Here is a 56616-nt window from a genome sequence, read left to right as displayed (position 1 = left end):
GGTCGAATCCCCTGGGTCGTCCGCGTCCGGCCAAGCCGGGCCACCGCCCTTCGCTCATCCATTTCTGTGTCGTTCGTTCAATATATGCCTTGACCTGCCCGGACGGCCCTGTGATTATTTCTGTGCCGATCGACACAGAAATCGGCGAACCGAAAAAGAACATCGACATGGAGTCGGGGGACGGGCATGCACGAGCCGACGGACGCAACGGGCGCGACGGGCAACAGGGCCGCGCTGATCACGGGTGGCAGCAGGGGAATCGGCGCGGCGATCGCCCGACGTCTGGCGCACGACGGCGTGGACGTGGCGTTCACCTACGTGAGCGCGACCGGCAAGGAGAAGGCCCGGGAGGTGGTGGCCGCCGTCGAGGCGAGGGGCCGGCGGGCCCTGGCGATAAGGGCCGACGTGGCGGACGCCGACGCGGTGACCGAGGCCGTGGACCGGGCGCACGCCGAGTTCGGGCGGCTGGACATCCTGGTCAACAACGCGGGCGTCTTCCCGAACGGCCCGATCGAGCAGGTCGCCCTGGACGAGCTCGATCGCACTTTGGCCATCCACGTCCGCGCCGCGTTCCTCGCCTCCCAGGCCGCGATCCGACACCTGCCCGAGGGCGGCCGGATCATCTCCATCGGCAGTTGCCTCGCCGACCGGGTGCCCTTCCCGGGCATCGCGCTGTACGCGATGAGCAAGGCCGCGCTGGGCGGCCTGACCCGGGGCCTGGCCCGCGAACTGGGGCCGCGCGGGATCACCGCGAACGTGGTGCACCCGGGTTCGACCGACACCGACATGAACCCGGCGGTCGGCCCCGCCGCCGACGCGCAACGCCAACTCAGCGCGCTGGGACGCTACCTGGACCCGGACGAGGTCGCCGCGACGGTCGCGTTCCTGGCGGGCCCCGGCGCCGGCGGCATCACCGGCAGCGCGCTGACCGTGGACGCGGGCGCCAACGCCTGACCCGGCCGGCCGCCGCGGGCCGCCCGGAGCACGTCTCCGGGCGACCCGCGCGGCACGCGTGGCCGGCGCGGCCCGCCCGCGCGGCACGCCGCCGTCGGACGAGCGGAAGCCGTCGGGTCACGGGGACTTGCTGTAGCCCAGCGCCTCGACGATGCGTCCGTCGCGGATGTGCATCAGATTGACGCCCGCCACCCACGCGGAATCCGCGTGCGCGTCGCCGAACACCTCGTTCACCTCGCCCCCGCCGAAGTACACGTTCCACCGGATCACCGCGCGATCCCCGAAGACGAACACCTCCTGCGGCTTGAAGGCGGTGCCGGTGTCGGCGGCCAGTTCCTGCCAGAAGCCCAGACACGCGTCCAGCCCCTCGTACCGCGTCCCCTCGGGCGCCGGCTGCACGCTCACCATCACGCACTCGTCGGCGACCAAACCGACCAGGAGCGTCGGATCGTGCGTGGTGAACGCCTCGTTGAACCGCTCGATGACCTCGGCGGTCGTCATGACCCCGGCAATCTCGCCGGTCGTGGCGGTCCCGGCGGTCCCGGTCGTCGCGGCGGTCGTGGCGGTCGTGGTCTCGGTGGTCGTCGTGGTCCGCGCCATGGTCGTGTCTCCCGTGTGTGTTCCGCCGAGTTCTCCCGAACTCGGCGGCGGTGTCCGGCCCGCCGGTCTCGGTGGCGCCGTGGGAACGATCTTGCGCCCCTCGCGTGGGCCGGACAATTCCCGCCAGGGAATGACCGGCAGCGCGCTCGGATGCCGCGGGTGCCCCGGACCGCGAACGAGGTCGGTACGCTCGGCGCGGCGCGAAGAGCAACACGCCGGCGGTGGAGACGGTGTTGACGAGCCCGGCCCTGACCACGGGCCCGGTTTCCCGGCGGGGAGCGACCTCGGATGCCCGACGAGGCCTCCGCCGGATGATCCCGACGAAGCCTCCGCCCGGTGATCCGCGACCGGGGCGCGGCCGAAATATCGGCCTGCCGACCCGGTGAGCCCATCGCGGGCACGCGATGGGCTCACCCTTGACCATCAAAACCGATCACCATATGGTTTTTGAACCGGGCAGTGGCCCGGACTGCCCCGGGACCCACCGATCGGAGTCGCCATGGCCGCGCACGACCTCACCCTGACCGACAAGGCCGCGCTGACCAGCGGCCTGGGCCAGATGACCACCAAGGCGATCGAGCACGCGGGGATCCCGTCGATCACCATGTCCGACGGCCCGCACGGGCTACGCCTGCAGCGCCCCGATCGCGATCCGGGTCAACTCGACCTGAGGCCCGCCGCCCCCGCCACGTGCTACCCGCCCGCCGTCGCGCTGGGCAGCAGTTGGGACATCGAACTCGCCCACCGCGTCGGCGCCGCGCTCGCCGTCGAGGCGGCCGCGCACGGCATCGGCGTCCTCCTCGGCCCCGGCATCAACATCAAGCGCTCGCCGCTGTGCGGACGCAACTTCGAGTACTTCTCCGAGGATCCGACGCACTCGGCCGCATTCGGCGGCGCCCTGGTCCGCGGCCTCCAGGAGCACGGCACCGGAGCCACCCTCAAGCACTACGCGGCCAACAACCAGGAAACCGACCGCATGCGGGTCGGCGCCGACATCGACGAGCGCCCCCTGCGTGAGATCTACCTGCGCGCGTTCGAACGCGTGATCCGCCGCGATCGGCCCTGGGCGGTGATGTGCGCCTACAACGGCGTCAACGGCGTGACCCTGTCCGAGAACACCCGGCTGCTCACCGACATCCTCCGCACCGAGTGGGGCTTCGACGGCCTGGTGATGTCCGACTGGGGCGCGGTGCGCGACCGGGTCGCCGCGCTGCGCGCCGGACTCGACCTGGAGATGCCGCCGACCGGCGGACGCACCGACCGCGAGGTGGTCGCCGCCGTCACCGCGGGCGACCTCGACGAGGCCGTGCTCGACCGAGCCGTCGAGCGGCTCGCGCACTTCGCCCACCTGGCCGCGCGACCCGCCGGCGACGGCTCGACCGCGCCCTACGACGAGCACCACCGACTCGCCGGCGAGGTCGCCGACAACTGCGTCGTGCTGCTCCGGAACGAGGGCCCGCTGCTGCCTCTCGACCCCGCCTCGGGCAGCGTCGCGGTGATCGGCGAACTCGCCCGCACCCCGCGCTTCCAGGGCGGCGGCAGCTCCCAGGTGACACCCACCCGGGTGGACGTCCCGCTCGACCACATCCGCGAACTCGCCACCGGCGCCCGGGTCGACTTCGAGCCCGGCTACCCGCTCGAGGACGGCCCCGAACCCGACGCCGACCCGGTCGGTACCGCCGACCGCGCAGTCCGCCTCGCCGCCGCGAGCGACACCGTCGTGCTCTTCCTGGGCCTGGCCCGACAGGACGAGTCCGAGGGCTTCGACCGCGACCACATCGACCTGCCCGCCGGGCAACTCGCGCTGCTGGAGCGCGTCGTGGCGGTCAACTCCCGGGTGGCCGTGGTGCTGTGCAACGGCGGCGTCGTGCGCACCGCGCCGTGGCACGAGCGGGTGCCCGCGCTCGTCGAGGGCTGGCTGCTTGGCCAGGCCGGCGGCGGCGCGCTCGCCCGCGTGTTGTTCGGCGCGGTCAATCCCTCCGGCAAGCTCGCCGAGACCATCCCGCTGCGCCTGGAGGACTCCCCCAGCTTCCTGACCTTCCCCGGCGCGGAGGGCCACGTGCGCTACGGCGAAGGCGTGTTCGTCGGCTACCGGGGCTACGACGCCGCCCGCCGCGAGGTCGCGTTCGCGTTCGGCCACGGTCTGTCCTACACGACCTTCGCCTACCGCGACCTGACCGTGGCGCCCACCGCCGACGACACCGGGTTCGCCGTACGGGTCACCGTCGCCAACACCGGCGACCGCGCCGGTCGCGAGGTGGTGCAGGTGTACTCCTCGGCGCCCGCCGGCTCGACGGTGGAGCGGCCGATCCGGGAACTGCGCGGCTTCGCGTCCGTGCGCCTGGAGCCGGGCGAGAGCCGGGAGGTGCTGGTCGAGTTCGACCGCGCGGACCTGGCCTACTACAGCGTGCGCACCGACGGCTGGCGGGTCGAGGGCGGCACCTACCGCGTCGAGGCCGCCGCGTCCTCACGTGATGTACGGCTGTCCGTCGACCTGGCCGTCACGGCCGACGACGCCGGCGCCGAGTTGAACGTGCACAGCACGCTGGGCGAGTGGCTGGCCCACCCGGTCGGCGGCCCGCTGCTCCTGGAGCGACTGGCCCGCGCGAGCTCCGACCTCACCTCGCGGCTCGCGCAGGACCCGATGTTGCAGCGCGCCGCGCACAACGTCCCGCTGGAGGTGGTCGCCGACTTCGCGGGCGGATTGATCGGCCGCGACGAACTGGCTGTGCTCGCCGAGCGGGTCGCGCGGGCCGCGGGCTGAGGCCCGGACCCGAACCGACCGGCGGGTGCGGTGTCCGCGAGGACGCCGCACCCGCCGGGCCGGCAATCGGGCTCAGTCGCCGCCCGTCGAAGCGGGTGCCGGTGCCGGCTCCAGCAGGGTCAGGATGTCCTTGACCGCCTGCTCCATGTCGATCGAGCGGTCGTTGAGCCACTGCAACTGGATGCCGTCCGCGACCGCGATCAGCAGCACCGCCAGCCGCTCCGGCGGAATCGCACTGTCGATGGAACCGTCCTGGATCCGCCGCCGCATCGCGGCCAGCACCGACTCCCGCGAGCGTGGATAGCGCTCGGCGAAGAACGCGTGCGCCGGATGCTCGGGATCGCTGCCCGCCGCGGCCATCGACACGTAGAGCTCGATCAACCCGGCCGCGCGCGCTCCCGCGCGGACCATCTCCAGATGCGGATCGGGCCCCTCGTAGTCCTCCCACAACCGGCGGTTCTCCTCGTCGCGGGCGCGGAGCACCTGCGTCAGCAGGTCCTCCTTCGACGCGAAGTAGTGCATCAGGCCCGGCAGGCTCAGGTTGCACCGCGCCGCGACCTTGCGCAGTGACGTACCCCGGTAGCCCTCCTCGGCGAAGACCTCCAGGGCCACCCGCAGGATCTCCCGCCGTTTCGCCTCGCCCTTCTCGTACGGGCCGCGTTTCGCCATGTCACTCACCTTAGTCCGCGCCCGCACCGAGGCCGCCGGGCCCGGTGGGAGTGACACAAAGGCAGTCGATCGGATGATGTGCCGGCGCACGCCGTTGCGGCCGGCGGCGGGCGCTCGTTGATCCGCCATGACCACATCCACGTCGCTCGACGAGGCATTGGGCACACTCGCCGGCGCGATCGAGGAGATCCTCGACCTCCTCGACTCCACTCCCACCCCCCTCCCCACCTCCGGGTGCGAGCCGGTACCCACCCGCCCTCGACCGATCCCCGACGGCCCCGATCAGGCCGTACCGATCCTGCACCTGGACCCCACCATCGACCCGGACGCCCTCGTCCACGCCCTGCGGCACGCCCTGCACCACTGACCGCCGCCCGGGCAGGTCGCCACATCGCCTCGCCGCGGCGGGCCGCGCGAGCCACCGTCGCGCCCACCTTGTCGATGGGCGGCGAACAGCCCGCCTCGATAGGCGAGTTCACGAGATCCCGACGGCCGACGCCGGCACCGAGGCCCGCGCGGGTTCGGGACCGGCCCGTCGCCACGCGCCGGGCCGGCCGCCGGAGTCGGTGCGGCGTCTCATCCGACGACGCCAACCCGCGCGTGGCCGCGTTCCCCGCGTGGGGTTGGGCCGTCAAGGTGGTGTCGGACCCGCGCCCCGGATCACCGCCCGCCGGTCCGGGGTGAGGCGTACCACTATTGCCCCGGGTTCCATTTTGTCCGAATTTGCCTTAGATTCTATGGCGAACGGCAGCATTTTTCCCTCATTGAAACCCACCAGGGCACCTGTGCCTTTGATTCGAACCGGAGGTCGTTCCATCCTCGGCGCAGTGCGTGAGTACGTCCTGAACCATCGGAGCGGCATCCTGTGGATCACCGCCGCACTCTCCCTCGGACTCCTGGTGTACATGGTGGTCGTGTTCGGCCGCTTCCTGATCTATTGGGCCGGCACCCGGCACGCCTTCCGGCACAACCGGGCGGCCCCACCCGGCGACCCCACCGCGTTCCGGTGGCACCTGGTGGTCCCCTGTCGCGACGAGGAGGCGGTGATCGCGCAGACCCTGACGGGATTGCGCCGCAGCGCCCCCGAGGCGCACCTGTGGGTCGTCGACGACGACAGCACGGACCGCACCCGCGCGCTGGTCCTGGCCGCCGCCGAGCACGACGAGCGGGTCCACCTCGTGCGGCGCCGTCGTCCGGACGCCCGGATCGGCAAGGGTGCCGCGCTCAACGCCGCCTACCGGGCGATATCCGCGTGGCTGCCCGCCGACGCCGACCGCACCCGGGTGATCCTCGGCGTGATCGACGCGGACGGCCGGCTCGACCCGGGCACCCTCGCGCTGGTCTGCGCCGACAAGGCGATGGGTCGCCCCGACACCGGCGCCGTGCAGATCGGCGTGCGCATGCGCAACGCCGACGACCGACTGCCGTTGCCCGAGCGCGGCCGCCTCGCCAACGCGGCGGCCCGGATCCTGGTCCGGATGCAGGACATCGAGTTCCGCGCCAACAACGCCGGCATGCAACTGCTGCGCCGGCGCACCGGCAGCGTGGGACTGGGCGGCAACGGACAGTTCGTCCGCCTCGCCGCGCTCGACGTGCCGGCGGGCGAGGACGGCCGCCCGTGGCCGGAGCGCGCGCTGCTGGAGGACTACGAGTCCGGGCTGGAACTGCGGCTGACCGGCATGCGGCTCACCCACGTCGCCGAGGCCGAGGTCTCCCAGGAGGGCCTGATCTCGCTGCGCCGCTTCCTGGCCCAGCGCACCCGCTGGGCCCAGGGCAACATGCAGTGCCTGCGCTACACCCGACGGGTCCTCACCTCGCCGCACTACCGCTGGACGGGCAAGGCCGAGGTGCTCTACACGTTCCTGCAACCGGTGGTCTGCGTCCTGCTCCTGGTGCTCACCCCGCTGTCCATCGGGATCACCCTGGTCGGCCTGATCGTCTTCCCCGACGAGACCGCCGCCTTCCAGTTCCGCTTCGGACCGCTGATGGTCGGCGCCTTCGTGCTGGCCGCGCTGCCGATGGTGGGCTGGGGACTGGCGTATCGCGAACGTGTGCACCCGGACCGGAGTTGGTTCACCGGACTGCTCTGGGGCGTCCTGCTGTGGTTGTACACCTACCACCTGTTCGTGGTGGCCGGCCGGGCCGCGGTACGGCTCGCGCTCGGGCGCAACGGCTGGGCCAAGACCCGGCGCAACGCCGAGATCGGCATCGCCGGCGCCCCCACCGCGCTGGAGGCCTGACCCGGCTCCGCGACGCGACGCGTCCCGACCTCGACGCGAGGCTCGAAGCGGACCCGAGGTCCGACGTGGACGCGAGACCCGACGCCAACCCGAGACCCGACCTCCGGTCGGCGACCACCCACCTCCCGAAACCCGACTCTCCCTCGAAGCCCAGCACCCCGACTTCCCTTCGAAGCCCAGCACGGAGAACCGCACGTGAGCACCCCCCGCCTGCCGCCCGCCGGCGTCGCCGTCGTCCTCGGCACCCGACCCGAGTTGGTCAAACTCGCCCCGCTGATACACGAACTCGGTTCGGCGGCACGGCTGTTGCACACCGGCCAGCACTGGGACGAGGCGATGTCCGGCCGCTTCCTGCGCGATCTGGAGCTGCCGCACCCCGAGTTGCTCACCGGGATCGGCGGTCGTCCGCGAGCCGGCCAGATCGCCCAGTCCCTGGACCAACTCGACGACGCCTTCGTCCGGCACCGCCCGGCCGCGGTCGTCGTCCAGGGCGACACCAACGCCACACTGGCCGGCGCCCTGGCCGCCAACGCCCGGGGCATCCCGCTCGTCCACGTCGAGGCCGGACTGCGCAGCTTCGACCGCGCCATGCCCGAGGAGCACAACCGGGTCATGGTCGACCACGTCGCCGACCTGCTCTGCGCCGCGACCTCGACCAACGCGGCCAACCTGCGCGCCGAATCGGTGGACGAGGGCCGAATCGCCGTCACCGGCAACACCGTGGTCGAGGTCGTCCGCCGCCAACTGCCCGGCGAGGCGGCCCGCGCGGCGCTGCTCGCCGGATACGGACTGCGGCCCGACACCTTCGTGCTGGCCACCGTGCACCGCCCGGAGAACACCGACACCGCCGCGGCCCTGCGCGCGGTGCTCACCGAGCTGGACGCGATCGCCCGATCCGGCACCCGGGTGCTGTTCCCGATGCACCCGCGCACCCGGGCCGCCGTCGAACGCTTCGACCTGAGCCCGCTGCTCGCCCGGATCACCGCGATCGACCCGGTGGGCTACGCCGAGTTCCTGGCCCTGGCCCGGCACGCCGCGCTGCTGGTCTCCGACTCCGGCGGCATCCAGGAGGAGTGCACCGTGCTGGGCCGCCCGCTCCTGGTGGTCCGCCGCTCGACCGAACGCCCGGAGGCGGTGGACGCCGGCTTCGCCGCGCTGGTACGCCCCGGCGCCCACCTGGGCGCCACGGCCCGCGCCTGGCTGGCCGACACCGAGGAGCGGCTGGCCCGTCTCGCCGACACGCCCAGTCCGTACGGCGACGGTCTGGCCTCCGCCCGTATCGCCGCACTGACCGCCCGACTCGCCGAATCACCCGTCCTCGCGGCCTGAGCGGCTCGTCGCCGGGAGCGGGCCCGGACGCGGGCGGTGGGTGCGGAATCCGCTCTGACACGCCGCCGTGCGGCAAACGGGTGAGGGTCGGCGTCCGAGGGGCTGCCGTGTTGTTCCCTGGTAGGGCACCCACCGTGCACGTCGCGCGGAACGTACGCGCGCCGTTCGTCGGTTCGCCCGCCCGTCCGTTCGTCCGCCCGTTCAGGAGATCCCCGTGGCCATCGCTCCCGGCAAGCTGTCCGATCCGGCCGTAGGCGCCTTCGTCGCCGCCGTCAACGCCCACGACAGGGACGCCTTCGCCGCGCTCCTCACCGCCGACGCGACGATGTCCGACGACGGTTCGGACCGCGACCTGCACGACTGGGTGGATCGGGAGATCTTCTCCTCCAACGGCCACATGGACGTGGTGACCGAGTCCGCAGGCGGTCGCGCCCTGGTCGTGGGCTACCGCAACGACACCTGGGGCGAGATGCGCACCGCGTGGCGCTTCACCGTGACCCCGGACGGCCGCATCAGTCGCTTCGAAACGGGCCAGGCGTAGCCCCGGGTCCGCACCCGTCGCGGACCGGCCGACACACCGATCAGGCGTCGAGAAGCAGGCCACAACCGTCGGGATTCTTCACCCCAACGCCGCGCGGGCCGGGTTCGGCGCGCGGGCCCCGACCGAGGTGGGCGACGAGCGGCCCCGGCCGCCGCCCAACCTGGGTGTACGGCACCCTCCCGGGCGATCGCGGGCCGTCGTACCGTCGGGGTATGGACAGCGACAACGCGCTCGGCACCTTCCTGCGGGCCCGCCGCGAGGCGGTCGACGTGGACGCGGCGGGCATCGTGCACACCGGCCGCCGCCGCACGCCCGGCCTGCGCCGCGAGGAGGTGGCCGTGCTGGCCGGCGTCAGCACCGACTACTACGTACGCCTGGAGCAGGGTCGCGAGCGCACCCCGTCCGACCAGGTGCTCGACGCGCTGGCCAGGACCCTGCGCCTGGGTGAGGACGCGGCCGAGCACCTGCGCCGGCTGGCCCGCCCGACGGCGCACCGGCGCCCCCGGGCCCGGCGGGCCGAGCAGGTGAGCCCGCACCTGGTGCGGATGATGCAGACCTGGGACCGGCAGCCCGCGATCGTGCTCGGCCGGTACCTGGACATCCTGGCCTCGAACACGCTGGGCGCCGCGCTGTTCGAGGCGCCGGAGCGAAACCTGCTCAGGTTGATCTTCCTCGATCCGGGCGGGCGGGACTTCCACCCCGACTGGGAGAAGGCGGCGCGCAACACGGTCGCGTCGCTGCGCTCGTGCGCGGGCGACGATCCCGGCGACCCCGCACTGATCTCGCTGGTGGGCGAACTGAGCGTGCGCAGCCCGGACTTCGCCCGCCTGTGGGCCCGGCACGAGGTGCGCGGCAAGAGCGCCGAGGCGAAGCGCCTGCGGCATCCGAAGGTGGGTGAACTCGTGCTCGCCTACGAGGCGTTGACCGTCAACAGCGCCCCCGGCCAACAACTGGTCGTCTATCAGGCCGAGCCGGGCAGCCCGACGGAGGAGTCGCTTCGCCTCCTCGGCAGCCTGGCCGCCGGAACCCCGGCCCGGCCCTGACGCCGACCACGATCCGCGCGGGTCACCCCAGTTCGCGGAACCAGCGGACGACGGCGGCGGTGCCCAGGCGGTTGGAGTCCGAGTGCGTCACCTCGGGGCCGAAGCGGGTGACCCGGACGTCCGTCCCGACGGCGCGCAACGCGGCTCGGCAGTGCGCCGTGTTCGCGGGTGCGGCCTCCTGATCGTCGACCGCCATGTACAGCCGTACCGGCACCCCCGGGCGCCAATTCGCGCACACCGAGTCGGTCTCCCGCAGCGCGGCGGCGAACGCGCCGGTGGGTCGCTCCAGCAGGGCCCGCCCGGGTCCGGTGAGCAGGCCGTCGAGGTTCTCCGGGGTCCCCCGCAGAACCTCGGCGGGTGTGTGCGAGCCGTCCAACAGGCCCTCGATGGTGTCCGCGTACAGCGGCTGGAAGACGTCGGCCGGTCGGTCGTAGACGTGGTGCAGGCGGTTGTAGGAGACCAGCAGCAGGCTCGCGTAGATCACGCTCGCCTTGTCGTCCAGGTCACCGCGCAGCAGCGCGGGCAGTTCGGCGCGGCGGAAGTCGTAGGCCCCGCTGATCGGCGCGATCGCGGCGACCCGGAAGAACGCGTCCGCGCCGGATCGGAGCGCGCGGGCCAGGCCGAGTGCGGCGGAGGCGCCCTGGGAGAATCCGCTGACGTACACCTCCCGTTCCAGGCTCCGTCCGCGCGCGTCGGCGAACGACCGTGCCGCGCGCAGCAGATCGAGCGAGGCGGTGGTCTCCGACGGGATGTCCATCCACGGGTGTGGGCCCGGGCCCTCGCCCTGACCGAGGTAGTCGGGCATGGTGGCGGCGAATCCGGCCGAGGCGAAGGTCAGCGCCGGCGCGATGCCCCACGTGTCCTCGGCCGTGGACGGCGCGTCGCGCCGGTACAGCTCGGTGCCGTGCGTGAACGACACCACGCGAAGTCGTCGATCGGCGTTCACCGGAAGCGCGAACAGTCCGGTCGCGGTGGTGGGTCGGCCGGTCGCGTCCACGGTGCGGTAGACCAGCCGGTACAGCGTGACGTCGTCGCGAACCGTGCCCGGGTCCCAGCGGTCGTCGCGCAGTTCCCGCCGGGCCTGCTCGGCGGTCACGGTCCGCAACTCGACGAAGTCCACGAGCGTGCCGCGCCCGAGCCGGTCGACGGCCGCCTGCGACGCGGCAGGCGTGGCGGGCGCGGCAGGCGCCGTGGCCCCGGCGGTCGCGGTGACCGACGCGCTGAGCAGGCCGGCCAGGACGAGCGTCGCCGTGAGCCGGCGAGTGGCAGAGCCGGCGATGGAGGTCGGGGCACCGGCGCGCGGTGCCGTACGGGAGTTCCTGCCTGGTGTGTCGAACCCTCGGTTTCCCATGCCTCGACGCTAGGCATTCGGCGCGCGGGCGAACATCCGGACAGCGGGGAGAGCGGGGTCCGGGCACGCCCGGGCCGAACCCTGGGGCATACCCGATGGACGCGCGGTTCGAAGTGTGCTCGGACCGGGGCCCGGCCGCCCGCGACGACACGTTCCGGTGTCGGAAACGTCCCCCCGCGCCCGGTCCGGCGCTGCTGGAATGGAACCGGACACCGCGCGGCGCGGTGGCGGCGCCCGAACACCGCCGTCCGGCACACGAGGGAGCGACCCATGACGACCCGACACCCGCCCCGACGGACCACGTCCACCGCGCGCGCCGGCCGGGCGCCCGGGGCCTGGCCCGTGTTCGGGCACCTCCCGCACCTGCTCCGCGCGCCGCTGCGCTTCCTCGGCTCGCTGCCCGCGCACGGCGAGCTGGTCGAGATCCGGCTCGGCCCACGCCCCGCGTTCGTGTTGTGCCATCCCGAACTCGCCCGGCAGGTGATGAGCGACGGCCGCACCTTCGACCGGGTCGGACCGCTGTACGAAGGCTCGCGCGCGGCCCTGGGCAACGGACTGGCCACCTGCCCGCACGCCGACCACCGGCGGCAACGCATGCTGATGCAACCCGCGTTCCGCTCCGAACACCTGCCCGGGTACGCCGACGCAATGCAACGGGAGATCGGCGTGGCGCTGGCGCGCTGGCGCCCGGGCCGGGTGCTCGACATGGTCGACGAGATGTTCGCGCTCACCACGACCGTTGCGGTCCGCACCCTGTTCGGCGGCGGCATCACCGATCGCGACATCGCCGAACTGCGGGACAGCCTGGACACCTTCCTCAAGGGCGTCTACCTGCGCGCGCTGCTGCCCGCCGTCGACGCCCTGCCCACCCCGGGCGCCCGGCGCTACACCCGGGGCCTGGCCACCTGGCGGGCCCACGTGAGCCGGATCATCGGCGAGCGCCGTGTGGACGACGCCGACGGCGGGGATCTGCTGGGTCGTCTGATCGCCGCCCGGGACGAGGAGGGCGGAGCGCTCACCGAGCGGGAACTGCACGACCAGGTCGCGGTGTTGATCCTGGCCGGCGCCGAGACCACGTCGTCCGCGCTGGCCTGGGCGCTGCACCTGATCGCCACGCATCCCGAGGCGGAGGCCGCGCTGCACGCCGAGGTCGACGCCGTCCTCGACGGGCGCGTGGCCGGCCCGGACGACCTGCCCCGACTGGAGTGGACCGGCCGGGTGATCCGTGAAGTGTTGCGGCTGTACCCGCCGGCCTGGGTGCTCCCGCGCACCAGCACGCGCGAGATCGAGGTGGCCGGCCGCCGGCTGCGTGCCGGCAGCACGCTCGTGTTCAGCCCGTACATCCTGCACCGGCTCCCGGAGTTCCACCCCGAGCCGGAGCGCTTTCGCCCGGAGCGCGACCAGGCCGACGGCGTCGCCCCGGGGGCCTGGTCGCGCGCTTCGTTCGTGCCCTTCGGTACGGGTCCGCACAAGTGCATCGGCGACACGTTCGCGTCGACCGAGGCCACGCTCGCGCTGGCCTCCATCGCGGCCCGCTGGCGCCTGCGCCCGGCCTCGGGTGCTCCGGTCCGGGCCACCCCGCGCAGCGTGTTGACCCCCAGCGCCCTCCGGATGCATCTGATCCGCCGCTGAGCCGGCTCCAGGGCGTGGCCGTTCGTTCAACCGTGGGCGGCCACGCACTCCCCCACGGCGTCGAACAGCAGCGTCCAGTTGGCCGGCACGCGCCGTACCGCGAAGGTCAACTGGAAGCGGACCACCGCCCACGCGTCGGGGTGCGCGCCGGCGCCGTGCGCGCGCACCACCTCGAGGGCGTGGTCGAGGCACTCGACCGGGTCGTCCTCGTCGAACCCCAGTCGCGCGTAGGCCCGACGCACGTGGTCCGGCATGGACAGCGACTCGTCCCACCCGGCGACCGCGTCGAGCAGATAGAGCAGGTGGCTGCCCGGAGCGGGGAGTTCGACACGCAGTCGGGCCGTGTCGAACTCCCGGTCCGCGTCCTGCGCCACCAGGTCCGAGCCCGATACGGCCCAGGCGACCAGGTCCGCCCAGTAGGCCGGTTCGTGCCGGCCGTCGGTCTGCCGGATGTGTTCGCTCGCGAACGCCGCCATCGCGTCCGGGTCGTCGATCAACGGCGAGACGACCATGTCGCTCGTGCCGTCGACGCCGAAGTAGTAGCGCCGCCCGTCGAGGACGAGCGACTCGATGCCGGCCACATGGCCGGTTCGTCCGGGCAGCGGGTCGAAGCGCTTGGCGGGATCGGGGTTCATGCCGACGACCGTAGCGACGATCACCGACGCCCTCGCCCCGAACCCGCGCCACCGCGGCCCGGCGATTCGGCGTGCGGCCGGTCTTCGCACGCGGCTCGGCCACCGGCCGCCGCGCTCACACCTCGCGTCGGTGCAGGTCCCCCAGCACCGCCAGGTCGGCCTCGGTCAGCCGCAGCCCGCCGGCGGCCACGTTGGCGACCAGGTGGTCCGGGTTGCCGGTGCCGGGTATGGCCAGCACGTGCGGCCCCTGGTGCAGCGTCCAGGCGATCCGCACCTGCGCCGTGCTCGCCCCGTGCGCCCGCGCCACCTCCAGCACCTCGGCCGCCTCGGTGCCGACGGCACCGACCTGGCGCCCGGTACCGGCGATGGCGTAGAACGGCACGAACGCGACGCCCTGTTCGCCGCAGGTGCGGACGAACTCGTCCTGGTCGGCCCGTACTCCGATGCCGTACTGGTTCTGTACGCACACCACCGGCGCGATCGCGCGGGCCTCGGCCAGTTGCTCGGGGTGGATGTTGGAAACGCCCAGGTGTCGGATCAGACCGGCCGCGCGCAGGTCGGCCAGAGCGCCGAAGCGCTCCGCGATCGAGTCGGTGCCCAGGACGCGCAGGTTCACCACGTCGAGGTGGTCGCGGCCGAGTTGGCGCAGGTTCTCCTCGACCTGGCCGCGCAGTTGCGCCGCGGTCCTCGCGTGCGGCGCCCAGTGACCCGCCGGGTCCCGGCCGGGTCCGACCTTGGTGGTGATCACCAGGTCGTCCGGGTAGGGGGCGAGCGCCCGGTTGATCAGTTCGTTGGCGGAGCGCAGCGGCGAGAAGTAGAAGGCGGCGGTGTCGATGTGGTTCACCCCGAGTTCGACCGCGCGGCGCAACACGCCGATGGCCCGCTCCCGATCGCTGGGCACCGCGTCGGCCGCGAGCGCCTCGCCGTCCTGCGTCAGGCGCATCGCGCCGAATCCGATCCGGTTGATCGTCAGGTCGCCGAGCGTCCAGGTGCCCGATTCCGTCGCGGTGATCGTCTGTGTGGTCATGGCGGCATGATCCTTGGGCACTACGCTGATCACCATTGATTAAGGCATGTCCGAATCCTCAGGGGTGGCGGTGTCGGCGAAGCTCGCGTTCTCGGCGGGGGATCTGGCCCGGATGCGGTTCGCCGTCTCGCCGATGTGGGAGGTCGGCCCCAGCTTCCGACTGCTGAGCTCCGGCGCCGCCCATGCGATCCACCGGCCCTGGATCGAGCAGGTCCGCCCTCGCGTGGCTGCCGCCGGGCTGGACCGGGGCCGGCTCGCCGAACTGATCCCGCCGTCGGGCTACGTGCCCGACTTCCTCAACCCGGCGCCCACCGGGCCCACCGCCACCCTGGCGGCGGAACTGGCCGAGATCGCGGCCACTCCCGTCGACTCGGTGCGCCGCGACCTCGATCGGCTGCGCCACGAGCGCGGCGGGCTGGGCCCCGGGGCCGAGGCCCTGTACGCCGATCCACCTACCCGGCTGGCCCGGGTCGCGGAGGAGATCGAGGCCTATTGGGAGTTGGCGCTCGCGCCCTACTGGGCGCGGATCCGGACGGTGCTCGAGGCCGATGTCTTCCACCGGGCCCGGCAGGTCGCCGAACGCGGGGCCGGTCGGCTCTTCAACGAGCTGCACCCGTCGGTCAGTTGGGACGACGACACGCTGCGGCTGGGTCGGCGGGAGCGGGCGCTGTCGCGGCAGACGGCGGGCGCGGGACTGCTGCTGATCCCGTCGGTGTTCACCGGACCGGACCCGTTCACCCGGGTGACCCCGCCCGAGCCGCCGCAACTGGCCTATCCGGCCCGGGGCATCGGCGGATTGTGGACCCCGCGTCCGGTCACCGGCACCGAGGCCGTGGCCGCCGTTCTGGGCCGCTCGCGCACCCTGTTGCTGGGCGAGCTGGACACCCCGGCCTCGACCACCGAACTGGCCCACCGAACCGGGCTCTCCGCGGCGGCGGTGTCCCAACAGTTGACCGCGCTGCGGGACGCGGGCCTGGTCACCGCGCACCGGGCCGGCCGCGTGGTCCTGTACGCCCGCACGACGATCGCCGAATCCTTCCTGACCGCAACGTCCCGGTGACCGACCGGGGCGCGCGAGCCCACCCGGGCGGCGTCGGTCAGCGCTCGGCCTCGTCGTCCGCGTCGCCGCGCGGCCAGACCGCGATCGCGATCAGGACCGCGGCCCAGACGCCCAGTGGCACGATCGGCCAGTAGCCGACCAGCTCACCCTTGAGCACGCAGCGTGTTCCCCACACACCGGTGAGGATCACCGCGCCGCCCAGCCAGTAGCGCCACTCCTGGAGCCACTCGCGCAGGTCCCGGCGATCCCGCTCCGCCCGCGTGGTCGCGACCGCGCGCGGCTGCGCGGCGGGCAGGTCCGCGGTGAGCTCCGCGAGTTCTCCGAGCACGGAGGCGGTCGCGGCGCGCGTCGCGCGCTCGTCGTACTCGCTCCGGTCCAGTCGACCCTCGGCGTAACCGGCGGCGAGCCGGGCCAGTGTGGTGTCGCGATCGTGATCCGACGCGCGCATGGCGTGATCGAGTCGAGCATCCACGACAATCTCCTTCCGGGTGGACACCGAGTCTTTAGAATACAGTCGTATCCGAAACTTGTCAGGGGGATCGATGCCCAAGATCGTGGACCGCGACGCGCAACGGCGGGCGATCGGGGCCGCACTGCTGGAGCTGGTGTCCCGCAACGGCCTCGACGAGGTCAGTGTGCGCACGGTGGCCGCCGCCGCCGGGCGCTCCGCCGGCGCGGTCCAGAAGTACTTCCGCACCAAGGACGAAATGCTGGGCTTCGCCGCCGAGTTGGCCGGCGAGGCGGTGGAGCGGCGGTGGGCCGAGGTGGATCCCACCGGACCGCCGCACGAGGTGTTGCGCCGCCTGGTGCTGACCACCCTCCCGCTGGACGCCGCCCGGCACGCCGAGGCGACCGTGCGCTTCGCCTTCGTCACCCGAGCCGTGCACCACCCCGGCCTGGCCGCCACCCAACGTGAGATCGACACCGACATCCGCGCGGCCCTGGCCGACTGGCTCGGTTCCGCCGCGTTGCCCGCACACGGCCGGGACGAGTGCGAGCACGTCGCCGACGCGGTCATCGCGTTGTCCGACGGCCTGGCCATGCGCATGCTCTACACGCCGGACGCGGAGGCCGAGCTGCTCCCCGCCCTGGACAACGCCTTGCGCGCCCTGCTCGGCGACCGCTGATCGCCGATAGCCGATCGCACCCCCTGGTGACCGGAACCACCGGGATCGTGCGCCCGAAGGGTGGTCGAATCCCGGATTTTGTGCGCCGAGTGGCGCGTGCGAGAGTGGTTCACGGAGCCCGAACAGGCTCCCGGACGAGGCACGCCGTACCCGGTTGAGACAAGACGGTGTCAGGGAGCGTGCCTGTCATGGCTTGGATCGTCTTGATCATCTCCGGTGTCCTGGAAGCCGTCTGGGCGACGGCACTCGGCAAGTCCGCCGGATTCAGCAAACTCTTCCCCACCATCGTGTTCGGCGTCGGCCTGACCGCGAGCATGGCGGGCCTGGCGTACGCGCTGCGCGAACTGCCGGTCGGCACCGGCTACGCGGTGTGGGTGGGTATCGGCGCGGTGTTGACCGTCACCTACGCGATGCTCTTCGACGGCGAGGCGTTCTCCGTCGTCAAGGTCCTGCTGCTGGCCGGCATCGTCGGCAGCGTCATCGGCCTCAAGGTCCTGCACTGAGGACCTCCGGCATCGGTGGGCCGGGCCTCGCCCGGGCGAGGCCCGGCTCACCGGCCCGGTGTCCCGGTCAGTCGATCTGCAATTCACCCATCGCACTCCACCCGTTCGTGTCCGGGATCACCGTGCTCACGATCTCCGGGGTGTGCCGGACCAGCGGACGGATCCGCTCCAGAGCCGCCTTGAAGTGGTCGGAGTTCACGTGCGCCGCGGCCGCGTCGTCGCGGAACGCCTCGACCAACACGTACGTGTTCGGGTCCTCGACGCTGCGCGACCACTCGAACCACAGGTTGCCCGGCTCACCCCGGGTGGCCCGGGTGAACGGCTCGACGTGCTTCGGCCACTCGTCGGCGTGCTCGGGCTTCACCGGAAACTTCACCACGATGAAAATCATTGGGTAACTCTAGGTCATCGCACCTGCGCACAGGGGGGTACACGAGCCGTTCCCGGCGGCGACCCGCGGAACGCGTCGCGAACAGCCGACCCGCTCGGCCGTACCGACCGGCGCGGCCGTACAGCCGCTCACCGGTCGACCGCCGGCACCGACACCGGGACCGCGACGAGCCGGCCGGTGCGCGGACCCTCCGTCGCGTCGGCCATGCCGTGCCATTCGGTGGCGACGACGAACAGCGTCCTGCCGTCGGGACCGCCGAGAGCACACGAGAAGCAGCCCCGGTCGAGTTCGACCGTCCGCAGCACCTCGCCCCCTTCCCGAACCCGCACACACCGCTGGTTGGGCACGTCCGCGTACCAGACCGCACCCTCGGCATCGACGCAGATCCCGTCCGGAACACCGTCGCCGAGGTCGGCCCACACCCGGCGATTCGACAGCCCGCCGTCCACCTCGAGGTCGAACGCGGTCAGGCGGTTGCCGTACGACTCGGCGACGATCAGCGTCGAACCGTCCGGGGTCACCGCCATGCCGTTGGGAAAGGCGACGTCGTCGGCCACCCGCCGGACCGACCCGTTCGCGGCGATCACCGCGATGAACCCGGGCCGGAACGCCTGCCCCGCCGACAGGTCGAACCCGATCCCGTTGACGTAGGCGTTGCCCCGCCCGTCCACCACGATCTCGTTGAAACCGTCCCCGACCGCGCCCAGGTCGGCGTACTCGACCAATGACCCGTCCGCTTCGAGGGTCACCACGCGTGCCTCGCTGGACGAGACGATCAGCAACCGCCCGTCCGGCAGCCGGTCGAAGCACATCGGCGTCGACGGAAACGGCACCCGCACCACCACCTCGCCCACACCGTCGGGCGCGACCGCGAGCACCTCCTGGGCACCCCAGTCGGAGAACCACAACCGGCCCTCGAACCACCGCGCCGACTCGCCGAAGGCGATGTTCTCCCGCAGGACGGTCCACTCGGACATGCGTCACGACTCCTTGGTCGACCCGAGGCGGGCCGCCGTCGGTGTCGACGGCGGATACCCTTTTCCCTCGGATAGACCCCGGCGCGCCCGAGAACTCATCGCCGAGCCGGAAGCGCCCCATACGTCGTGCACGAAGCCCACCTCCGGGAAGGCCGCCGAGGGCCCGTCGAAGAGCCTGCCTCCACGACCGCGCGGGTGCGGGTCGAAGAACGCCGCCGCGTACGTCCTCCGGGGCCGGCCGGGAGGACCGGGTCGTCAGGCGAGGCGCTTGGCGAAGATGTACTCGGTACTGCCCGGCGGGTAGTCCGGCACCGTGCCGACGAGTTCGTAGCCCTGTTTCCGGTAGAACTCCGGCGCCTGGAACTCCCAGGTCTCCAGCCGCACGTGCCGGCAGTCGCGCTCGGTCAGCGCGGTCTTCTCCGCCCGGGCCAACAGTTCCCCGCCGAGGCCGGTGCCGCGCCGGGTGGGATCGACCCACAGGAGGTCCACGTGCAGCCAGTAGGCCCACGTGTATCCGGCCAATCCGCCGATGATCGTGCCGTCGTCGTCGAGGGCGAACAGGTGCAGCGCCACCTCGTCCTCGGCATCGGTCCCCTGGAGCCTCGCCAAGTGCGGCGATGCCGCGACGTTGTTGTCGCCGAGCTGCTGCCCGAGCCAGGCCCGGCGGTCCGCGTCCACATTCGCTTCGAACTGCACCACGTACTCACCCTAGCCGGACGCGCGGCCCACGACGACAGTGCGCGCCCGACGGCGTTCCGTGCGCACGCGCCGCACCGCAACACGCCCACCTCGCGCGGCACATGGCCGCCGGCCGGCGGCGCCGCACGAACCCGCCGACCGAACGCGCCCTCAGCGACCGTCCACCGCGCACCAGACCGCAGTGTCGCCCGGCAGGATCCCGCCGCCGGGCAACTCGCCGCCGGCCAGCAACACCACGCCGTACTCGGGCAGCCGAACCGGCTCCGCGCCCAGGTTCACCGCGCACACCAGCGCGTCGCCGCGCCCGAACACCAAGGTGCCCTCGGGCGAATCGAGCCAGCGCAGCTCGGCACCGTCACCCAGCGCCGGGTGTTCGCGGCGCAACGCCAGCGCGGAGCGGTACAGCGACAGCGTCGAGGTCGGGTCGTCCCACTGCGCCTCGACGCTCAGCTCGCGCCACTCGCGAGGTTGCGGCAGCCACGCCGCCGCACCGGCCGGCGTGCCGAATCCGTACGGTGCCCGCTCGCCCGACCACGGCAGCGGCACCCGGCAACCGTCCCTGCCGCGTTCGGTGTGTCCGGACCGCTCCCAGCGCGGGTCCTGGAGCACCTCGTCCGGCAGATCGAGTACCTCGGGCAGGCCCAGTTCCTCACCCTGGTACACGTACACCGAGCCGGGCAGCGCCAGCGTCAGCAGCGCGGCGGCCCTGGCCCGGCGCAGACCGGTCGCGCCGCCGCCGTAGCGCGTCACGTGCCGGTGCACGTCGTGGTTGGACAGCACCCACGTGGCGGGCGCGCCGACCTCGGCCGAGCCGGCCAGCGAAGCGTCGATCACCTCGCGCAGCGCGTCGGCGGCCCAATCGGTGCCCAGGTAATGGAAGTTGAACGCCTGGTGCAGCTCATCCGGGCGCACGTAGCGCGCGGTCCGCTCCGGGCCGGGCGTCCACGCTTCCGCGACGGCCATCCGGGCGCCGGGGTACCCGTCCAGGATCCGGCGCCACGCGCGGTAGATCTCGTGCACCCCCTCCTGGTCGAAGAACGGGAGTTCGGCGTTGCCGAGCAGCTCGATGCCCGCGCCCGTGCCGATGTCCGGCAACCCCGGCGCCTTGACCAGGCCGTGTGCGACGTCGACCCGGAAGCCGTCCACGCCCAGGTCCAGCCAGAAGCGCAGGATGTCCTCGAACTCGGCGCGGACCTCCGGGTGTTCCCAGTTCAGGTCGGGCTGCTCGGGGGCGAACAGGTGCAGATACCAGTCACCGTCCGGCAGCCGCGCCCAGGCTCGTCCACCGAATACCGACTGCCAGTCGTTGGGCGGGAGTTCGCCGCTCTCGCCGCGTCCGGCCCGGAAGTGGTACCGCTCCCGGGCGGCCGAGCCGGGGCCGGCCGCCAGCGCCTCGACGAACCACGCGTGCGCCTCCGACGTGTGGTTGGGCACCACGTCGACGATCACCCGCAGCCCGTGCGCGTGCGCGTCGCGCAACAGCGCCTCGGCATCCTGCAACGTCCCGAACAGCGGGTCCACCGACCGGTAGTCGGCCACGTCGTAGCCGTGATCGGCCTGCGGAGAGGCATAGAACGGAGTGAGCCACACCGCGTCCACCCCCAACGCGCTCAGATAGCGCAGCCGGCTGCGGACTCCGGGCAGGTCGCCGATCCCGTCGCCATTGCCGTCCGCGAAGCTGCGCACGTACACCTGGTAGATCACCGAATCGCGCCACCAACCGGTGGTCGTAAGGGAGTTCGTGGTCGTGGCGGTCATCCGAGAGCATCCTTCACTGAACGAGAACTTGACACGAGAACTTGAAGCGGGAACTTGCAGCGAGGATTTGGAACGGGATCTTGGGACGGGAACCCGACACGAGAACCTGGGGCGGGAACCGGGATACGGATGCGATCGCCGCGACCGCGGCACCGCCGACCCCTCAGCTCTTCACCGCACCCGCCGTCAACCCGCCGACGATGAACCGCTGCAGGAACTGGAAGAGCACCAGCACCGGCAGCGCGGCGATCAGCACTCCGGCCGCGAACACGCCCCAGTTGCGCCCCACGCCGTACGAGATGAAGTGGTAGAGCCCGACCGCCAGCGTCTGCTTGTCCGGGTCGCTCAGCACCAGGCTCGCGATCACGAAGTCGTTGAGCGTCGCGACGAAGGACAGCAGGGCCACCACGGCCAGCACCGGAGCCACCAGCGGGAGCACGATCCGAAAGAACACCTGTGCGTGGGACGCCCCGTCGATCCGCGCGGCCTCGTCCAGGTCGCGCGGCACGGTGTCGAAGAAGCCCTTCATCAGATAGGTGTTCACACCCAGGGCGCCGCCGAGGTAGATCATCACCAGCCCCAGCCGACTGCCCAGGCCGATCGCCGGGAACACGTCGTCGAACGAGGAAAGCAGCAGGAACAACGCCACGTACGCGAGCAGTTGCGGGAACATCTGGACCAACAGCAGCGTGGTCAACCCGGCCTTGCGTCCGCGGAAACGGAACCGGGAGAACGCGTAGCCCGCGCACGCGCCCAGGAACACCGACCCGATCGCGGTGGCCAGGCCGACCGCCATCGAGTTGACGAACCACTTGCCGAACGGGTGCAGCGGATCCTCGAACAACTCCCGGTAGTGCCTCCCGGTGGTGTCCGCGAACAGCTCGTTGGACCCGGTCAGCGTCCCGCTCGGATTCAGCGACGCGGACAGCACGAAAACCAGTGGGAAGACCGCGACCAGCACCGCGAGGACGCCGATCAGGTGCCGCCATCCGGTGCGGGCGAACCAGCGGATCATGTCTGCTCCTCGAACGCGCGGCTGCGACGCAGGCCGATGACGGAGATCGCGGCGACCACCACGAAGATCAGGATCGAGACGGCGCAGGCCAGGCCGTACTGGCGGTTGCTGCCGCCGAAGGCGAGTTTGTACACGAGCGAGATCAGCAGGTCGGTGGAGCCGACCTCGATCGGGGCGTCGGGGTCCTTGGGACCGCCGCCGGTGAGCATGTAGATGACGTTGAAGTTGTTGAAGTTGAAGGCGAAGGTGGCGATCAGCATCGGCGTGACCGCGGTCAGCAGCAGGGGCAGCTTGATGTGCCGCAACACCTGCCGCCGCCCGGCGCCGTCGATCCGCGCCGCCTCGGTGACCTCGGCCGGGATCGCCTGGAGCGCTCCGGTGCAGATCAGGAACATGTACGGGAAGCTGATCCACACATTGACCGCGAGCACGCTCAGTCGGGCCAGCCACGGGTCGGTGAGCCACGGGATGTGCGCGCCGTCGAGCAGCGACACGTTCACGTAGCCGTAGTCGGTGTTGAGCATGCCCTGCCACACCAACGCGGCCAGGAACGCCGGGAAGGCGTAGGGCAACATGATCAACGAGCGGTAGATCCGGTGCCCGCGCAGGCGCTTCCCGTCCAGGATCGTGGCGAGTACCAGGCCGACCCCGAACGGCACCGCCACCGACACGGCGGCGAAGAAGAACGTCCACACCAGCACGCCCAGGAACGGGCCGCGAATGTCGCGGTCGGTGAGGATGCGTTCGAAGTTGTCCGGGCCGACGAAGACCTTCCAACCCGGACTGAGCCGGGTGCCGTCCGGCGCCGCGAACACGCCGTCGGAGGTGGGTCGGTACACGATGCCCGTGGCCCGGTCGGTGATCGTGTCCGCGCTTTGGTCGTAGTCGAGGGTCGAGCGATAGGCCGCCGCGCTGATCCCGTCCGCGGTGCGCAGGCTGCCGCTGTTCGGGTCGTCCGCCACCGGCACCCGCAGTTCACTGATCTCCCGCTGTCGGCCCGCGATCTGGCTGTACGTCAGCGCGTGCCACCCGGGTGCGGCCACCGCGCGGCCGCCCGCGTCCGGCACCGGTTGCGCGACCGGTTCCAGCGGGTGCCCCGCCCAGCCCAGGCGTACGCTCCGGTCGGGCAGGGTCACCAGCAGGCCGACCCGGTCGCCGCGGGCGACGACCGAGGCGGGTCGCACGGGCGAGTCGGGCACGCGGGTCTCGCTGTGCGCGAGGATCGCCGCGACCGCGTCGGGCTTGTCGCTGTTGTGCCCGTCGCCGTAGTTGGTGAACGCGGCGACGCCGGTGTACAGCACGACGTACACCTGGTAGACGAGCAGCAGCGCGATGCCGGGTGCGAGGTACTTGGCGGGCACGTGCCGCTTGGTGGCATAGACGACGTTCACCGCGACCGTGCCCACGAGCAGGGCGCCGAACATCCACCACGAGCGTGCCGCGGCCAGCGCGAACAGCCCGTAGACCGCGAGGGCGTCGACGATGGCGAGCAGGACGATCCGGACGGCGAGGCCGCCGAGGCCGCGGTGGTGGGTCGGGGCCGGCCGGCTCGCGTCCGGGGAGGCCGGGGCTCGCCGGCCCGGTGGGGTGTGCGGCGGCTGGGTGGGCAGGGTCTGGGTCACGGTGTCTCCTCGTCCGCTCCGCGTCAGCCGGCGGCGATCTTGGCGCGGATCCGGCCGGCCATCGCGGTGGTCAGCTCCGCCGGGTCGCCGCGGCCCTGGACGATGGCCAGTTGGGTCAGGCCCCAGTCGGCCCAGACGCTGTCCATGGCGGGCAGATTGGGCGTGGGCGCACCGGCCTGCGCGGCGCGCGCGAAGCCGGCCACGACCGGATCGTTCGCGACCTGGTCGAGCACGGCGGTGGTCGCCGGGACCCGGCCGCCGGTGTCGTACAGGGCCCGTTGCGCCTGCGGCGTGGACAGGTAGTTCAGGACGAAGTCCTGGGCCAGGATCGGATTGGCCGACTTGGCGCCGACGAAGAAGCCCTGCACGCCGACGAACGGCTGTGCCGGGGCGGTGTCCGCGCCGGGCACCGAGTCCACCGCGAAGGGCACGTGCGCGGCCTTGAAGGTGGCCGCGTCCCATGGGCCGGCGAGCAGGAACGGGGTCTGGCCCTTGAGGAACGCGTCGGTGGCGATGTCGGCGGTGAGCGACGTGGAGAGCACGCCGTCCTTGCCGAGCCCGCGCAGCCAGGGCGCGAAGCGCAGGCAACCGGGGCTGTCGAGTTCGAGCTTGGCCGGGTCGTAGGCGCCGTCCGGTTTCGTGCCGAAGACCCGACAGTCGAACGAGGTCTGCAACGGGTAGAGGTGGTACGGCGATCCGCTCTTGGGGTCGACCGGCACCGCGACCGGCAGCTTGGCCTTGCCCTCGTCGACCAGGCGCCGTCCCGTGGCGAGCAGGTCCGCGAACGACGTGGGGGCCTGCGGCGCGAGTTCGGTGTTGCGCAACAGCGCGATGCTGTCCAGCGCGTACGGCAGCCCGTAGGTGCGGCCCTCGTAGCGCATCGCCTCCAGCGCGACCGGGGAGAACGCCGCGGCCCGATCGCCGAGTTCGAGCGGCGCCAGCACGCCGTTGTGCACGAGCTTGCCGAGCCAGTCGTGCGGGCCGACCACGACGTCGGGTCCCTGACCGGTCGGGGCCTGCGAGACGAAGTCGTCGCGGATCTCGCCGAGCCCCTTCTGCACGACCTTGACCTTGACGCCCTTGTCCCGGGTGAACGCGGCGGCGATCTCCTGGAGCGGCTTGGCGCGCGCGTCGTCGGCCCATACGGTGAGCGATCCGGTGGCCGCCGCCGGGCCGGACGCGGCGGGCGAGGCGGCCTTGTCGCCGTCGCCACCGCTGCCGCCGCCACCGCACGCGGTGGCCAGCAGGGTCGCGGCGAGCACGGCCGGAAGCAACAGGCGTGGTCTCACTGGGTCTCCTCCGAGGGTGTGGTCGCGTCGTCGCCGGCGTTCGCCCGGGTGCGCTGTTCGGCGTTCGGGTCGCTCCAGGCGGGTACGTGCAGCCGGATGTGCCGGTCGCCGTCGTGGTGGAAGGGGTCGCGGATCGCGGTGCCGTCCTCGTGCAGGCCGTCGCAGCGCCAGCCGCGCCCGACCGCGCCGTTCAGTCCGACCCCGCGCGGCAGCCGCCAACTGCCGTGGTAGGTACCGGCGGCCACCCGCGTGGTGACCAGGCCGCAGAAGTACACGGTCTCTTCGACAGGCAGGTCGGCCGACGTGGTCAGGGTGACCTCCAGGAGCGCGTCCGCGCCGCCCTCGACCACCTCGACCTCGCCGTGCGCGGTGTGCCCCTGGGCCACCGCGGTCAGTTCGACCACGCCGGGCCGGGCCGGGGCCACCCGGGCCGGGCCGAGCGGGCGCAGCACCTCGGCCGGCGTCCAGGTCGTCTCGGCGCCGAGCACCGAGTACACGCAGCCGTCGGCGCGTACGCCCACGGGCGCGACACTCGCCTGCTCCTGCCCGGTGGCGAACACGACCCGATCGGGCAGCCGCAGGTCCACCAGCGGCGAGTCGGCGTCGCCGAACAGGTGCAGCAGCGCGCTGCCGATCCGCTCGGCCCACGCGCTCTCGTGGTGCGGCGCCCAGGGGTCCTCACGAAAGCGCACCTCGCGATCCGGCGCGTAGCCGAGGTCGGTGACCAGGTGGTCGACCAGGTCGCGGGTGTGCCGGACGGTGATCAGGCCCTCCATGCCGCCGATGTCGACCCAGAGCCGGGCCGGGCCGCGCGCGCTCTGCCGCCGGTGGACCGGGGTCTCCTCGAGCGTGACCGGGTCGACGAAGACCAGGAAGGGCGAGAGCACGCCCGCCAGGCCGAACACGTCCGGGCGGCGGAAGGCGAGGTGGTAGCTGACCAGGGCGCCCATCGACGAGCCGAGCACGGCGGTCGCGGCCGGGTCCTCGGTGACCGAGTAGCGGGCCGCGATCAGCGGGCGCACCTCCTCGATCAGGAACCGCTCGTACAACTCGCCCCGGGCCAGGGCGCGCGGGTCGCGCGGGTAGGGCACGTGGTGGCTGTACTCGGCGCCGCGCGAGTCCCGGCCGTTGTCCACGGCCACCGCCACCAGCGGCGGCAGCAGGCCGGAGCCGATCAGCCGGTCCAGCGTCTCCTCGACCCGCCAACTGGGTTCCAGACCGGTGCGGGCGAACACGTGTTGCCCGTCGTGCAGCCACACCACCGGGTAGGGCCCCGCGAGCGGGTCGTAGCCGGGCGGCAGGTACACGTGCACGTCGCGGGTGTTGTCCAGGTGCGCCGAGCGCACGTCGCTCAGCGTCTCGATCACGCCGGTGCCGGCGGCGGTCGCGGGCATGGTCGGGTGCTCTCCCGTCTCGGGTTCGGATGTGGGGCCGGCCGCGGTGGGCGAGGTCACGGTCGCTCCACCTGCCAGACGTGGAACGCGGGGCCGTCGCCGGGCAGCGGTTCGCCCGGGCGCAGATCGGGTCCGCCGGTCAGGCTGCGCGCCGCCACCGGCGCCGCGATCGGGGTGTGCCCGGCCCGGTTGACCTGGATCAGCAGCGTTTCCTCCGGCAGCAGGCGCTCGTACAGCACGGTGTCGGGCGCGCAGTGCAGCCAGCGCAGGCCGCCCTCGCGCAGCGCGCGATGGCCGCGACGCAGCGCGATCAGGTCCCGGTAGACGCGGTGGGTGTCGTGATCCCAGCGGGAGGGGTCCCATGGGAAAGGCCGCCGGCCGTCCTCCAGGTGCACCCCTTCGACGCCGACCTCGTCGCCGGCGAACACCATCGGCAGGCCGGGCAGGGTGAACATCAAGGCCGCGCCCAGGTGTTGGTGTTCGCGGCCGGCCATCGAGCGGAACCGCTGGGTGTCGTGCGAGTCGAGCAGGGTCAGGTTGTGGGTGTACGAGCGCCACGGAAGCAGCGCGGCGAAGTCCCGCATGACGGCCGCCAGTTCGACGCCGCCGTAGCCGGGGATGGGACCGGGCACACCCCAGAACTCGGTGAGCGGCGCATCGGCGAGCCAGCCCCAGACCGGGCGGGTGAAGCCGGAGTAGGCCATGGTGCCCTGCCAGCCGTCCCCGCGCAGCGCCGCGGACGCGTCGTGCTGGTGCTCGGCGAGCAGCAGCGCGTCGGGTACGGCGGCGTCGAGGGTGGCCCGCGTCGTGCGCGCCACCTCGGCGTTGCGGTCCTGGGTGCCGTACCGGCCGGCGGACTGCGCGACGTCGATCCGCCAGCCGTCCAGGCCGAAGTCGCGCGGGTAGCGGGCGACCACCGAGTCGGGTCCGTCGTACAGCCGCGCGCGCAGTTCGGCGGACGCGTGGTCGAACTTGGGCAGTGTGTCGACGCCGCAGAACGACGCGTAGCGGTCCCGGTCCTGGGCGTCGAAGTAGTAGAAGCCCGCCTCGGCGGAGCCCGGTTCGGCCCGGCCCCGGCGGAACCACTCGTGTCCGTCCCCGGAGTGATTGAGCGTCAGGTCGCCGATCACCCGCATGCCGCGCCGGTGCGCCTCGGCGGTCAGCGCGCGCAACGCCTGGTCGCCGCCGAGCAGCGGGTCCACCCGGTCGAAGGTGGTCGCGTCGTAGCGGTGGTTGGAGCGGGCCGGGAAGAACGGCGTGAGGTAGAGGACGTTCGCGCCCAACGAGGCGATGTGGTCCAGCTTTTCGACGACTCCCCACAGGTCGCCGCCGTACATCTGCTGCAACGCGCCGGCGGTGCCCCACCCGACCGGCTCGTCCCACGCGGCGGGCCTGGCCCAGTCCGGCATGGCCGCGTCGCTCTGCCGGACGGAGCGCGCGAAGCGGTCGGGAAAGATCTGGTAGACGACGGCGTCGGCGGCCCACGCGGGCGGCGCGGGGTAGGTGGTGAGCGTGAAGTCGCCGGTGTCGGGCACGTCGCGGGAGGCGATGCCGGCGCCGGTGAGCCAGCGGTTGCCGTCGGGGGTGTCCAGCAGGAAGCGGTAGCCGAATTCGGTGCTGCCGACCTCGACGCCGACCCGCCACCAGGTCTCGTCGCCGACCACCCGGTCCACCGTGGCCTCGGTGAACACCGGTTCGCCGTCCAGTTTGGTGCGCACGTGCACGCGCTGGGTGCCGGACGCGGTGCGGCCGCGGACGAAGAGCTCGACGCGCTCGCCGGGATCCGGCGACGGGTTGCTCACGTATGCCGGTGAACCGTCGTGATGTGCCACTGTGTTACAGAGTGTTTCCGGTGGGTGCATGGTGTTTGCGACTCCGAAACATGCCGTTCATCAGGTCGAATGCTGAGGAGCGTAAAAGCAACCCGCAAATCACTGCAACACTCTGCAACATGTTTCAAAGATTTTGTTGCAGTGGCGAAACGCGTTTCGATAGCCTGGGTCGCCACCGAGGACCTCGGGGAGAGTCCTGGGGACAGAGAGTGAGGTGAGCGTCGCGTGACACTGGAGCGACCTTCGGTCCGCCGGATCGCCGACCGGATCGGGGTGAGCGCGGCGACGGTGAGCCGGGTGCTCAACGACAAGCCCGGGGTCGCCGAACACACCCGCACCCGGGTCCTGGACGCCATCCGCGAACAGGGCATGGTCGCGCCGGCACCGGTCGGTCAACCGTTCGTCGGCATCATCGTCCCGGAGCTGGAGAACCCCGCGTTCGCGCTGCTCGCCGGCGCCATCGAGGCGCGGCTGAGCCAGTACGGCGTCACCGCCCTGATCGGCAGTTCCACGAAACACGGGCCGACCGAGCTGGACTACATCGAAACACTGTTACGGCGCGGCATCGAGGGACTCGTCCTGGTCTCCGGGCGGCACGCCAATCCCGAGGCCGACCACGGCTTCTACTGGCACCTGCACCAGAAGCACGTGGCGATGGTCCTGGTCAACGGCGGGGTACCGGGCCTGCCGGTGTCCACGGTGACCACCGACGAGGCGGCGGGCGCCGCGATGGCGGTGGCCCACCTGCACAGCCTGGGGCACACCCGGATCGCGCTGGCCGGCGGCGAGGAGTTCTACCGCCCCTCCCGACACCGGCTGGCCGGCTACCGCGCGGCGATGACCGCCACGTTCGGCGGGTGCGACGACTCGCTGTACGTGGAGTCCACCTACTCGATCACCGGCGGCCAGGCCGCGGCCCGACGACTCCTGGACGCGGGGGCGACCGCGATCGTCACGGGCAGCGACCTGATGGCGCTCGGCGTGGTCTCGGCCGCGCGCGAGGCCGGCCGGCGGGTGCCGCACGACGTCTCGGTGGTGGGGTATGACGACTCCTACCTCGCGGCACACAGCGACCCGCCGCTGACCACGGTGCAACAGCCCATCGAGCAGATGTCCACCGCGATCGCGACCGCGATGTGGCAACGGCTCCAGGGCTACCACACCCCGCACGTCGACCACCGCTTCGCGCCCCGCCTGGTCGCCCGCGAGTCGACGGCGGCCGTCCCACCGCACCGGGACTGACCCCGAGCACCGACGCACGACGCGTTCCGCCGCGCCCGCCAGGCCCGGGCGCGGCGGATCGCGCGTCAGGAGCCCCGCACCCGACCCAGCGTGTGGAGCATGTATCGATCCCGGTCGTAGGGATCGGGCCCGGTCCGAACCCGGATCGGGATCGGGTGGCCGGTGAAGGCGCGATAGCCCTCGAATTCACTGACCAGGACCCCCTCCCCCCGGGTCGACTCGGGCAGCCGCCGGGTGACCCCGTGCAGCTCGGCGGCCGGGATCGTGCCCCGCACCAGGCAGCGGTCACCCCGCGTGGACTGCTCCTCGGGCACCGCCCGCGCACCCGCCAGCAGTGCCGACACCGCCCCGACGCTCGCCGCGGGTGCCTCCAGCTCGAACCGGTGCGTCGGCTCGAACACGCGCGTCCCGGCGCGTTTGAGCGCGTCGCCGACGACCAGCGGTGTGACGTTCCGGAAGTCGCCCGCCGCGCTGAGCGGACTGGCGAAACCGGTCCGGGTCAGCGTCACCGCGCAGTCCAGCACCTCCCAGCCGCGCACGCCCTGGCGCAGCGTGCCGTGCACGGATTCCTCGATCGCCCGATGGAAGGCGAGCGGCAGCCCGCCCAACCGCACCCCCAGCCGAAAGACGATCCCGGCCCCGGGGTCCGCCGGTTCGACCCGCAGACCCACGGTCGCCCAGAAGAAGTTCACCCCGTCACCGGCGATCTCCTGCACCGCCTCGCCGACCCCGACCGGCTTCTCGAAGTACAGCGGTCGCGACTCCTCGAACGCGACCCGCAGGTCGTACGTGTCGGCCAGCGTCGCGGCGATCACCTCCTTCTGCACCTCGCCGTACAGGCGCACCGAGATCGCCCCGGTCGCCTCGTCGCCGCGCACGTCGATCATCGGATCCTGCTCGGCGATCCGCAGCAACGCGGCGTAGAGCGCGGGCCGTTGCGCGGGACTCGACGGCGTCACCTCCGATTCGAGGGTGGGCGGGGCGAACAGGCCCCGGGTGGGCAGCCCGTCCGCGGTCCCCAGTTGGTCGCCGACCCGTACCTCCGCCAGGCCCCGGACCTTGGCGATGGAGCCCGCGGTCGCGTCCGCGTCCCGCAGCCGGGTGCCCTGGTCGAACACCTGGACCGCCGACGTGCGCCCGCTCAGCTCGACCACACCGCCGCCGTGATCGCGCCGATAGAAGGCGATCGCCGCACGCGGGCGCAGCGTGCCGGTTCGGGTGCGGACGTACGCGATCTTCTCCCCCGACCGGCCCCGCTCGATCTTGAGCACCACCGCGCTCAAGGGTTGCGCGGCCACCTCCTCGCCTACTCTGGGCAGGAGTTCGGCGATGCCTCGGACCAGGTGGTCGATTCCCTCGCCGGTGATCGCGGAGCCGAAGAACACCGGATACACCCGGGCGTGCTCGACGTGGCGCGCGAGCGCGCGCCGAAAGTCGGCCTCGGTGAGGGTGACCCGGTCGTCCAGGTACGCGTCCACGAACGCGTCGTCGTGGTCGGCGAAGGCCTCCGCGAGCCGGGCCGCGAACCGCGCGTCCGTGCCGGCGAAGGGGGTGAATCGTGCGTCGGGGGTGCCCGCTTCGGCGACCGATCCCATCGCGACGCAGTTCGGGCCCAGTTCGGCGGCGATCTCGTCGAGCAGGTCGGCGTAGCGCGCGCCGCGGCGATCGATCTTGTTGACGAACACCAGCACGGGGATGCGGAGTCGGGCAAGCGAGCGGATCAGTACCCGCGTTCGGGCCTGCACTCCCTCGACCGCGGACACCACGAGTACGGCGCCGTCGAGCACGCGCAGCGCGCGTTCGACCTCGGCGACGAAGTCCGAGTGGCCCGGGGTGTCGATCACGTTGACCCGGAGGTCGCCGATCCGAAACGCCACCACGGCGGACTGGATGGTGATGCCGCGCTCGCGTTCGAGGGCAAGCGAATCGGTCTGCGTGCTTCCCTCGTCGACGCTGCCGATCCGGGTGATCACACCCGCGTCGAACAGCAGGCGTTCGGTCAGGCTGGTCTTGCCGGCGTCAACATGCGCGACGATCCCGATGTTCAAGTGGTTCATGACGGCCAGTGGCTCCCGCAGCGGATGAGTTGATCGGACGAACTCCGTTGAGACCGCTGGTCTTTCCGCGCATGAGGGGTGCCCTTTCCAGGTTGATTCGTGCCTTGGGTTGCGCCCGACCCTAACATCGCGGACCGGATCCGCCCGGTTTCCACTCCGTGGTCGAGCGGCGCCCCTGGCGGCACCGGCTTCCGCCCGTCCTCCGCTCCGCCTTCCGTTCCCGGCCCCGTGCCCTGTCCGGCGTCTCGTCCCGTCCCCTGCTCCGTTGCAGGCTCCGTTGCGAGTCACGTTGCAGCTCACGTTGCCATTCGCGTTGCAATTCGCGTTGCAGGAACCATCCACCGCCCGCGCGGGGCGGCCTCCGATACCCGAAAACGCCCAGGCCTGACCCAGGGCGGGCCCAGGACAGGCCCATGACAGGCCCTAGCATCGGGCCATGTCCCAGCCTCCTCGCCTCGAGCGTCTTCGCCTCGACCACGCCCCGGCCCTCCTCGAGTTCGAGCAGCACAACCGGGCCTACTTCGCCGCGTCGATTCCCGATCGGGGCGACCACTACTTCGCCCACTTCACCGAGCGGCACCACGAGCTACTCGTCGAACAGGCGGCGGGGCTGCACCACTTCCATGTATTGGTCGACGACGAGGGGAAGGTGCTGGGACGGGTCAACCTGATCGACGTGGCGGACGGCGCGGCCGAACTCGGCTACCGGATCGCCGAACAGGCCGCCGGGCGGGGGCTCGCCACGTCGGCGGTCCGCGAGGTCTGCGCACCGGCCGGCACCGCCTACGGCCTGCACACCCTGCGAGCGGTCACCACCCTCGACAACGTCGGCTCGCGAACCGTCCTGGCCCGAACCGGATTCACCGCCACGGAGAACATCGACCTGAACGGCCGCCCCGGCCTCCGCTTCACCCGGAACCTGCACCCGGAATCCGCGCCCGAAGCGCGCTGATCCGGCCCGAGGGCCGGGTGTTCACCTCGTGGCCCGATCCCCGATCAGGATCCGTGCGATCAACTCACGGCGGCTGGTCACCCCGGCCTTGGCGAACACGGCCTTCAGATGGTCCTGGACGGTGTACGGCGTCATCGCCAGGGCACGGGCGATCTCCTTGGTGTCGCAGCCGCGAACGGCCAGCAGCGCCACCTCCTGTTCGCGACCGGTCAACCCGTAGGCGGCCAGATACAGCGGCATCGTCTCGGCCGGCGAAGCCGGCGAGGCCACGACTCCGACGTGGCCGTCGGCGAGGCCGTCCAGGAGCGAGGCGTGCAGCACGAACCAGCGTCCGTCACGGGTGCGCACCCGGACCTTGGCCGACGAGACCGGCACCCCGGACGCGGCCAACCGGGCCTGCTCGGAGACCACCGCGAACGCCGTCGGCACCGAGAGCGCGTCGACCGCGTCGTCGGCGAGTTCGGCGAGCAGGCGCTGCGCCCGCTCGTCGGCGGCCACCAGGCCGTTCCCGGGACCGAGCACGACCATCGCGGGCACCTGATCGCCCGCCGCCGGCGACGCGGTCGCCCGGTGGCACGCGCGCAGCGCGTTGCCGATGTGCCGGGCCGCGACGTCCGCCAGATCCCGTTGCCGGCCCAGGTACGGACCACGATCCGCCGCCCGCATGAACGCCGCGCAGCCCCACATGCCGCCCTGCGTGTCGAAGACGGTGCGCATCTCGTCCCCGAAGCCGGCCGGTCCGATCTGTTCCCGGAATCGAAGGCTGTGCTCGGGCCGGCCCCGGGTCGCCCGGTCCAGCGTCTCGGCCCGAAGCCCGCTGTGCCGGATCTTGGGGAAGGTGCTCACGTCGTCGTGCCAGACCTCCCGCCGCACCGCGTCGTGGAAGCCCTCCAGGCTCAGATCGTCGCTCAGCACCGAGGTGACCAATCCGGTCGCCGGGTCGGCGGTGTGCCAACACACCGCGTCGAATTCCAGTACGTCGCGCAGCAGTTCGTCGGACCGGCGAAAGATCGCGTCGGCCTCCAGGCCCGCCCCGGCCAGTTCACGCAGGCCCTCGATCGCCCGCCGCGCACTCACGCCACGTAATGCCATGGCGCGAACGTAACACGCGGGCACCGACCACGTCCGTAGTGCGACCGTCGGGTGCGATGCCGGAGATCACCACGCGGTCTCCCGCAAACCTCCCAGGGATCTGGGATATCGCCGTACCGACGACGATCGCGAGGATGTCCACACGTGTTCCGCTACCCCGTGTTCGGCATGGACCGGACCGCGCTTCCCCGGGACGCCGAGCCGCCCTGTGGATCCCAGCCCCGGACCGGGATCCGCAGGGCATTCGTCGTACGGCGACACCCGGCAGCGCCCGCGCTCCGCAGCCGTGGCCGCGGCACCGCCCGACCACGCTCGCCCCGCCCCGCGCCCCCTGAGACGATCCTCGAGCGCCACGCGACCCGCGCGGCGGCCTGGCCCACCCATGCCCGGCCGGTCGGTCGATCCCGTCCACCGGGACGAGGAGTCGGAGGTCCCCCATCACTCGCGAACACACCACCCCCGCCCCGCGCCGGGTGCGCATCCGCACGGTCGACACCACCGCGCTGCCGATCTTCCTCACCATGCTCGACCGCGCGGTGGCCTGGCTGGCCGCCTCCGGTCGCGAGGGCCAATGGGGCACCGAGCCGTGGTCCACCCGCCCCGAGGCGGTGCGGCGCGTGGAGAAGGTCCTTCGTCACGGCCACGCCCGACTGGCCGAGATCGACGGCGAACCGGCCGGCGGCTGCGTCGCCTCCGACACGCCCTCCGAGTACATCCCCGCGGCCGAGGAACCCGAGTGGTTCGTCAACCTCCTGGTCACCGATCGGCGCTTCTCCGGAGCGGGCGTCGGCGCCGCGCTGATCGAGGACGTAAGCCGGGAGGCCGCCCGTCGCGCCGTCGACCTGATCCGGGTCGACTGCTACGCCGGCGGCGACGGCGCGCTCGTCGAGCAGTACAAGGCACTCGGCTTCACTCCCCTCTCGCGATTCGCGGTCGACCGCCCCGGACAGCCTTCCTGGCCGGGCCAGTTGCTCGGGCTGCGCCTGAACTCCCGGCAGCCGTAACGCTCCACGATCGCGACCCGCGAACACCCCGAGTGCGGGGGACGACCCCTCGGGCGGGACTCCCCCGCGCCCGACCCGACCGCTCGCGCGACCGCGCCCCGCCGCTCGCGCGACCACTCGCCCGGCCGCCCATACCACCGCTTGCGTGACCGCCGGTCCACGCTGCGCGACCCGAGGGCAAGTACCCGGAACCGCCCGGAAGTTACTCACGAGTATGCCGTGACTTGTCACGCGATCACGCCTAGAACTTGTTCCCACTCCGTCCCAGAGTGAGGAACGTCACATGAGCGATTCCGCCATGCGCAGCAACAGTTCCAAGGGTTTCTCGCGCCGCACTTTCATTACTGGAACCGGTTCCATCCTCGGCGTCGCGGCCCTCACCGGCCGCGCCGGCGCGGCCCAGCCGACGGCGGCCGCCTCCGCCGCCTCGATCCCCTCCGGGGCACACGTCCCGGCCCTGGTGATCGGCACCGGGTACGGCGGCTGTGTCGCCGCACTGCGTCTGGCCCAGGCGGGCGTCGACGTGCACATGATCGAGATGGGAATGTCCTGGGACACCCCCGGCCCGGACGGCAAGATCTTCGCCAACACCACCTCCCCCGACGCCCGTTCCTTCTGGCTCCGCACCAAGACCAAGCAACCGCTGAGCAACTTCCTCGGCTTCCCGATCGACCGGGACATCCCCAGGTACACCGGCATCCTGGACGCCGAGGAGTTCGCCGGCATCACCGTCTACCAGGGCCGGGGCGTCGGCGGCGGCTCGCTGGTCAACGGCGGCATGGCGGTGACCCCCAAGCGGGAGAACTTCGGCGCCATCCTGCCCTCGGTGAACGCCGACGAGATGTACAACACCTACTACCCGCGCGCCAACGCCGGTCTGGGCGTGGCCACCATCGACCCGGCCTGGTTCGACACCACCGCCTGCTACCAGTACGCCCGCGTCGGCCGCAAGCACGCCCAGCGCTCCGGCTTCCCGTTCGTGTTCGTGCCCACCGTGTACGACTGGGACTACATGAAGCAGGAGGCCGCCGGCGTCGTCCCCAAGTCCGCGCTGGCCGGTGAGATCCTCTACGGCAACAACTACGGCAAGAAGTCCCTGCAGAAGACCTACCTCGCTCGGATCCGGGACACCGGCCGGGTCACCATCTCCTCGCTGCACAAGGTCACTTCGGTCTCCCCGGCGGCCGGCGGCGGCTACACCGTGGTGATCGACCAGATCGACACCGGCGGTGCCACCACGGTCACCAAGACCGTCGTCGCGGACAAGGTCTTCTTCGCCGCGGGCAGCGTCGGCACCAGCAAGCTGCTGGTCCGGCTCAAGGCCACCGGAGCGCTGCCCGCCCTGAACGGCGAGATCGGCCAGGGCTGGGGCGACAACGGCAACGTCATGTGCGGCCGGGCCAACCACCTTTGGGATCCCACCGGCTCCCTCCAGTCGTCCATCCCCACCGGCGGCATCGACAACTGGAACGCCGGCGGCGCGTTCGCCGAGGTGGCCCCGCTGCCCACCGGCATCGAGACCTACGCCTCGTTCTACCTGTCGATCACCAAGAACCCGAACCGTGCCCGGTTCTCCTGGAACGCCGCGACGGGCAAGGTCGAGCTGAACTGGCAGTCCTCCTGGAAACAGCCGTCCATCGACATGGCCAAGACCATCTTCGACAAGATCAACGCGAAGGAGGGGACGATCTACCGGACCGACCTCTTCGGCACCTACAAGATCTGGGGCGACCACCTCACCTACCACCCGCTCGGCGGCGCGGTGTTGACCAAGGCCACCGACAACTACGGCCGCCTGCACGGCTATTCCGGGCTGTACGTGATCGACGGCGCGCTGATCCCCGGCAACACCAGCGTCAACCCGTTCGTCACCATCACCGCCCTCGCCGAACGCAACATCGAGAAGATCATCGCCACCGACCTGTGACACCGGCCTGACCGCGCGCCCCGGTGAGCCCTCACCCCCCGGTGCGAGCACACTCCCGGGGCCGTCCGGACCACTCCGGCCGGCCCCGGACCGCACACCGCGCGGCCGGCGTCGCGGCGCCCCGCCGCACGCGGCATCATGTGCGCGTGATCACCATTCATCTGAAGTACGAGATCGACGCCGACAAACTGGCGGACTTCGAGGAGTACGGCCGCCGCTGGGTCGGCCTGGTCAACCGCTTCGGCGGCACCCACCACGGCTACTTCCTGCCGAGCGAGGGCGACAGCGACATCGCCTACGCGCTCTTCTCCTTCCCCGGCTTCGCCGCCTACGAGCAGTACCGCATCGACAGCGCGACCGACCCCGACTGCCAGGACGCGATCCGACTCGCCCGCGAGACCGGGTGCATCAAGCGCTACGAACGCCGCTTCCTGCGCCCCCTCGACGACGGCTCCTGACCCGAGGACCGGCACGGGTCGGCGATCCGCGGCATCCCCGACCACCGTCGCGGAACTCCCGTGCCGCGCCGGACCGGGCGTGGCACGCGGGCTCCGTGGCGACGCCCGGCGGCACGTCCCGGGACCGGCGGTGCCCGATCGGCGATCAGTGCCGTTGGGACATCGCCGACTCGGTGACCAGCAACCGCAGCAACTCGTCCCGTCCCCCGCGCCGGAAGGCCTCCCGCTGCCGATCGGCCGCGGTCCCCTCCCGCATCAGCCGGTGCACCAGCGCGTCCACCTGGCGGGTGTCCCCGGTGTCCGCCAGAGCCGGGGTGACGTACTCGATCAACCGGCCGACCAGTTCACCGGCCTTGAGCCGGTGCGGCGTGTACGGGTCGACCAGCGCGTCGGTCAGGCCGTGCCGCGCGGCGTACCACTGCGCCGCCGCGACGAGCTCGGGGGCGGGTCGAGGCGGCGGCTGCCCGGCCGTCGCGTCCCGCAGCACCGTGGTCACCAGGGCCCGGACGAGGCCGGCGAGCATCACCGCGTCGTCCACCCTGAGCTGCACGTCCATCGCCCGGACCTCGACCGTGGGATAGCGGTCGGAGAGCCGGATCTGCCAGTAGACCCGGGCCCGGTCGCGCAACACGCCCGCGTTCAGCAGGTCGTCGATCCGGGCGTCGTAGTCGTTCGCGTCGACGAAGGCTGGCGGGACCCCACTGACCGACCAGCGGCCGAACACGATGGTGCGCCAACTCGCGAAGCCGGTGTCGCCGCCCTCCCACAGCGGGGAGTTCGCGGACATCGCCACCAGCAGCGGCAGCCACGGGCGCAGCCGATTGAGCACCATCACGCCGGCGTCCCGATCGGGGACCGCGACGTGGACGTGCATCCCGTTGATGAACATCTCGTCGACCAGGCGCGGGGCGTCCGAGTGCAACGACCGGTAGCGGATCCGGTCGGTGACCTCGGCCGGGAGGCCGGGGCCGAAGGGCGCGGACCCGGACGCGACCAGGTGGCATCCCGCCTGCTCGGCCGCGGCGGCCACCGAGTGGCGCAGCCGCAGCAGGTGGCCGCCGACCTCGTCGAGGGTCTCGCACACCGGTGTGGCGACCTCGATCTGCATCTGCAACAACTCGGGCTGGATCTCGCCGCCGGCCACCGCCGGCTGCAGATCCGCCGCCGCCCGAACCGCCTCGGCCATCGGCACCGGCAGGCCGTCGACGGGATCCACGAGCAGGTATTCCTCCTCGACTCCGAGCGTGATCACGGCCGGCCCCCGACCACGACGGGCGTGGCTCCGCGAACAAGCGCGCGGCGTACGGGGGCGGGGGCTACCCGGTGCCCCGAGGTCGAGCACACCATCGTGGACTCCTTCCAACCGTGACCACCGACGACGCCCCCGTCGATCGGCCGGCGCCCCGTCGACGCCCGCCTGTCGCCTCCTGCGGCGCCCCCGTCGCGACACGCGGACCCGCGGCTCGCACGCCAAGGGCGCCGCAGGCGCGGCGCCCTTGGTCGGACCCGTGACTCAGACCGGCGTCCCCTCGTCGGCACAGTCGTCGGTGAGCTTCGCGACGGGGTTTATGGTCCGCTCGACCTCGCTCATGCACGGCCCGCAGAACGTCTCCCGTCGCCGGGTGCCGTCCACGTCCCGGCTGGGGGGCAACGTCACCCCGCACATCGCGACGTCCTCGCTCTCCATCGCGTGCCACACCACGCTTTGTGCGTCCTGGACCGCTCTCATCACGTGCATGTCCGCTCCCGTGTCGTGAGATCCATCGACCTCACCATGTAATCCGCTGTGGGCTCGGCCCGCACGCCCAGCGCCTCCCGGCCGGCGGGCGATCCCAGGTTCCGGGCACCCGATCAGGCACAATCCCGGTCGGCGGCTTGGGCCGTGCGGGTGAACGCCGCCCCCGTTCGGTACGCCCGTCCCACCCCCGGTGACGCGCGACACGTATCGGCGCGGGCACGCGGCGTGGAAGACTCACGGCGAGTGTTCGCGCGCTCCGGGGTCGGTGAAATTCCGAACCGGCGGTGACAGTCCGCGACCCGACCGCAGCCGGCGGCCGGTTGACCCGGTGAAACTCCGGGACCGACGGTGAGAGTCCGGATGGAAGGCAGTGCGCGGCGACACGTCGACCCCGCGGTCGGGCCCTGCCCGGACGCGGGACGAACGTGCTCGCTCTCCCGGAACGGCGTCGGCGCACGGGGGAACGGGCCGTTGGCGGATTCCGAACCCTTGTACGCCGTGGCCGTCCCCCGCGGCATGCGTCGAACGCCTGTCCGTGTGGGCGGCCCCTCCTTGGCACGGAACCACGCGTGCGGCCGGATCCCCTCGCGGGTCGGTCGCACGAGACCACAGGAGAGTACGCATGACAGAGAAAGTCCACGAGAAGCCGCACGAGGGCACGGTCGAGCGCCCGGAGAAGGTGGTTCGGGCGATCGAGGCCTTTGCCCGAGGGGGTTTCGTGATCGTCTTCGACGACGAATCCCGCGAGAACGAGGGCGACCTCATGGTGGCCGCGGAGCACATGACCGAGGCGGCCATGCGTTTCATGCTCGAGCACACCGCGGGGGTGGTCTGCGTGGCCATGCCGGACGAGGCGGTCACGCGGCTGGAGTTGCCGCCGATGACCGCGACGAACACCGGCCTGCACGAGACCGCGTTCACCGTGTCCGTCGACCTGCTGGAGGGCGCCACCACCGGCATTTCCGCGGCCGAACGGGCGCGCACCATCCGGGCATTGGCCGACCCGTCGACCCGGCCGGGCGATCTGGGCCGGCCCGGCCACGTGTTCCCGATCCGGGCCGTGCCCGGCGGTGTGTCGGCTCGGGACGGCCACACCGAGGCGGGCATGGACCTGTCCAGGCTCGCGGGACTGTCCGGCACGACCGCGATGTGCGAGGTCGTACGCACCGACTGGAGCATGGCGCGCCTGGGCGACCTGGCCGCGCTGGCCGAGAGCGAGGACCTGCGGCTGATCTCGGTGGGTGACCTGGCGGCGTACCGGGAGGCGATCGAGGTGGGGTCGGCTCTCGGGTGAGACACATCCCGGCCGGGCGCGGCACCTCCGCGTCCCGGCCGGGGCTCCCGCCCTTTGTCCGGGTCCCGGGCGGCACGCTGGGAGCCAAGCGAAGCGAGGCGGACCGGTCTGGCAGGGTCGCGGCGTCGGGGCCGCGCGTTCGTTAAGCGTGGGTCAACGAAGGCGCTGCGGATCGACGTTGATCGGGAGCGGTGCGCCGGTGGAGAGTTGAGGACAGCGGCGGCGGCCCGGGCGGGATCGGTGGCGGCCGCCCGTCCCCACCCGGTTCGACCATCGGAGCAGCATGCCCTCCCCCACCCGCCGTCCGGCCGGCCTCGAAGTACGCCTGGCGAGTCGTCCCGTGGGCGAACCCCGCGCGGAGGACTTCGAGTTCGCCCGGACCGAGGTTCGCGAGCCGGAAGCCGGCGAGGTCCTCGTGCGCAACACCTGGATGTCGGTGGACCCGTTCACCCGCGAATGGATGCACGCCGACGCGTACGTGCCGCCGTTCGTCATCGGCGAGCCGCTCGCCGGTGGCGCCGTCGGCGAAGTGGTCGCCTCCCGCGCGGCGGGCCTCCCGGTCGGCACGATCGTGTCGCACTTCGCCGGATGGCGCGAGTACGCCGTGCTGGGCGCGGACGCGGTCGCCGCGGTGGACACCGCGCTCGCCCCGGTCGAGGCGCACCTGGGCGCGCTGGGCAGTACCGGCCTGACCGCCTACGCGACGCTGACCCGGGTACTTCCCGTGCGTCCCGGCGACGTGGTCTACGTCTCGGCCGCCGCCGGCGCCACCGGCAGCGTCGCGGGACAACTGGCCCGCCGACTGGGCGCGGCCACGGTGATCGGCTCGACCGAGGGCGCGGAGAAGACCCGACTCCTCACCGAGGAGTTCGGCTTCGACGTCGGCATCGACCACACCCGCGGCCGGCTGCGCGAGGACCTCGCCCGGGCCGCCCCCGACGGCGTCGACCTGACCGTGGAACTCGTCGGCGGCGCGCACCTGGAGGCCGCCATCGACGCCGCCCGGGTCGGCGGCCGGATCGCCGTGGTCGGAGCGATCTCCGGGTACAACGCCACCGGTCCGCTGCCCGGACCCACCAACATCTTCGCCACCGCCACCAAGGAGCTCACCCTGCGCGGCATGGCCGTCACCTCGTACTTCGGGCTCGCCGAGGAATGGACGAAGCTGGCCGCACCCCTCCTGGCCGACGGCACCCTGCGCACCCGGCACACCGTGCTCGCCGGCCTGCGACGGGCCCCGGAGGCGCTGATCGCACTGCTGCGCGGCGAGAACATCGGCAAGATGCTGGTTCGGCTGGACCACTGACGCCGGCGCGGCCGCGCGCCGATCCGGGACGGGACCCGGGGCGTGTCTTCGATCCCGGGCGATCGAAGACACGCCCTGGCGACCGGTCGCCGAGCCCACCTGAGATCATGCTCGGGCCCTGCACGACGATCTGGACGAGGATCCGTGGAACGCTACGAAATCGAGGCTTTTCTCACCCTCGTCGAGGAATTGCACTTCGGCCGGGCCGCCGAGCGGCTGCGCATCTCCACCGGCCGGATGAGTCAGACCATCGCGAAGCTGGAACGCGGGATCGGCGCCCGGCTGTTCGAGCGCACCAGCCGCCGGGTCGCGCTCACCCCGATCGGCTGCCGGTTCCACGACGACCTGCGGCCCGGCCACGAGCAGATCGAGCGGGCCGTGGGGAACGCGATCATGGCCGCCCGAGGCTTCGACGGACCGCTGCACGTCGGCTTCCTCGGCGCGGCCGGCGGCCAGTTCCTGTTGGAGGTGATCCGTGCCTTCCGCGCCGAGCACCCGACCTCCGAGGTGGACCTCCAGGAGTTCCAGATGAACACCTCGATCGCCGGCCTGCGCGCGCACAACTCCGATCTGGTGCTGGTGACCCGCCCGTTCGCCGATCCCGATCTGGTGATCGGTCCGACCCTGTGGGCCGAGACCCGCTACCTGGCGCTGCCGTGCGAGCATCCGCTGGCCTCCCGCGCCGAGATCGGGCAGGAGGACTTGGCCGACGTCACGCTGTTGCGCATGCCGGCCAACTGCCCGCCCTCGGTCGCCGAGGACCGGGTCCCCTCCCGCACCCCCGCCGGCCGGCCGATCGCCCACGGCCGGCCCGCCACCACCTTCCTGGAAGCACTCGCCCTGGTGGGCGCCGGCGAGGGCGCGTTCACCGTGGGCGACCAGGTGAACCGCTTCTACGTCCGTCCCGACGTCAGCTACGTCCGGATCGCCGACGCCCCGCCGATCGAATGGGGGCTGATCTGGCGCAAGGCCCACGAGACGGAACGGGTGCGCGCGTTCAACGACCGGGCCGTCGCGCTGAGCCGCACCCGTACCGCGTCATGACCCGGCGTCCCGCGCTCCCCGCCGCTCCGCCGCCCACTGCCGGGTGATCGGCACGTCCAGCACCGCCTTGCCCCCGACCCGGCGGGACAGCAGCGCGTCGGCGGCGAGTTCGGCCTGCTCCCACGGGCCCCGCCAACCGATCCGCGGGCTCAGTCGACCCGATTCCAGCAACCCGAGCAGCACCGCGAGGTCGTCCGCGAAGGGGGTCGCGACGTTGAAGTTCTCCAGTCGCCCGCGCGCGGAGTTGGTACCGGCCACCTCGAAGTCGATGGTGGTCGGCTGCCGGGCCGCCCGGCCGATCGCCTGCACCACCCCGTCCGCCTCCAGCCGGTAGAACGCCTCGGCCAGTTGCGGCCCGCCGACGTTGTCGAGCACGCCGTACACGGGAGCGGACAACTCGCCGGGTCCGAACACGATCTCGGCGGCGCCCGATTCCCGCAGCCCCTCCGCTCGCTCGGGCGAGCCGACCGAGGCGATCACGTGCGCGCCGGCGAGCGCGGCGAGTTGTACGGCGAACCTGCCGACGCCGCCGGAGGCGCCGGTGACCAGGACCCGGCGGCCGAGCACCGAGCCCAGTCGGCGTACGGCCTGGAGCGCGGTGACGCCGGCGACCGGAAGGGCGGCGGCGACGCCCAGGTCGACCGCCTCGGGGACGACGGCCAGGTTCGCGGTGTCGGCGGCGCGCAGTTCGGCCCACGCGCCGTCCCAGCCGAAGGTGACCACGCGGGTGCCCACCTGTGGTCCGGAGCCGTCGGCCGCGGCGCGCGCGACGATCCCGGCGGCGTCCCAGCCGGGGACGCGTCCGGTCGGTTCGCCGCTCGGCCGATACGCGATCTCACCGAAGTTGAGCGAGAACGCGGCGACCGCGACCAGTACCTGGTGCTCCCGCGGGCGCGGGTCCGGCATGTCGGCCGCGTGCAGGCCCTGCGGGCCGTGGAGGAGTGCTCGCATGTGTGATTCCCGTGTGCTTCCCGGTCGGTCCCCGGCGCACGGGGAGCGCGCGCCGGGGACGGGGTGGACGCCGATCACCGGAGCGTGTCGGCGAGGTGCGGTCAGTTGCCGGCGGCGCCGGCGGCGACGGTGCCGCCGCCCCGCACTGCCTCCAGCGTCGGGTAGTCGGTGTACCCGCGGTGGTCGCCGCCGTAGAAGGTGGCCTTGTCCGCGACGTTGTACGGCCCGCCCGCCCGGACCCGTGCGACCAGGTCGGGGTTGGCCAGCCACATCTCGGCCAGCGCGACGGCGTCGGCCACGCCGTCCGCCAGCGCCCCCGCGCCGATCTCGGGCGTGCCGGGAAAGGACTCGGGGGTCGGATGCGCGCACAGGATCAGCACGCCCGGCCACGCGGCGCGGATCAGCCGGGTGACGTCGCGGGTGAGGATCTCGAAGACGTGCAGGTACGCCAACGGCGTCGGCGCGAGCGCGCGCACCAGCGCGGTGTACAGCTCGGCGGGGTCGCTCTCGCTGATCCCGTTGAAGGTGATCCCGGGCGAGAGCCGCACGCCGACCCGCTCCGGCCCGATCGCCTCGGCGACCGCCGCGACCACCTCGACGGTGAGCCGGATGCGCCCCTCGATCGAGCCGCCGTATCCGTCGGTGCGCCGGTTGGACCCGTCGGCGAGGAACTGGTGGAGCAGGAACCCGTTGGCCGCGTGCAGTTCGACGCCGTCGAAGCCCGCGTCGATCGCGTTGCGCGCACCGCTCACGAAGTCCTCGACGACACCGCGGATGTCGTCGAGGGTCATCTCGCGCGGCGTCGGGTGGTCGAGCATGCCGTCGGGCGTGAACATCTGCTCGCCGGAGGCGATCGGGGACGGCCCCACCGGGTGCGCGCCGTCCGAGTACAGGCTCGGGTGCCCGATCCGGCCGCAGTGCACGAGCTGGGCGACGATCCGGCCGCCCCGGGTGTGCACCGCCTCGGTGACCGGCCGCCAGGCCGCGACCTGCTCGTCGGTGTGCAGCCCCGGGGTCAGCACGTACCCCTGCCCCAGCTCGCTGATCTGGGTCGCCTCGGTGATGATCAGTCCGGCCGACGCGCGCTGTGCGTAGTACTCGGCCGCGGCCGGGGGGATCACCCCCGCGTCGTTCGCGCGGCTGCGCGTCATCGGCGCCATCACCAGTCGATTGGGCAGGTCCAGTTTGCCGACGGTCAGGGGTTCGAAGAATCCGGGCATCAAGAAGCTCCTGTGCGGAAAGACACCCCCGTCGCGGACGCGACGGAGGCACCTCTCCACCCTCGCCGGCCGGCGCGACCGGAACAACGCCGGATCGCGCAAGGAACGATGCGTCGCGCTAAACGATCCGCGCGCGGTCAGCGCCGCCGTCGCGGTCCGGGCATCGGGCCCTCGCGTTTGAGCGTCTCGACGATCGGTGTGGTCTCCACGCTCGTGATGCCCTCGACGGTGCCCAGCGAGCCCGCGAGGAAGTCGTACAGGTCCGCGGTGTCGCGACACAGCACGCTCGTGAGGAAGTTCGCGCGTCCGGTCGCCACGGCGGCGAACACGACCCGGGGGTCGGCCGCCACCACCTCGGCGACCGCTCCGAGGGCGGAGGGGCGTACGTTCATCCACAAGAACGCGCACAAGCCGTAGCCCAGGTTCGCCGCGTCCGTCTCCACCTCGAAGAACAACACGCCCGTGCCGCGCAGCAGTTCGACCCGCCGGCGCACCGCCGACTCCGAGGTTCCGCAGGCTCGGGCCAGGTCCGCGTACGAGGTGCGGCCGTCCTGGGCCAGGGCCGCGAACAGCTCGCGGTCGCCGTCCACCCACTCGGGTACCGGCGCGTCCCACGAAGCCTGCGGAGCGGCCCGGGTCAGCGCCTCGGCCTGGGCCTGGGTGAGGCCGATGTTCTGCGCCTGCCAGCTCGTCGGACCGCCGACGACCACGCGCAGCAGGCAGTACATCTCCAACCCGATCACCCCGGCCGCGCGGCCCAGTTGCCGGGACAACTCGTCGGCCGGGGAGTCCGGGCCCTTCGCCCGGGTCACGCAGATCACCTCGGTCCCGGCCGCCAGCACATGCAGCCAGGAGACGTCCGATCGCCGGCCCAGCCCCTGGGCCACCGCGTCCACCGCGTCCGGCACGCATCGCACGCGCAGGATCCACGACGTCTGGCCGGTGCGTCGGGTGTCGGTGATCGGTACCACCCGGATCGCGCCCTTCGCACGCATTCGGCGATAGTGCCGCACCACGGTCGCGTCGGAGACGCCCAGCACCTCGGCGATCCGCGCGAAGGGTGCGCGGCCGTCGATGTCGAGCGCGTGCACGATGGCCAGGTCGACGGCGTCGAATTCGATGGATCCCATCGCACGAAGCCTAACAATGATGGAAATCCGCCGCATCCAGCTTGCGAACTCGACCGGGTCACGCGAATACGCGACTGTTTCCGTCAGCGGCGCCGAGCGGACGACGGCCCGCGACCCCCGTGTCCCACCCGACCCGTCCGGTCGGGCTCCGACGCGACCCCTCCCCATCTTCGGGCCCATGCGACCCATCCGGTCGACGCGGCTCGCACTCGCCCATCGTTTTCGCCAAGGAGTCATCGTGCGCAAATGGGGACCGCTCCTCGCGGTCTGTCTCGGATCGTTCATGCTGCTCGTCGACGTCACCATCGTCATCGTCGCGCTGCCGGACATGAGCGCCGACCTGGGTTCCTCGTACACCGACCTGCAATGGGTGTTGGACGCCTACTCCCTCGCCCTGGCCGCGCTCATGCTCGGCGCCGGATCGCTCGCCGACCGGGTCGGCCGGCGGCGGGTCTTCGTCTTCGGCACGATGCTGTTCACCACCGCGTCGCTGCTGTGCGCGCTGTCCACCGACACGGCGACACTGATCGCGGCCCGGGCGCTGCAGGGCGTCGGTGGCGCGGCGATGTTCGCCACCACGATCGCCCTGCTCGGACACGCCTACCAGGGCCGCGACCGGGGCGTCGCGTTCGGCGTGTGGGGATCGATCAGCGGGGCCGCCGCCGCGATGGGACCCATTCTCGGCGGCCTGCTGACGCAACACCTCGGCTGGGAGGCGATCTTCCTGATCAACGTGCCCATCGGGGTGGCGACCGCGGCGTTGGCCTGGCGGGTGCTCGGCGAATCGCACGGGAACCGCTCGGCGCGGCTGGACCCGGTCGGCATGCTCACCTTCACCCTCGGCGCGGCGCTGCTCACCTACGGGTTCGTCCGCGCGGGCGGAGCCGGCTGGACCGAGAGCGGGACGCTCGCCGTGTTCGCCGGCGCCGTGCTCGCGTTCGTGGTCTTCGTGGTGACCGAGATCCGGGTCGCCGAGCCGATGATCGACCTCGCGCTGTTCCGCCGCGCGTCGTTCGGCGCGATCATGGCCGCCGGCCTGCTGATCCAGTTCGCCGCGTTCTCCGCCTTCCCGCAGATGTCGGTGTGGCTCCAGTCCTTGCTCGGGTACAGCCCGGTGGAGGCCGGACTGGCGCTGTTGCCGCTGGCCGCGACCTCGTTCGTGGTGTCCGCGCTGGCGGGCCGGCTCCTGCTCGGGGTGGCACCCAGGTGGTCGATCGGGATCGGCGCGGTATTCATCGGCGTCGGCAGCCTCGCGCTGACCCTGGTCGACGCCGGATCGAGTTGGACGGCTCTGACTCCCGGCCTGGTGCTGGGCGGTGTCGGAGTGGGCCTGGTCATGCCGCAGTTGGCCGGCGCGGCACTGGCCGCCGTCCCTCCCGCGCGAGCCGGGATGGCCGGTGGCGCGCTGAACACCTTCCGCCAGTTGGGCTTCGCGCTCGGCATCGCCGTGGTGGGCGTGCTCTTCCGCGACGGCGCGGCCCACACGCTGGGCGATGCCGGCTCGATCGGCGGCGACCCGCACGCCACCGCCGAGGCGCTCGGCGGCGGCCGGGCCCAGGAGATCGCGGCGGCGGCGCCGGCCGACTCCCGGGACGTCGTACTGGGCACCCTGCGCGAGGCGTTCACGGCGGGCCTGGACCGCACGTTCGTGCTCTGCGGGGTGCTCGGGATCGCGGCGGGCGCGCTGGTCCTGCTGACCGGTCGGGCCGCACCCGCCACCCCGGCCGCGTCCCCGGGCCGGCAGCCGGCACCGGACTCCGAGACCGCGCCCGCATCCGCGTCGCGGTGACGTCACACCGGCACGCGCCGTCCGGGAGTGCCCGGGCGGCGCGTGTTCGCGGCCGTCCGCGGGCGTCAGGCGTGGGCCATTTCGACCACCTTGGCGGCGGGCGCGTTGCGCTTGACCGAGTCGATCCCGTTCATGCACGCCGCGCGGGTCTCGTAGGCCTCACCGACGGCGATGATCTGCCCGTTCCCGGCCTTCAGCCTGAACCGGAACTTGCCGGCCTTGTCGGTGTACATCTCGAACTTGGCGGCCATCACACACCTCCGTGATCGCGTCGCCCCCACCATCGTCCCGCTCCGTGCGCCCGCCGGCATCCGCACCGGCCCGTCGAGGCCCCGCGCGTCGCCGTCGCCTCGGGCGGTCGCGGGTCCTCGCTCGGGGGCGTCACCCCGGCATCACGGTGTGTTGCCCAGGGCCTGGCGCAGCGGCAGCGCGCCGGTGGCGATGTGGATTCCACGCGAGACGATCCGCGCGTTGGTCGAGTCGAGCGTGGACAGTTGGGACAGCGGCGCGGGACCGTCGTCGTGCAGCGAACAACACAGGAGCAGCATGGTGCGCAACGCCCCCGGTGGGAACGGCGCGTCGGAGACGGTGACCACCTCGCGCAGCGTCGGCCAGCGCACCGCCGCGTAGCGGCCGTCGTCGGACCAGTCCAGGCACACCGCGTACAACTCGGGGCGGCGCACGAACGAGCCTTCCTCGGTGAGGATGTACGTGGTCGCCTGGGCCGCGTGGCTGCCCTCGGCCGCGCGGTAGAGCGCGGCCTCGATCACCTCCGAGGACATGGCCGGGACGGAGGCCCCGTCGGTGTGGCGGGCGGGGCGCGCCGTGACCCGGTCGCCGCGGTGCTTGGCGTCGTTGCGGTTGCGCCGGCTGCTCGGGCGACGATCGGTGCTCATGAGACAACCCTTCGGGCCGGGTCCGGAGCCCACGTGTGGGCGGGGGCGAGCAGGTGCGCGGGTTCCACTCGGAACAGGTGGGCCAGGCGCTCCACATCGTTGAGGTCGAAGGGGAGTTCACCGGTGAAGCGACGCCACGCCCAGGACCGGCCGTGTCCCAGGGCCTCGCCGATCGCGCCGTCCGTGTAGCCGTCGCGTCGCGCGAGCATCCGCACGTTGCGCACCACGATCATCCGGATCGGTTCGTCCGCGTCCGAATACGAGTCTTGGGTGGATATCGGCTCCGCCGTTCTCGTCCCACGCACCCCAGGCGCAACATCTGTCATCTCCGCAGAGTAGATCGCCACTTGCGGGAGCGGTAGAGCACAAGGAGGACAATCATCCCTCTGTGCGGGAAAGTTGCCGCGTCACACGAACGCGTCGAACCCTCGCCGCCGTGGACCGTCCGGGTGTTCGTCAGGATTTTGGGGAGTGGTGCGCGGACGCGCGGGCCACCTCGAGGAGTTCGGGCAGTGTGCCGGTGAACGTGTCGAACAGGTGCAGCGCGACGGTCCAGGCCTCGACGTCGTCGCCGAGCAGGCGCTCGGTGAGGGCGCGCGCCGCGTCGCACGGTTCGGCCACCCGGGCATCCGGCACACGCGGATCGCGAACCAGTCGGCTCAGGGCCCTCGCCGGGTGCGGCGCGTGGCGGACCACGTCGTCCGCGGCCAACACGCCGCGCCCGACCCACTCGCCGTCGTGCCACCGGTCCAATCGGGCGCACGCCGCCACCACGAAGTCGCGCGGACAGCCCGGGTGTTTGAGCAGCGGCCAGAGCGTCGACTCGGGCCACTCCGGGTTCGGCGCCGCCTCGGCCAGCGCCTCCCACGGCAACACCACGCACCGCCGGACCAGTTCGCCGAGCGCGGCGACCGGGTCGGCGGCGTCGCGGACCACGCGCAGGTGCTCGGCCGGCTCACCCGGCGCGGCGTGCGCGGCGAACAGCGCGCCGCGTACCGACGCCGACGGCGAGGCGTACAGCAGCAGTTGTTGTGCGGCCCGTTGGTCCAGATGCGGTGCGAGCGCGAGCGATACGGCCTCCGGCACGCAGCGCAGCAGGTTCAGGAAGGCGATCCGGGCGTCGCGCCGATACTCGATCGGGAACACCGCGGGCTCGGGACTCGGCCATCGGTTCGGCACGGTCCAAGCCGCGGCGGAGGCGGCGGCGATCAACTCGCGCGCCGTGCCGGAAAAGTCCGCGAGCAGTCGATACACCGCCACCCACGCGGCGGGATCGGCACCCAGCGGAGCGCACAACTCGGCCAGTGCCCGGCGAACCGACGGCTGTTCGACGGGCAGCGCGATCAGCATCGCGGGGGCGGGACGGGCCTCGACGAGCACCCGCTCCACCGCGAACCGCCCACTCGTGATCCCGCGGTCCAGGAAGCGCGCGAGCAGGTGGTCCCGGCGGTTGACCTTCGGCTCGTGCACGAGCTCGAACGGCAGGTCGTGTCCGCGCGCCACGGTGCGGTCGAAGTCCGATCGCAGCGCCTCCTCGACCAACTCGGGCGGACAGTACGGCGATTCGGACAGGTAGGCCAGCGCCGCGCCGCCGAAGGGTGCGCGCGCGTGTTCGCGCCGAAGCAGGTCGGGGTCCAGCGCCGGCGGTTTCGAGGACCAGTTCACGCTGTTCAGCCGCAGGCGCACCAGGGCGCCGATCACCGTCGGGTCGGTCCGCGGGCCGGGCGGACGGCAGGCCGCGAGATGCTCGGCCGGTGCGGCGGACTCGGCGGCGGCGTACAGCAGTTCGGGCAGCCCGACGTGACCGAGTTCCGCGCCGGCCAGTCGGCGCAGCGCTTCGGCGCCGCCGCGTTCGGCCACCGCCACGCACAGGTCCACGGCCGCCGGGTAGGGCACCCGCGCGCAGTTCTCCTCCGCGACGACGAGGGCGACCTCGGCGAACGGGCCGCGCGCGACGGTGAGCGGGTCCCGGCGGGCGATGCGGCGCACCTCGTGCGCGAGACCGAGCCGGGTGTGCCAGCGCGGATCCTCCGGGTCGGCCACGCTCGCGAACACCTGCTCGATGAGGCCGGGGAAGAACCACGCGTAGGAGCGGATCAGCCGCGCGGCGGCGACCGGATCGGCGATCGCCGCGGTCCGGGCCAGCAGTTCGGCCGACCACCGACCCTCGGAGGTCACCGCCGCGGCGAGCGGCCGCGCTCCGATCAGCGCGTCGGCGACCGGGTACGCCAGGCCGAACTCGGCCGCGAACGCGTGCACCCAGCGGGCGCGGAACCGTTCGGCGAGCGCTTCGGCCACCTCGGGCGGGGCCAGACGCAGCGCGGCCAGCAGTGCCAACATCGGGTCGGCCCTCCCCTGGACCGTGTTCCGCGCCCCACGCCCGGCCCGCGACGTCCCGCACCACCGCCGGGACCGACGCGGGTTCGCGGACACTCCCGAGGACGACGGGCGTCCGATCCTGCCACGGCCCGTCGTCCCGTCGGGATCGGGTGCGGAACGGGCCTGCGGGTCTTCGGGATCGGGTCCGGAACCGGCCTGCGGGTCTTCGGAATCGGGTCCGGAAACGGCCCGCGGGTCGTCCGGGCTCGGCGTGGAACCGGCCTGTGGGTCCATGGCCGCACCTCCGTGTCCTCCAGCGGCGGACCAGATGTCCAGGGGCACGAAACCGGTGGTGTGCCCGTCGGGGCCGACCACGCGGCCCATCCGCTTGATCACCTGGATGGTAGCCGCGCTGTCCACCACCTCGACCCGGGGAAACGCCCGACCGCTCGGCCCACGGGGCCGGTACGTCGGCCGCCCGGCGCAGCCACGCCACGACGACCAGGTCGGCGGCGCCGGTGACCACGGCGCACTCGCGCACGTCGGCCGACGCGGTCAACCGGGCGGGCGGGCCGAGCGGGTCGGCCGGGTCGAGCCGGCCAGCCGGGTCGAGCGGGTCGGCCGGGTCGAGCGGGTCGAGCGCGGACCCGGTGCACCGACCTTGCCGGGTGCCGCTTCGGTGGTCGTTTCGGCTGTGGCTTCGGTGCTCACGAGCGGGTCGATTCCGTCCACGCCGAGGTCAGTCGGTCCACGACCCGGTGCAGCACGTCGTCCGCGAAGCCGAACGGGACACGCAGGAAGTGGTCGTGGGCGCCGGTGGCGTCCATCGCCGCGCCGGGCACGACCTCCACGCCGTGCCGGAGCGCCACCTGGGCGTAGGCGCGGGCGTCGGTGCCCGGCGGGAGTTCGACCCACAACACCGAGCCACCGGTCGGCGGGTGTGCGCGCCAGGTCGGCAGCCGGTCGGCCAACAGCCCTTCCAGCGTGGCGAGTCGCTGCCGCAGCAGAGTGTTCCGGGCGGCGCCGAGCGCGGGCAGATCGGGCAGCAGGCGAGCCGCGAGCGCCTGGTCCAGGAGCGGGGTGCTCAGGTCCGCCCGGGCCTTGAGCCGGGCGAGCGGTTCGACGGTGGCCCGCGGAGCCCGCACCCACCCGATCCGCAGCCCGCTCCAGACCGCCTTGGACAGCGACCCCACCGTGAGCACCGTCGCGCCCGTCGGGTGCGCCGCGATCGGCGCGGGCACCTCGCCCGGCGCGACGGCCGCCGCGTGCGCGCTGTCCTCCAGCACGGTGACCCCGTGTTCGGCGGCCAACGCGGCCACCCGGCGGCGCCGGCTCGCCGACATCAGCGCGCCGGTGGGGTTGTGATAGGTCGGCATCACGAACAGCAACGCGGGCCGGTGCTCGGCGAAGGCCCGGGCCAGCAGATCGATCCGGATCCCCTCGTCGTCGAGGCCCACCCCGACCAGCCGGGCGCCCGCCGCGCGGAAGGTGTCCAGGCAGCCGGGCCAACTCGGCGACTCGACCGCCACGCACCCGCCCGGGCGGACGAACAGCCCGGTGGCCAGCGCGAGCGCCTGCGTCGCACCGGTGGTGACCAGCACCTGGCCCGGCTCGGTGGGCAGACCGTGCCCGGTGTGGTGCTCGGCGATCGCCGCACGCAGCGCGGGCAGGCCCGCCGGGTGGTAGGCGGTGTCGCGCAGCAGGCCGGGCAGGTCCTCACGGACCACGTCGAGCAGCGCGCCGGCCAGATCCGGGCCGCCCTCGTCGGCCGCGTGACCCAGCGAGATCACCTCGCCCGGCCCGGTCACCATGCGTTGCGTCAGCGCCGTCGCCCGGCCGCCGCGTACCCGCCCGTCCCCGGCCGCCGGCAACTCCGGCCGGCGGGCGACGCTGCTCCCGCTGCCGCGCCGGCTCTCCACGAGCCCGGCCGCGCGCAGCGCGTCGTACGCCGAGACCACCGTGGCCCGGCTCACCGCGAGCGCCTTGGCCAACCGCCGTTCGGCGGGCAACCGCGCCCCCGCCGGCAGCGCCCCGTCCGCGATCAAACGCGTCGTGGCAGCCGCCAATCTGCGATAGAGCGCGCCCCGGCCCGAGGCCCAGTCGCCGAGCAGTTCGACGAGGTCGGCGGCCTCCATCGGCCCCGCCTGCGGCGAAATCCGGTCCACCCGCGGCCTCATTGGCCCGTGTCGAAGGCGGCCGTCGCGCCCAGGCTGGTCAGCGTCACAGCAGCGCACAGTACTGGAGCACCAGATGAGTTCGGCCAAAGCCCCGGACGCCCGCCTCGCCGCGATCTGCGACGCGTCCGTGTTCGCCGCCCGGGAGAGCGCCGGTCGCCACGAGTACGACGGCGCGATCCAGGACCTGTCGCCCGGCGGGGTGCGCCGCGCCCTGGCCGCGCTCGGCGGACCGCGCGGGACCCGGCCCTACCCGGACGCGCACGACGAGGCGCTGGCCGCCGCGGCCGAGCACGCCCTGCGGGTGCGCCTGGGCGAGTTGGAACTGCACCGGAGCAACCCCGTGTGGCACATCGACAACCTCGACCTGTCCGGGTACGACCGCGACTATGCCCCGGCCGAGGAGCGCGCGGCCGCGCGGCGGGCGCACCTGGCCCGCTGGCCGGACGGCGTGGCGGCGGCGATCGAGGCGCTCGACCGGGTACCGGCGCCGCTGGCCGAGGCCACCGTGCCGCTCGCGCGGGGCTTGGGGGCGTTCGTCGACACCGGCGCCGGCCCCGTGCACGACGCGGCGCGGCGGGCGCTGGACCGCTTCGTCCGGCACCTGGAGCGCGCCGCGGTCCACGGCGCACCGTCCGCCGCCCTCGGCGGTGCGGTCCTGGCCCGACTGCTCGGCTCGGCCGAGGCGCTGGAGATCGACGTGGACCGACTCGCCGCCCGGGTCGACGCCGAGCGCGACCGCCTGTGCGAACTGCGCGACGAGGCCTGCCGGCGGGTGGATCCGCAGGCCGAGCCCGCGGACACGATCCGCGCCCTCCAGGAGGACCATCCGGACGCGGATCGGGTGATCCCCGAGTTCCGCAAACTCGCCGAGGAGGCCGTCGCCTGGACCGCGGCCAACGACCTGGCGCCGAACCACGACGTGCCGGTCGAGGTACTGCCGATGCCCGACGCGCAACGCCGGGCCCTGGCGGGCGCGACCTGGGCCGCCGCCAACGAGGCGGACGCGCCCGGGCGATTCCACGTCAGCCTGCCGCTGCCCGGGTGGTCGGCGACCGAGCGCGACCAGTGGCTGCGGACCGGCTTCAGCCGGAGTCTGATGGCCAACATGGTCGTGCACGAGGTGGCGCCGGGACATCTGAGCCACGGCCGGGCCATGCGCGGGGCGACGAGCGAGGTCCGGCGCACCGTGCTCTCCGAGGTGTTCATCGAGGGCTGGGCGCACTACTGCGAGGAGATGGCGCTGACCGAGGGGTTCCGCACCGATCCGGCGTTCGCGGTGGCGGTCGCGCAGGACGCCCTGCGCCGGGTCACCCGGTTCGCCTGCGCGATCGGGCTGCACACCGGCGCGATGAGCGTCGAGGACGCGGCCCGGCGGTTCACCGCGGACGTCGCCCTGGCCGGCCCCGCCGCCCGCCACGAGGCGCAGCGCGGCCTGTTCGACCCGACCTACGGGCGGTACACGTGGGGCAAGTTCGCCGTGCTGGACCTGCGTGAGCAGGCCCGGCTGCGCTGGGGGTCGGCCTTCTCGCTGCCCCGCTTCCACGCCGCGCTGCTGAATCTGGGCGCGCCGCCGCTCGGGCTCGCGGGCACCGCGCTCGACCTCGGATGATCACGTTCCTGGCCGCCGCGCTGGTGCTCACCGCCGTCCCCGGCCCCAACCTCGTCTACATCCTGACCCGGACGCTGGCGCAGGGGCGTCGTGCGGGTGTCGTCTCCGCCGCGGGCGTCGAGGCCGGGACGCTCGTGCACGTGGGCGTCGCCGTGATCGGCCTGGCCTCGGTGATCGCCGCGTCGCCGACGGCGTTCGTGGTGCTCGAGTACGCCGGCGCCGGGTATCTGGCCTGGCTCGGCGTGCGAACCGTGCTGCGCCGTTCGGCGGCGGTGCCCGAAGAGGGTCGCGGGCCCGTGCGGTCGTTGCGCCGGGTCTTCCTGGACGGCGTGCTCGTGAACGTGCTGAATCCGAAGGTCGTGCTCTTCTTCCTCGCGTTCCTTCCGCAGTTCGTGCCCTCGGGGGCGTCGCCGGCCCAAGCCAGGGTGTGGATGTTGGGCCTGGGCGCGAGCGTGTCCGCGATCGGCCTGCTCGTCGGGCTCGGCTACACGTTCGCCGCGGACGCCGCCCGGCACCTGGTGCGCGGCGGGCGCCCCGGGCGGGACCGGGGCAGGTACGTGGTGGGCGGCGTGTACCTCGCGCTGGGACTGTTGGTCGCACGGTGAAAGCCCGCGCTCGCCGAAAGCCCGCGCTCGCCGCACGGTGAACGGCCCGCTCGCCGCGCGGTATGCGGTCTCCGCGCGCCGTACGGTGAACGGCCCGCGCTCAGCGAAGGTGCCGATCCTCGCCGGCCGCGGCGGGTGGCGGGGTGCGCGGGGGTTGGGTGGGGGGCGTCGCGTTCCGCGGGGGTTGGTTGTCCACGGGGGCGGTTCGGCGCCCGGGCGGCGGGCCGAGGGTCGGCAGGTCGGACCGCGCGGTCGAGGCGGCCCCCGGGTTCGTCGCGGTCACGCTCACCGGCCCCTCCGGAACCGCGGTGGGCGGCGCGGGCGCGGGCGTGCTCGGCTCGCCGGTGCGCGGCGCGGGCCCGGCCGGCGGTACGGGCACCGGGCGCGGCGTCTCCGACGTCGTGAACGCGCCGGCCACCGCCCACCCGGCCGCGGCCAGCGCGAACGCCGCGACCGGCACCGCCAGTCGAAGCGGGACGCGCCGCGTCCGCGCCGGTGCGATCGGCAACGGCACCTCGCGCGGGCGCACCGTCGCGGGGGTCACCGCGTCGGCCCGTCGGCCCAGCCAGTCGCGCAGTTCGGCCTCCAGCGCCCTGTGCTCGGGCGTCCCCGACCGCAGGGGTTCACCACCGTGTCGGGTCACGCGTCGTCCTCCATAAGCAGCCGGTGCAGTGCGGTCAGCCCGCGACTCGCGGTGGATTTCACGGTGCCGGACGGCATGCCCAGCGTGCCGGCGATCTCGCTTTCGCTGAGGTTCTCCCAGTAGCGCAGCACCAGCACCTCGCGTTGCCGTCGGGTCAGCCGTCCCAGCGCGTGGCGCAGCCGCCGGTCGCGTTCGGCGCGCAGCGCGTCGTCCTCGGGCGAGGCCACCGGCGGCGGCACCGGCGGTATCCAGGCCCGCGCGGTCCGCCGCCGACGCAGCACCGATCGGGCGCCGTTGACCACGCAGCGCCGCAGGTAGGCGGGCGGGTCGTCGAGTTCGCCCAGGCGCGCGCCGTGCCGACGGAAGGCCGCCGTGAAGGCCTCCTGTACGACGTCCTCGGCGGTCTCCTGGTCGTCCACCAGCAGCGTGGCCAGACGTACCAGGCGCATCCGGTGCGCGTGGTAGAGCTGCGTCATGGTCGGCGGCGGCTCGCCGGCCTCCCGGGTCCGCCGGCGGAACAGGCCGAAGGCACGCCGGCGGGGCGCCGCGTCGGGGGCGGGCGGCGTCCGGGGGGCCGGGATCGGGTCGCGGTGGACCCGGATGTGGGATTCCTGGATGGCCGTGAACTCCTCGGATGCGTACCGATGGACTGCCGATGTCGTGGGTCGGCGCCGCGGCCGGCCGGTGTCCCGGGGACGTCGACGTCCCCGG

The 56616-nt window shown here is 72.7% G+C and carries 52 protein-coding genes and 2 riboswitches (1 of these 54 only partly in view); of the genes, 22 read left to right on the top strand and 30 right to left on the bottom strand.

What is annotated here, in order from left to right; genetic code table 11:
* Positions 1-34 carry the 5' end (the start) of a TetR/AcrR family transcriptional regulator gene (locus ACWCPW_RS37410; protein WP_449766075.1) on the bottom strand. 608 nt of this gene lie to the left of the window's left edge, so the window shows 34 of its 642 coding nt (coding positions 1-34); the start codon lies at positions 32-34; its stop codon lies off the left edge, out of view.
* A gap of 152 nt (positions 35-186) precedes the next feature.
* Between ACWCPW_RS37410 and ACWCPW_RS37405 the strand changes: the two genes are divergently transcribed.
* On the top strand, positions 187-954 hold the full coding sequence (locus ACWCPW_RS37405) for an SDR family NAD(P)-dependent oxidoreductase (protein WP_449766036.1): 768 nt from the start codon (positions 187-189) through the stop codon (positions 952-954).
* A 117-nt stretch (positions 955-1071) separates the two neighbouring features.
* Here ACWCPW_RS37405 and ACWCPW_RS37400 read toward each other — a convergent pair whose 3' ends face one another.
* Positions 1072-1554: a nuclear transport factor 2 family protein gene (locus ACWCPW_RS37400; RefSeq protein WP_449766035.1), complete on the bottom strand. Its 483-nt coding sequence runs from the start codon at positions 1552-1554 to the stop codon at positions 1072-1074.
* A 499-nt stretch (positions 1555-2053) separates the two neighbouring features.
* On the opposite strand from ACWCPW_RS37400, the gene ACWCPW_RS37395 reads away from it, so the two are divergent.
* On the top strand, positions 2054-4318 hold the full coding sequence (locus ACWCPW_RS37395) for a glycoside hydrolase family 3 C-terminal domain-containing protein (protein ID WP_449766034.1): 2265 nt from the start codon (positions 2054-2056) through the stop codon (positions 4316-4318).
* 72 nt (positions 4319-4390) lie between these two features.
* Here ACWCPW_RS37395 and ACWCPW_RS37390 read toward each other — a convergent pair whose 3' ends face one another.
* Positions 4391-4987 carry a TetR/AcrR family transcriptional regulator gene (locus tag ACWCPW_RS37390; RefSeq protein WP_449766033.1) on the bottom strand — a complete coding sequence of 199 codons (597 nt, stop codon included), beginning with the start codon at positions 4985-4987 and terminating at the stop codon, positions 4391-4393.
* Positions 4988-5114: 127 nt separating this feature from the next.
* Between ACWCPW_RS37390 and ACWCPW_RS37385 the strand changes: the two genes are divergently transcribed.
* From ACWCPW_RS37385 to ACWCPW_RS37365, 5 genes are all read left to right on the top strand, one after another.
* Entirely contained in the window at positions 5115-5354 is a 240-nt protein-coding gene (locus ACWCPW_RS37385) for a hypothetical protein (protein WP_449766032.1), read from the top strand.
* Between the two features lie 460 nt (positions 5355-5814).
* A complete protein-coding gene (locus ACWCPW_RS37380; RefSeq protein WP_449766031.1) occupies positions 5815-7227 on the top strand; it encodes a glycosyltransferase family 2 protein in 1413 nt (470 codons plus the stop codon).
* Positions 7228-7422: 195 nt separating this feature from the next.
* On the top strand, positions 7423-8556 hold the full coding sequence (gene wecB / locus ACWCPW_RS37375; RefSeq protein WP_449766030.1) for a non-hydrolyzing UDP-N-acetylglucosamine 2-epimerase: 1134 nt from the start codon (positions 7423-7425) through the stop codon (positions 8554-8556).
* Between the two features lie 214 nt (positions 8557-8770).
* Positions 8771-9097 (top strand): nuclear transport factor 2 family protein, encoded by a 327-nt coding sequence (locus tag ACWCPW_RS37370; protein WP_449766029.1) that lies wholly within the window; start codon positions 8771-8773, stop codon positions 9095-9097.
* Positions 9098-9309: 212 nt separating this feature from the next.
* Entirely contained in the window at positions 9310-10140 is an 831-nt protein-coding gene (locus tag ACWCPW_RS37365) for a helix-turn-helix transcriptional regulator (protein ID WP_449766028.1), read from the top strand.
* Positions 10141-10162: 22 nt separating this feature from the next.
* Here ACWCPW_RS37365 and ACWCPW_RS37360 read toward each other — a convergent pair whose 3' ends face one another.
* Complete coding sequence (locus ACWCPW_RS37360; protein ID WP_449766027.1) at positions 10163-11491, bottom strand: alpha/beta hydrolase family protein; 1329 nt, start codon at positions 11489-11491, stop codon at positions 10163-10165.
* A gap of 270 nt (positions 11492-11761) precedes the next feature.
* Between ACWCPW_RS37360 and ACWCPW_RS37355 the strand changes: the two genes are divergently transcribed.
* The gene (locus tag ACWCPW_RS37355; RefSeq protein WP_449766026.1) at positions 11762-13123 is read left to right on the top strand and encodes a cytochrome P450; all 1362 of its coding nucleotides are present in this window, start codon (positions 11762-11764) and stop codon (positions 13121-13123) included.
* Positions 13124-13149: 26 nt separating this feature from the next.
* Here the strand turns inward: ACWCPW_RS37355 and ACWCPW_RS37350 are convergent, their stop codons facing one another.
* Both ACWCPW_RS37350 and ACWCPW_RS37345 read right to left on the bottom strand, forming a co-directional pair.
* Entirely contained in the window at positions 13150-13758 is a 609-nt protein-coding gene (locus tag ACWCPW_RS37350) for a hypothetical protein (protein ID WP_449766025.1), read from the bottom strand.
* Positions 13759-13873: 115 nt separating this feature from the next.
* Positions 13874-14785, bottom strand: coding sequence for an aldo/keto reductase (locus tag ACWCPW_RS37345; protein WP_449766024.1), 912 nt, complete (start codon positions 14783-14785; stop codon positions 13874-13876).
* Between the two features lie 46 nt (positions 14786-14831).
* Here ACWCPW_RS37345 and ACWCPW_RS37340 point away from each other — a divergent pair, with 46 nt between their 5' ends.
* Entirely contained in the window at positions 14832-15845 is a 1014-nt protein-coding gene (locus ACWCPW_RS37340; protein ID WP_449766023.1) for a DUF5937 family protein, read from the top strand.
* A 37-nt stretch (positions 15846-15882) separates the two neighbouring features.
* Here the strand turns inward: ACWCPW_RS37340 and ACWCPW_RS37335 are convergent, their stop codons facing one another.
* On the bottom strand, positions 15883-16317 hold the full coding sequence (locus ACWCPW_RS37335) for a DUF1707 SHOCT-like domain-containing protein (RefSeq protein WP_449766022.1): 435 nt from the start codon (positions 16315-16317) through the stop codon (positions 15883-15885).
* A 70-nt stretch (positions 16318-16387) separates the two neighbouring features.
* On the opposite strand from ACWCPW_RS37335, the gene ACWCPW_RS37330 reads away from it, so the two are divergent.
* Together ACWCPW_RS37330 and ACWCPW_RS37325 are read left to right on the top strand one after the other, a co-directional pair.
* Positions 16388-16972: a TetR/AcrR family transcriptional regulator gene (locus tag ACWCPW_RS37330; RefSeq protein WP_449766021.1), complete on the top strand. Its 585-nt coding sequence runs from the start codon at positions 16388-16390 to the stop codon at positions 16970-16972.
* Between the two features lie 111 nt (positions 16973-17083).
* A riboswitch (guanidine-III (ykkC-III) riboswitch) is annotated at positions 17084-17146 on the top strand.
* Positions 17147-17160: 14 nt separating this feature from the next.
* Positions 17161-17475 (top strand): DMT family transporter, encoded by a 315-nt coding sequence (locus ACWCPW_RS37325; RefSeq protein WP_449766020.1) that lies wholly within the window; start codon positions 17161-17163, stop codon positions 17473-17475.
* Between the two features lie 67 nt (positions 17476-17542).
* Here ACWCPW_RS37325 and ACWCPW_RS37320 read toward each other — a convergent pair whose 3' ends face one another.
* The 9 genes from ACWCPW_RS37320 to ACWCPW_RS37280 form a co-directional block, all read right to left on the bottom strand.
* Positions 17543-17866 (bottom strand): putative quinol monooxygenase, encoded by a 324-nt coding sequence (locus ACWCPW_RS37320; protein WP_449766019.1) that lies wholly within the window; start codon positions 17864-17866, stop codon positions 17543-17545.
* Between the two features lie 128 nt (positions 17867-17994).
* Positions 17995-18843: an SMP-30/gluconolactonase/LRE family protein gene (locus tag ACWCPW_RS37315; protein ID WP_449766018.1), complete on the bottom strand. Its 849-nt coding sequence runs from the start codon at positions 18841-18843 to the stop codon at positions 17995-17997.
* Positions 18844-19098: 255 nt separating this feature from the next.
* On the bottom strand, positions 19099-19542 hold the full coding sequence (locus ACWCPW_RS37310; RefSeq protein WP_449766017.1) for a GNAT family N-acetyltransferase: 444 nt from the start codon (positions 19540-19542) through the stop codon (positions 19099-19101).
* A 150-nt stretch (positions 19543-19692) separates the two neighbouring features.
* Positions 19693-21300, bottom strand: coding sequence for a glycoside hydrolase family 13 protein (locus ACWCPW_RS37305; protein ID WP_449766016.1), 1608 nt, complete (start codon positions 21298-21300; stop codon positions 19693-19695).
* 163 nt (positions 21301-21463) lie between these two features.
* A complete protein-coding gene (locus ACWCPW_RS37300; RefSeq protein ID WP_449766015.1) occupies positions 21464-22315 on the bottom strand; it encodes a sugar ABC transporter permease in 852 nt (283 codons plus the stop codon).
* Complete coding sequence (locus ACWCPW_RS37295) at positions 22312-23937, bottom strand: ABC transporter permease subunit (protein ID WP_449766014.1); 1626 nt, start codon at positions 23935-23937, stop codon at positions 22312-22314. Before ACWCPW_RS37295 ends, ACWCPW_RS37300 begins: the two co-directional genes overlap by 4 nt.
* 23 nt (positions 23938-23960) lie before the next feature.
* Entirely contained in the window at positions 23961-25226 is a 1266-nt protein-coding gene (locus ACWCPW_RS37290) for a sugar ABC transporter substrate-binding protein (RefSeq protein WP_449766013.1), read from the bottom strand.
* The gene (locus tag ACWCPW_RS37285) at positions 25223-26680 is read right to left on the bottom strand and encodes an alpha/beta hydrolase (RefSeq protein ID WP_449766012.1); all 1458 of its coding nucleotides are present in this window, start codon (positions 26678-26680) and stop codon (positions 25223-25225) included. The genes ACWCPW_RS37290 and ACWCPW_RS37285 overlap by 4 nt, the downstream gene beginning before the upstream one ends.
* Positions 26677-28422, bottom strand: a complete 1746-nt coding sequence (locus tag ACWCPW_RS37280) for a glycoside hydrolase family 13 protein (protein ID WP_449766011.1) — start codon at positions 28420-28422, stop codon at positions 26677-26679. Before ACWCPW_RS37280 ends, ACWCPW_RS37285 begins: the two co-directional genes overlap by 4 nt.
* A gap of 255 nt (positions 28423-28677) precedes the next feature.
* On the opposite strand from ACWCPW_RS37280, the gene ACWCPW_RS37275 reads away from it, so the two are divergent.
* Entirely contained in the window at positions 28678-29694 is a 1017-nt protein-coding gene (locus ACWCPW_RS37275; RefSeq protein ID WP_449766010.1) for a LacI family DNA-binding transcriptional regulator, read from the top strand.
* 65 nt (positions 29695-29759) lie between these two features.
* On the opposite strand, the gene ACWCPW_RS37270 is transcribed toward ACWCPW_RS37275, so the two are convergent.
* The gene (locus ACWCPW_RS37270) at positions 29760-31751 is read right to left on the bottom strand and encodes a GTP-binding protein (protein WP_449766009.1); all 1992 of its coding nucleotides are present in this window, start codon (positions 31749-31751) and stop codon (positions 29760-29762) included.
* Between the two features lie 436 nt (positions 31752-32187).
* On the opposite strand from ACWCPW_RS37270, the gene ACWCPW_RS37265 reads away from it, so the two are divergent.
* Positions 32188-32703, top strand: a complete 516-nt coding sequence (locus tag ACWCPW_RS37265; protein ID WP_449766008.1) for a GNAT family N-acetyltransferase — start codon at positions 32188-32190, stop codon at positions 32701-32703.
* A gap of 21 nt (positions 32704-32724) precedes the next feature.
* Here ACWCPW_RS37265 and ACWCPW_RS37260 read toward each other — a convergent pair whose 3' ends face one another.
* Positions 32725-33795: a helix-turn-helix transcriptional regulator gene (locus ACWCPW_RS37260; RefSeq protein ID WP_449766007.1), complete on the bottom strand. Its 1071-nt coding sequence runs from the start codon at positions 33793-33795 to the stop codon at positions 32725-32727.
* Positions 33796-34268: 473 nt separating this feature from the next.
* On the opposite strand from ACWCPW_RS37260, the gene ACWCPW_RS37255 reads away from it, so the two are divergent.
* The 3 genes from ACWCPW_RS37255 to ACWCPW_RS37245 all read left to right on the top strand — a co-directional run bounded on the left by ACWCPW_RS37255 (position 34269) and on the right by ACWCPW_RS37245 (position 37184).
* Positions 34269-34799 (top strand): GNAT family N-acetyltransferase, encoded by a 531-nt coding sequence (locus ACWCPW_RS37255; RefSeq protein ID WP_449766006.1) that lies wholly within the window; start codon positions 34269-34271, stop codon positions 34797-34799.
* A gap of 283 nt (positions 34800-35082) precedes the next feature.
* Positions 35083-36726 carry a GMC oxidoreductase gene (locus ACWCPW_RS37250; protein ID WP_449766005.1) on the top strand — a complete coding sequence of 548 codons (1644 nt, stop codon included), beginning with the start codon at positions 35083-35085 and terminating at the stop codon, positions 36724-36726.
* A gap of 146 nt (positions 36727-36872) precedes the next feature.
* Positions 36873-37184 (top strand): NIPSNAP family protein, encoded by a 312-nt coding sequence (locus ACWCPW_RS37245; protein ID WP_449766004.1) that lies wholly within the window; start codon positions 36873-36875, stop codon positions 37182-37184.
* Between the two features lie 145 nt (positions 37185-37329).
* On the opposite strand, the gene ACWCPW_RS37240 is transcribed toward ACWCPW_RS37245, so the two are convergent.
* Both ACWCPW_RS37240 and ACWCPW_RS37235 read right to left on the bottom strand, forming a co-directional pair.
* The gene (locus ACWCPW_RS37240; protein ID WP_449766003.1) at positions 37330-38436 is read right to left on the bottom strand and encodes a carboxylate-amine ligase; all 1107 of its coding nucleotides are present in this window, start codon (positions 38434-38436) and stop codon (positions 37330-37332) included.
* Between the two features lie 261 nt (positions 38437-38697).
* Positions 38698-38922 carry a hypothetical protein gene (locus ACWCPW_RS37235; protein ID WP_449766002.1) on the bottom strand — a complete coding sequence of 75 codons (225 nt, stop codon included), beginning with the start codon at positions 38920-38922 and terminating at the stop codon, positions 38698-38700.
* Positions 38923-39169: 247 nt separating this feature from the next.
* Positions 39170-39298, top strand: a riboswitch (FMN riboswitch).
* Between the two features lie 246 nt (positions 39299-39544).
* On the opposite strand from ACWCPW_RS37235, the gene ribB reads away from it, so the two are divergent.
* The 3 genes from ribB (at position 39545) to ACWCPW_RS37220 (ending at position 42566) form a co-directional block, all read left to right on the top strand.
* Complete coding sequence (gene ribB, locus ACWCPW_RS37230) at positions 39545-40216, top strand: 3,4-dihydroxy-2-butanone-4-phosphate synthase (protein WP_449766001.1); 672 nt, start codon at positions 39545-39547, stop codon at positions 40214-40216.
* Between the two features lie 283 nt (positions 40217-40499).
* Positions 40500-41522: an NADP-dependent oxidoreductase gene (locus ACWCPW_RS37225; RefSeq protein WP_449766000.1), complete on the top strand. Its 1023-nt coding sequence runs from the start codon at positions 40500-40502 to the stop codon at positions 41520-41522.
* A gap of 144 nt (positions 41523-41666) precedes the next feature.
* The gene (locus tag ACWCPW_RS37220) at positions 41667-42566 is read left to right on the top strand and encodes a LysR family transcriptional regulator (protein WP_449765999.1); all 900 of its coding nucleotides are present in this window, start codon (positions 41667-41669) and stop codon (positions 42564-42566) included.
* Here ACWCPW_RS37220 and ACWCPW_RS37215 read toward each other — a convergent pair.
* The 3 genes from ACWCPW_RS37215 to ACWCPW_RS37205 all read right to left on the bottom strand — a co-directional run bounded on the left by ACWCPW_RS37215 (position 42561) and on the right by ACWCPW_RS37205 (position 45867).
* Positions 42561-43517, bottom strand: coding sequence for a zinc-binding dehydrogenase (locus tag ACWCPW_RS37215; RefSeq protein WP_449765998.1), 957 nt, complete (start codon positions 43515-43517; stop codon positions 42561-42563). The genes ACWCPW_RS37220 and ACWCPW_RS37215 overlap by 6 nt on opposite strands.
* 101 nt (positions 43518-43618) lie before the next feature.
* Positions 43619-44737 carry an alkene reductase gene (locus ACWCPW_RS37210; RefSeq protein ID WP_449765997.1) on the bottom strand — a complete coding sequence of 373 codons (1119 nt, stop codon included), beginning with the start codon at positions 44735-44737 and terminating at the stop codon, positions 43619-43621.
* Positions 44738-44874: 137 nt separating this feature from the next.
* Positions 44875-45867: an Lrp/AsnC family transcriptional regulator gene (locus tag ACWCPW_RS37205; protein WP_449765996.1), complete on the bottom strand. Its 993-nt coding sequence runs from the start codon at positions 45865-45867 to the stop codon at positions 44875-44877.
* Between the two features lie 238 nt (positions 45868-46105).
* Here ACWCPW_RS37205 and ACWCPW_RS37200 point away from each other — a divergent pair, with 238 nt between their 5' ends.
* Positions 46106-47656, top strand: coding sequence for an MFS transporter (locus ACWCPW_RS37200; RefSeq protein WP_449765995.1), 1551 nt, complete (start codon positions 46106-46108; stop codon positions 47654-47656).
* A gap of 65 nt (positions 47657-47721) precedes the next feature.
* On the opposite strand, the gene ACWCPW_RS37195 is transcribed toward ACWCPW_RS37200, so the two are convergent.
* The 5 genes from ACWCPW_RS37195 to ACWCPW_RS37175 all read right to left on the bottom strand — a co-directional run bounded on the left by ACWCPW_RS37195 (position 47722) and on the right by ACWCPW_RS37175 (position 53036).
* Entirely contained in the window at positions 47722-47907 is a 186-nt protein-coding gene (locus tag ACWCPW_RS37195; RefSeq protein ID WP_331770530.1) for a YegP family protein, read from the bottom strand.
* 141 nt (positions 47908-48048) lie between these two features.
* Complete coding sequence (locus tag ACWCPW_RS37190) at positions 48049-48552, bottom strand: hypothetical protein (protein ID WP_449765994.1); 504 nt, start codon at positions 48550-48552, stop codon at positions 48049-48051.
* A complete protein-coding gene (locus tag ACWCPW_RS37185; RefSeq protein ID WP_449765993.1) occupies positions 48549-48878 on the bottom strand; it encodes a helix-turn-helix domain-containing protein in 330 nt (109 codons plus the stop codon). Before ACWCPW_RS37185 ends, ACWCPW_RS37190 begins: the two co-directional genes overlap by 4 nt.
* A 130-nt stretch (positions 48879-49008) precedes the next feature.
* Entirely contained in the window at positions 49009-50892 is a 1884-nt protein-coding gene (locus ACWCPW_RS37180; protein ID WP_449765992.1) for a hypothetical protein, read from the bottom strand.
* Positions 50893-51578: 686 nt separating this feature from the next.
* Positions 51579-53036: an aminotransferase-like domain-containing protein gene (locus ACWCPW_RS37175; RefSeq protein WP_449765991.1), complete on the bottom strand. Its 1458-nt coding sequence runs from the start codon at positions 53034-53036 to the stop codon at positions 51579-51581.
* Positions 53037-53121: 85 nt separating this feature from the next.
* On the opposite strand from ACWCPW_RS37175, the gene ACWCPW_RS37170 reads away from it, so the two are divergent.
* A complete protein-coding gene (locus tag ACWCPW_RS37170) occupies positions 53122-54657 on the top strand; it encodes a DUF885 family protein (protein ID WP_449765990.1) in 1536 nt (511 codons plus the stop codon).
* Positions 54654-55262 (top strand): LysE family translocator, encoded by a 609-nt coding sequence (locus ACWCPW_RS37165; RefSeq protein WP_449765989.1) that lies wholly within the window; start codon positions 54654-54656, stop codon positions 55260-55262. The genes ACWCPW_RS37170 and ACWCPW_RS37165 overlap by 4 nt, the downstream gene beginning before the upstream one ends.
* Positions 55263-55362: 100 nt before the next feature.
* On the opposite strand, the gene ACWCPW_RS37160 is transcribed toward ACWCPW_RS37165, so the two are convergent.
* Together ACWCPW_RS37160 and ACWCPW_RS37155 are read right to left on the bottom strand one after the other, a co-directional pair.
* Positions 55363-55905, bottom strand: coding sequence for a hypothetical protein (locus ACWCPW_RS37160; protein ID WP_449765988.1), 543 nt, complete (start codon positions 55903-55905; stop codon positions 55363-55365).
* Positions 55902-56616, bottom strand: a 715-nt coding sequence (locus ACWCPW_RS37155) for an RNA polymerase sigma factor (protein ID WP_449765987.1), incomplete at its 5' end; no start/stop codon positions are given. The genes ACWCPW_RS37160 and ACWCPW_RS37155, both read right to left, overlap by 4 nt.

Source organism: Embleya sp. NPDC001921, assembly GCF_053594475.1.
Note: the sequence above shows the minus strand (reverse complement) of the source record. Positions and strands in the feature narration are given on the sequence as shown.

What these genes read in the sequence shown, in the direction of transcription:
- ACWCPW_RS37405 (WP_449766036.1), top strand. Translation starts at nt 187, where the DNA reads ATGCACGAGCCGACGGACGCAACGGGCGCGACGGGCAACAGGGCCGCG.
- ACWCPW_RS37400 (WP_449766035.1), bottom strand. Translation starts at nt 1,554, where the DNA reads ATGGCGCGGACCACGACGACCACCGAGACCACGACCGCCACGACCGCC.
- ACWCPW_RS37395 (WP_449766034.1), top strand. Translation starts at nt 2,054, where the DNA reads ATGGCCGCGCACGACCTCACCCTGACCGACAAGGCCGCGCTGACCAGC.
- ACWCPW_RS37390 (WP_449766033.1), bottom strand. Translation starts at nt 4,987, where the DNA reads ATGGCGAAACGCGGCCCGTACGAGAAGGGCGAGGCGAAACGGCGGGAG.
- ACWCPW_RS37385 (WP_449766032.1), top strand. Translation starts at nt 5,115, where the DNA reads ATGACCACATCCACGTCGCTCGACGAGGCATTGGGCACACTCGCCGGC.
- ACWCPW_RS37365 (WP_449766028.1), top strand. Translation starts at nt 9,310, where the DNA reads ATGGACAGCGACAACGCGCTCGGCACCTTCCTGCGGGCCCGCCGCGAG.
- ACWCPW_RS37360 (WP_449766027.1), bottom strand. Translation starts at nt 11,491, where the DNA reads ATGGGAAACCGAGGGTTCGACACACCAGGCAGGAACTCCCGTACGGCA.
- ACWCPW_RS37355 (WP_449766026.1), top strand. Translation starts at nt 11,762, where the DNA reads ATGACGACCCGACACCCGCCCCGACGGACCACGTCCACCGCGCGCGCC.
- ACWCPW_RS37350 (WP_449766025.1), bottom strand. Translation starts at nt 13,758, where the DNA reads ATGAACCCCGATCCCGCCAAGCGCTTCGACCCGCTGCCCGGACGAACC.
- ACWCPW_RS37345 (WP_449766024.1), bottom strand. Translation starts at nt 14,785, where the DNA reads ATGACCACACAGACGATCACCGCGACGGAATCGGGCACCTGGACGCTC.
- ACWCPW_RS37340 (WP_449766023.1), top strand. Translation starts at nt 14,832, where the DNA reads ATGTCCGAATCCTCAGGGGTGGCGGTGTCGGCGAAGCTCGCGTTCTCG.
- ACWCPW_RS37330 (WP_449766021.1), top strand. Translation starts at nt 16,388, where the DNA reads ATGCCCAAGATCGTGGACCGCGACGCGCAACGGCGGGCGATCGGGGCC.
- ACWCPW_RS37325 (WP_449766020.1), top strand. Translation starts at nt 17,161, where the DNA reads ATGGCTTGGATCGTCTTGATCATCTCCGGTGTCCTGGAAGCCGTCTGG.
- ACWCPW_RS37320 (WP_449766019.1), bottom strand. Translation starts at nt 17,866, where the DNA reads ATGATTTTCATCGTGGTGAAGTTTCCGGTGAAGCCCGAGCACGCCGAC.
- ACWCPW_RS37315 (WP_449766018.1), bottom strand. Translation starts at nt 18,843, where the DNA reads ATGTCCGAGTGGACCGTCCTGCGGGAGAACATCGCCTTCGGCGAGTCG.
- ACWCPW_RS37305 (WP_449766016.1), bottom strand. Translation starts at nt 21,300, where the DNA reads ATGACCGCCACGACCACGAACTCCCTTACGACCACCGGTTGGTGGCGC.
- ACWCPW_RS37300 (WP_449766015.1), bottom strand. Translation starts at nt 22,315, where the DNA reads ATGATCCGCTGGTTCGCCCGCACCGGATGGCGGCACCTGATCGGCGTC.
- ACWCPW_RS37270 (WP_449766009.1), bottom strand. Translation starts at nt 31,751, where the DNA reads ATGAACCACTTGAACATCGGGATCGTCGCGCATGTTGACGCCGGCAAG.
- ACWCPW_RS37265 (WP_449766008.1), top strand. Translation starts at nt 32,188, where the DNA reads ATGTCCCAGCCTCCTCGCCTCGAGCGTCTTCGCCTCGACCACGCCCCG.
- ACWCPW_RS37260 (WP_449766007.1), bottom strand. Translation starts at nt 33,795, where the DNA reads ATGGCATTACGTGGCGTGAGTGCGCGGCGGGCGATCGAGGGCCTGCGT.
- ACWCPW_RS37250 (WP_449766005.1), top strand. Translation starts at nt 35,083, where the DNA reads ATGAGCGATTCCGCCATGCGCAGCAACAGTTCCAAGGGTTTCTCGCGC.
- ACWCPW_RS37235 (WP_449766002.1), bottom strand. Translation starts at nt 38,922, where the DNA reads ATGCACGTGATGAGAGCGGTCCAGGACGCACAAAGCGTGGTGTGGCAC.
- ribB (WP_449766001.1), top strand. Translation starts at nt 39,545, where the DNA reads ATGACAGAGAAAGTCCACGAGAAGCCGCACGAGGGCACGGTCGAGCGC.
- ACWCPW_RS37225 (WP_449766000.1), top strand. Translation starts at nt 40,500, where the DNA reads ATGCCCTCCCCCACCCGCCGTCCGGCCGGCCTCGAAGTACGCCTGGCG.
- ACWCPW_RS37215 (WP_449765998.1), bottom strand. Translation starts at nt 43,517, where the DNA reads ATGCGAGCACTCCTCCACGGCCCGCAGGGCCTGCACGCGGCCGACATG.
- ACWCPW_RS37210 (WP_449765997.1), bottom strand. Translation starts at nt 44,737, where the DNA reads ATGCCCGGATTCTTCGAACCCCTGACCGTCGGCAAACTGGACCTGCCC.
- ACWCPW_RS37205 (WP_449765996.1), bottom strand. Translation starts at nt 45,867, where the DNA reads ATGGGATCCATCGAATTCGACGCCGTCGACCTGGCCATCGTGCACGCG.
- ACWCPW_RS37195 (WP_331770530.1), bottom strand. Translation starts at nt 47,907, where the DNA reads ATGGCCGCCAAGTTCGAGATGTACACCGACAAGGCCGGCAAGTTCCGG.
- ACWCPW_RS37190 (WP_449765994.1), bottom strand. Translation starts at nt 48,552, where the DNA reads ATGAGCACCGATCGTCGCCCGAGCAGCCGGCGCAACCGCAACGACGCC.
- ACWCPW_RS37185 (WP_449765993.1), bottom strand. Translation starts at nt 48,878, where the DNA reads ATGACAGATGTTGCGCCTGGGGTGCGTGGGACGAGAACGGCGGAGCCG.
- ACWCPW_RS37180 (WP_449765992.1), bottom strand. Translation starts at nt 50,892, where the DNA reads ATGTTGGCACTGCTGGCCGCGCTGCGTCTGGCCCCGCCCGAGGTGGCC.
- ACWCPW_RS37170 (WP_449765990.1), top strand. Translation starts at nt 53,122, where the DNA reads ATGAGTTCGGCCAAAGCCCCGGACGCCCGCCTCGCCGCGATCTGCGAC.
- ACWCPW_RS37165 (WP_449765989.1), top strand. Translation starts at nt 54,654, where the DNA reads ATGATCACGTTCCTGGCCGCCGCGCTGGTGCTCACCGCCGTCCCCGGC.